Source organism: Vibrio sp. HI00D65, assembly GCF_001635455.1.
In the GTDB taxonomy this organism is placed as follows: domain Bacteria; phylum Pseudomonadota; class Gammaproteobacteria; order Enterobacterales; family Vibrionaceae; genus Vibrio.
The window spans coordinates 1-57,671 of record NZ_LWEH01000214.1 but is presented as its reverse complement, the minus strand read 5'-3'; the positions used below and the strand labels follow the sequence as shown (position 1 = coordinate 57,671).

At 43.3% G+C, this 57,671-nt stretch carries 49 protein-coding genes and 1 pseudogene; 29 read left to right on the top strand and 21 right to left on the bottom strand.

What is annotated here, in order from left to right:
- Positions 1–500: 500 nt before the first annotated feature.
- Complete coding sequence (rluC, locus tag A3712_RS15865; protein WP_063524224.1) at positions 501–1,445, top strand: 23S rRNA pseudouridine(955/2504/2580) synthase RluC; 945 nt, start codon at positions 501–503, stop codon at positions 1,443–1,445.
- 391 nt (positions 1,446–1,836) lie between these two features.
- Here rluC and A3712_RS15860 read toward each other — a convergent pair whose 3' ends face one another.
- Complete coding sequence (locus tag A3712_RS15860) at positions 1,837–2,418, bottom strand: Maf family protein (RefSeq protein ID WP_063524223.1); 582 nt, start codon at positions 2,416–2,418, stop codon at positions 1,837–1,839.
- Between the two features lie 149 nt (positions 2,419–2,567).
- On the opposite strand from A3712_RS15860, the gene yceD reads away from it, so the two are divergent.
- From yceD to A3712_RS15785, 15 genes are all read left to right on the top strand, one after another.
- A complete protein-coding gene (gene yceD / locus A3712_RS15855) occupies positions 2,568–3,095 on the top strand; it encodes a 23S rRNA accumulation protein YceD (protein WP_063524222.1) in 528 nt (175 codons plus the stop codon).
- A 35-nt stretch (positions 3,096–3,130) separates the two neighbouring features.
- Positions 3,131–3,301, top strand: a complete 171-nt coding sequence (gene rpmF, locus A3712_RS15850) for a 50S ribosomal protein L32 (RefSeq protein WP_004737376.1) — start codon at positions 3,131–3,133, stop codon at positions 3,299–3,301.
- Positions 3,302–3,310: 9 nt separating this feature from the next.
- Positions 3,311–4,336, top strand: coding sequence for a phosphate acyltransferase PlsX (plsX, locus tag A3712_RS15845; protein ID WP_004737377.1), 1,026 nt, complete (start codon positions 3,311–3,313; stop codon positions 4,334–4,336).
- A gap of 5 nt (positions 4,337–4,341) precedes the next feature.
- Positions 4,342–5,292: a beta-ketoacyl-ACP synthase III gene (locus A3712_RS15840; protein WP_063524221.1), complete on the top strand. Its 951-nt coding sequence runs from the start codon at positions 4,342–4,344 to the stop codon at positions 5,290–5,292.
- Between the two features lie 80 nt (positions 5,293–5,372).
- A complete protein-coding gene (fabD, locus tag A3712_RS15835) occupies positions 5,373–6,296 on the top strand; it encodes an ACP S-malonyltransferase (RefSeq protein WP_063524220.1) in 924 nt (307 codons plus the stop codon).
- A gap of 24 nt (positions 6,297–6,320) precedes the next feature.
- The gene (gene fabG / locus A3712_RS15830; protein WP_004737380.1) at positions 6,321–7,055 is read left to right on the top strand and encodes a 3-oxoacyl-ACP reductase FabG; all 735 of its coding nucleotides are present in this window, start codon (positions 6,321–6,323) and stop codon (positions 7,053–7,055) included.
- A gap of 166 nt (positions 7,056–7,221) precedes the next feature.
- Positions 7,222–7,455 (top strand): acyl carrier protein, encoded by a 234-nt coding sequence (acpP, locus tag A3712_RS15825; RefSeq protein ID WP_004737381.1) that lies wholly within the window; start codon positions 7,222–7,224, stop codon positions 7,453–7,455.
- A gap of 93 nt (positions 7,456–7,548) precedes the next feature.
- Positions 7,549–8,793, top strand: coding sequence for a beta-ketoacyl-ACP synthase II (fabF, locus tag A3712_RS15820; RefSeq protein ID WP_063524219.1), 1,245 nt, complete (start codon positions 7,549–7,551; stop codon positions 8,791–8,793).
- Between the two features lie 102 nt (positions 8,794–8,895).
- Positions 8,896–9,738 (top strand): aminodeoxychorismate lyase, encoded by an 843-nt coding sequence (gene pabC, locus A3712_RS15815; protein ID WP_063524218.1) that lies wholly within the window; start codon positions 8,896–8,898, stop codon positions 9,736–9,738.
- Positions 9,735–10,751, top strand: coding sequence for an endolytic transglycosylase MltG (gene mltG / locus A3712_RS15810; RefSeq protein ID WP_063524217.1), 1,017 nt, complete (start codon positions 9,735–9,737; stop codon positions 10,749–10,751). The genes pabC and mltG overlap by 4 nt, the downstream gene beginning before the upstream one ends.
- 10 nt (positions 10,752–10,761) lie before the next feature.
- The gene (tmk, locus tag A3712_RS15805; RefSeq protein WP_063524216.1) at positions 10,762–11,394 is read left to right on the top strand and encodes a dTMP kinase; all 633 of its coding nucleotides are present in this window, start codon (positions 10,762–10,764) and stop codon (positions 11,392–11,394) included.
- Positions 11,395–11,400: 6 nt separating this feature from the next.
- Complete coding sequence (locus A3712_RS15800) at positions 11,401–12,366, top strand: DNA polymerase III subunit delta' (protein WP_063524215.1); 966 nt, start codon at positions 11,401–11,403, stop codon at positions 12,364–12,366.
- Positions 12,357–13,124 carry a TatD family hydrolase gene (locus tag A3712_RS15795; RefSeq protein ID WP_063524214.1) on the top strand — a complete coding sequence of 256 codons (768 nt, stop codon included), beginning with the start codon at positions 12,357–12,359 and terminating at the stop codon, positions 13,122–13,124. Before A3712_RS15800 ends, A3712_RS15795 begins: the two co-directional genes overlap by 10 nt.
- 444 nt (positions 13,125–13,568) lie before the next feature.
- Positions 13,569–14,999, top strand: a complete 1,431-nt coding sequence (ptsG, locus tag A3712_RS15790) for a PTS glucose transporter subunit IIBC (protein WP_063524213.1) — start codon at positions 13,569–13,571, stop codon at positions 14,997–14,999.
- A gap of 219 nt (positions 15,000–15,218) precedes the next feature.
- On the top strand, positions 15,219–15,623 hold the full coding sequence (locus A3712_RS15785) for a hypothetical protein (RefSeq protein WP_063524212.1): 405 nt from the start codon (positions 15,219–15,221) through the stop codon (positions 15,621–15,623).
- Positions 15,624–15,697: 74 nt separating this feature from the next.
- Here A3712_RS15785 and A3712_RS15780 read toward each other — a convergent pair whose 3' ends face one another.
- The gene (locus A3712_RS15780) at positions 15,698–16,291 is read right to left on the bottom strand and encodes an outer membrane beta-barrel protein (RefSeq protein WP_063524211.1); all 594 of its coding nucleotides are present in this window, start codon (positions 16,289–16,291) and stop codon (positions 15,698–15,700) included.
- Positions 16,292–16,436: 145 nt separating this feature from the next.
- On the opposite strand from A3712_RS15780, the gene cydH reads away from it, so the two are divergent.
- Both cydH and A3712_RS15775 read left to right on the top strand, forming a co-directional pair.
- Positions 16,437–16,526, top strand: coding sequence for a cytochrome bd-I oxidase subunit CydH (gene cydH / locus A3712_RS27440; RefSeq protein WP_157618783.1), 90 nt, complete (start codon positions 16,437–16,439; stop codon positions 16,524–16,526).
- 41 nt (positions 16,527–16,567) lie between these two features.
- Positions 16,568–17,782: a patatin-like phospholipase family protein gene (locus A3712_RS15775; RefSeq protein ID WP_063524210.1), complete on the top strand. Its 1,215-nt coding sequence runs from the start codon at positions 16,568–16,570 to the stop codon at positions 17,780–17,782.
- A gap of 133 nt (positions 17,783–17,915) precedes the next feature.
- Here A3712_RS15775 and pyk read toward each other — a convergent pair whose 3' ends face one another.
- Positions 17,916–19,361, bottom strand: a complete 1,446-nt coding sequence (gene pyk / locus A3712_RS15770; RefSeq protein ID WP_063524209.1) for a pyruvate kinase — start codon at positions 19,359–19,361, stop codon at positions 17,916–17,918.
- A 319-nt stretch (positions 19,362–19,680) separates the two neighbouring features.
- On the opposite strand from pyk, the gene mlc reads away from it, so the two are divergent.
- Both mlc and A3712_RS15760 read left to right on the top strand, forming a co-directional pair.
- The gene (gene mlc / locus A3712_RS15765; protein ID WP_063524208.1) at positions 19,681–20,898 is read left to right on the top strand and encodes a sugar metabolism global transcriptional regulator Mlc; all 1,218 of its coding nucleotides are present in this window, start codon (positions 19,681–19,683) and stop codon (positions 20,896–20,898) included.
- A gap of 167 nt (positions 20,899–21,065) precedes the next feature.
- A complete protein-coding gene (locus tag A3712_RS15760; RefSeq protein ID WP_063524207.1) occupies positions 21,066–22,007 on the top strand; it encodes a chemotaxis protein CheV in 942 nt (313 codons plus the stop codon).
- Positions 22,008–22,320: 313 nt separating this feature from the next.
- On the opposite strand, the gene A3712_RS15755 is transcribed toward A3712_RS15760, so the two are convergent.
- The 4 genes from A3712_RS15755 to A3712_RS15740 all read right to left on the bottom strand — a co-directional run bounded on the left by A3712_RS15755 (position 22,321) and on the right by A3712_RS15740 (position 28,591).
- On the bottom strand, positions 22,321–25,413 hold the full coding sequence (locus A3712_RS15755) for an error-prone DNA polymerase (protein ID WP_063524206.1): 3,093 nt from the start codon (positions 25,411–25,413) through the stop codon (positions 22,321–22,323).
- Positions 25,414–25,511: 98 nt separating this feature from the next.
- Positions 25,512–26,984 (bottom strand): Y-family DNA polymerase, encoded by a 1,473-nt coding sequence (locus tag A3712_RS15750; RefSeq protein WP_063524205.1) that lies wholly within the window; start codon positions 26,982–26,984, stop codon positions 25,512–25,514.
- A 3-nt stretch (positions 26,985–26,987) separates the two neighbouring features.
- Positions 26,988–27,695 carry a translesion DNA synthesis-associated protein ImuA gene (imuA, locus tag A3712_RS15745; RefSeq protein ID WP_063524204.1) on the bottom strand — a complete coding sequence of 236 codons (708 nt, stop codon included), beginning with the start codon at positions 27,693–27,695 and terminating at the stop codon, positions 26,988–26,990.
- A 155-nt stretch (positions 27,696–27,850) separates the two neighbouring features.
- Positions 27,851–28,591: a YciK family oxidoreductase gene (locus tag A3712_RS15740; RefSeq protein ID WP_063524203.1), complete on the bottom strand. Its 741-nt coding sequence runs from the start codon at positions 28,589–28,591 to the stop codon at positions 27,851–27,853.
- A 143-nt stretch (positions 28,592–28,734) separates the two neighbouring features.
- On the opposite strand from A3712_RS15740, the gene sohB reads away from it, so the two are divergent.
- The gene (gene sohB, locus A3712_RS15735; protein ID WP_157618782.1) at positions 28,735–29,796 is read left to right on the top strand and encodes a protease SohB; all 1,062 of its coding nucleotides are present in this window, start codon (positions 28,735–28,737) and stop codon (positions 29,794–29,796) included.
- A 158-nt stretch (positions 29,797–29,954) separates the two neighbouring features.
- Here the strand turns inward: sohB and A3712_RS15730 are convergent, their stop codons facing one another.
- From A3712_RS15730 to A3712_RS15720, 3 genes are all read right to left on the bottom strand, one after another.
- The gene (locus A3712_RS15730) at positions 29,955–31,517 is read right to left on the bottom strand and encodes a SpoVR family protein (protein WP_063524201.1); all 1,563 of its coding nucleotides are present in this window, start codon (positions 31,515–31,517) and stop codon (positions 29,955–29,957) included.
- An 11-nt stretch (positions 31,518–31,528) separates the two neighbouring features.
- The gene (locus tag A3712_RS15725; protein WP_063524200.1) at positions 31,529–32,800 is read right to left on the bottom strand and encodes a YeaH/YhbH family protein; all 1,272 of its coding nucleotides are present in this window, start codon (positions 32,798–32,800) and stop codon (positions 31,529–31,531) included.
- Between the two features lie 101 nt (positions 32,801–32,901).
- Positions 32,902–34,836, bottom strand: a complete 1,935-nt coding sequence (locus A3712_RS15720; RefSeq protein ID WP_004737402.1) for a PrkA family serine protein kinase — start codon at positions 34,834–34,836, stop codon at positions 32,902–32,904.
- A 348-nt stretch (positions 34,837–35,184) separates the two neighbouring features.
- Here A3712_RS15720 and A3712_RS15715 point away from each other — a divergent pair, with 348 nt between their 5' ends.
- Complete coding sequence (locus A3712_RS15715; protein ID WP_063524199.1) at positions 35,185–35,940, top strand: MipA/OmpV family protein; 756 nt, start codon at positions 35,185–35,187, stop codon at positions 35,938–35,940.
- 143 nt (positions 35,941–36,083) lie between these two features.
- Here A3712_RS15715 and A3712_RS15710 read toward each other — a convergent pair whose 3' ends face one another.
- From A3712_RS15710 to pflA, 3 genes are all read right to left on the bottom strand, one after another.
- Entirely contained in the window at positions 36,084–36,653 is a 570-nt protein-coding gene (locus A3712_RS15710; protein ID WP_063524198.1) for an outer membrane beta-barrel protein, read from the bottom strand.
- A 395-nt stretch (positions 36,654–37,048) separates the two neighbouring features.
- The gene (locus A3712_RS15705; protein ID WP_063524197.1) at positions 37,049–37,549 is read right to left on the bottom strand and encodes a YfbU family protein; all 501 of its coding nucleotides are present in this window, start codon (positions 37,547–37,549) and stop codon (positions 37,049–37,051) included.
- A 220-nt stretch (positions 37,550–37,769) separates the two neighbouring features.
- Positions 37,770–38,510, bottom strand: coding sequence for a pyruvate formate lyase 1-activating protein (gene pflA, locus A3712_RS15700; RefSeq protein ID WP_063524196.1), 741 nt, complete (start codon positions 38,508–38,510; stop codon positions 37,770–37,772).
- 263 nt (positions 38,511–38,773) lie between these two features.
- Here pflA and A3712_RS15695 point away from each other — a divergent pair, with 263 nt between their 5' ends.
- On the top strand, positions 38,774–40,654 hold the full coding sequence (locus A3712_RS15695) for a methyl-accepting chemotaxis protein (protein ID WP_063524195.1): 1,881 nt from the start codon (positions 38,774–38,776) through the stop codon (positions 40,652–40,654).
- Between the two features lie 37 nt (positions 40,655–40,691).
- Here A3712_RS15695 and A3712_RS15690 read toward each other — a convergent pair whose 3' ends face one another.
- The 3 genes from A3712_RS15690 to A3712_RS15680 all read right to left on the bottom strand — a co-directional run bounded on the left by A3712_RS15690 (position 40,692) and on the right by A3712_RS15680 (position 46,018).
- Positions 40,692–41,693: a lipid A deacylase LpxR family protein gene (locus tag A3712_RS15690; RefSeq protein WP_063524194.1), complete on the bottom strand. Its 1,002-nt coding sequence runs from the start codon at positions 41,691–41,693 to the stop codon at positions 40,692–40,694.
- Between the two features lie 199 nt (positions 41,694–41,892).
- Positions 41,893–44,169 (bottom strand): formate C-acetyltransferase, encoded by a 2,277-nt coding sequence (pflB, locus tag A3712_RS15685; RefSeq protein ID WP_063524193.1) that lies wholly within the window; start codon positions 44,167–44,169, stop codon positions 41,893–41,895.
- 307 nt (positions 44,170–44,476) lie between these two features.
- Positions 44,477–46,018: a DUF3360 family protein gene (locus A3712_RS15680; RefSeq protein ID WP_063524192.1), complete on the bottom strand. Its 1,542-nt coding sequence runs from the start codon at positions 46,016–46,018 to the stop codon at positions 44,477–44,479.
- 790 nt (positions 46,019–46,808) lie between these two features.
- On the opposite strand from A3712_RS15680, the gene A3712_RS15675 reads away from it, so the two are divergent.
- The 4 genes from A3712_RS15675 to A3712_RS15660 all read left to right on the top strand — a co-directional run bounded on the left by A3712_RS15675 (position 46,809) and on the right by A3712_RS15660 (position 50,010).
- Positions 46,809–47,579: an ABC transporter ATP-binding protein gene (locus A3712_RS15675; protein WP_061034198.1), complete on the top strand. Its 771-nt coding sequence runs from the start codon at positions 46,809–46,811 to the stop codon at positions 47,577–47,579.
- Between the two features lie 160 nt (positions 47,580–47,739).
- Positions 47,740–48,510, top strand: coding sequence for an ABC transporter substrate-binding protein (locus A3712_RS15670; protein WP_004737411.1), 771 nt, complete (start codon positions 47,740–47,742; stop codon positions 48,508–48,510).
- Positions 48,511–48,589: 79 nt separating this feature from the next.
- Positions 48,590–49,330, top strand: a complete 741-nt coding sequence (locus A3712_RS15665) for an ABC transporter permease (protein WP_063524191.1) — start codon at positions 48,590–48,592, stop codon at positions 49,328–49,330.
- A gap of 2 nt (positions 49,331–49,332) precedes the next feature.
- Entirely contained in the window at positions 49,333–50,010 is a 678-nt protein-coding gene (locus tag A3712_RS15660; protein ID WP_004737413.1) for an ABC transporter permease, read from the top strand.
- A gap of 72 nt (positions 50,011–50,082) precedes the next feature.
- Here the strand turns inward: A3712_RS15660 and xthA are convergent, their stop codons facing one another.
- From xthA to A3712_RS27430, 3 genes and pseudogenes are all read right to left on the bottom strand, one after another.
- A complete protein-coding gene (gene xthA, locus A3712_RS15655) occupies positions 50,083–50,889 on the bottom strand; it encodes an exodeoxyribonuclease III (protein ID WP_063524190.1) in 807 nt (268 codons plus the stop codon).
- A 137-nt stretch (positions 50,890–51,026) separates the two neighbouring features.
- Positions 51,027–51,518: pseudogene (locus A3712_RS27435) on the bottom strand (tyrosine-type recombinase/integrase); the annotation flags it as partial.
- A gap of 72 nt (positions 51,519–51,590) precedes the next feature.
- Positions 51,591–51,881, bottom strand: coding sequence for a hypothetical protein (locus A3712_RS27430; protein ID WP_231891826.1), 291 nt, complete (start codon positions 51,879–51,881; stop codon positions 51,591–51,593).
- Positions 51,882–52,570: 689 nt separating this feature from the next.
- Here A3712_RS27430 and A3712_RS15640 point away from each other — a divergent pair.
- Both A3712_RS15640 and A3712_RS15635 read left to right on the top strand, forming a co-directional pair.
- On the top strand, positions 52,571–53,089 hold the full coding sequence (locus tag A3712_RS15640) for a GNAT family N-acetyltransferase (RefSeq protein ID WP_063524188.1): 519 nt from the start codon (positions 52,571–52,573) through the stop codon (positions 53,087–53,089).
- Positions 53,090–53,531: 442 nt separating this feature from the next.
- The gene (locus tag A3712_RS15635) at positions 53,532–53,876 is read left to right on the top strand and encodes a 5-carboxymethyl-2-hydroxymuconate Delta-isomerase (RefSeq protein ID WP_063524187.1); all 345 of its coding nucleotides are present in this window, start codon (positions 53,532–53,534) and stop codon (positions 53,874–53,876) included.
- A 412-nt stretch (positions 53,877–54,288) separates the two neighbouring features.
- Here A3712_RS15635 and A3712_RS15630 read toward each other — a convergent pair whose 3' ends face one another.
- Positions 54,289–54,816, bottom strand: a complete 528-nt coding sequence (locus A3712_RS15630) for a hypothetical protein (RefSeq protein WP_063524186.1) — start codon at positions 54,814–54,816, stop codon at positions 54,289–54,291.
- Positions 54,817–55,795: 979 nt separating this feature from the next.
- A partial coding sequence (locus tag A3712_RS15625; RefSeq protein ID WP_063524185.1) for a S9 family peptidase occupies positions 55,796–57,671 on the bottom strand: 1,876 nt, incomplete at its 5' end.

The following is a 57,671-nucleotide window of genomic DNA, read 5'->3' as shown; positions in this document are numbered from 1 at the left end:
CTGGGGCACGTCAGTCATCATAGGGAGTTAGCCTATGATCCGCGATGTGGCGGTGAATACTCAACATGAGCGTACGTGAGTAGAGCGATAAGGGGACTCAGTTGACTGTGTCTTACGCCAATTGCAGCACTGTCTAATCTGAGTTATCTACTCATTTACTTGCTTATGAACGATTGTCTGTTTAAATTTTAGTCAAACCGTTGATAGCAGCTGTGAACTATAGCAGTGGTCGGTAAACACAGCAATCTGCTTTGTCGGAATGCTGTAAAAAAAACAGTTTTTGTTTGTGTTTTGATAGCTCTAACTCACTGTCTATAAATAATTTATCAAATGATATTTTAATTTGCAGGAATCTTGGTGCTTTTTTGTTCGAAGAATCAAAGAAATATAGAACTTTAGCGACCATTTGTTGGTAGATGATCAAGAGTTAAGAGTAAATTAGTTCAGAATAGACCTAAGAAAATCTCAATTATCAAAAGTGACAGTGATACAATAGCGCAATGAGCGAAATTAGAACCCAAGTCCAATTTGTCGATATTGACGAAGATATGGCTGGTCAGCGTATTGATAACTTCTTACGCAACCAATTAAAAAACATCCCGAAAAGCATGATTTACCGAATCGTGCGTAAAGGCGAAGTCCGCGTAAACAAAAAACGCATTAAGGCTGAGTACAAACTAAAAGCCGGTGATTTAGTTCGTATCCCGCCAGTCACCATTGAAGAGAAAGTTGAAGAGAACGTGCCAAGCACGAAACTCAACAAGGTTTCAGAATTGGAACAGTGCATCATTTATGAAGATGATCACATTCTGATTCTAAACAAACCATCGGGCACTGCCGTTCATGGTGGTAGTGGACTTAAGTTTGGCGCAATTGAAGCATTGCGTGCACTTCGTCCTGAAGCTCGCTTTCTTGAGTTAGTGCACCGTATCGATAGAGATACGTCTGGCATCTTGCTTGTTGCTAAGAAGCGTTCGGCGCTAAGACACCTTCAAGCACAGTTCCGTGAAAAAACGGTTCAAAAATACTACTTCGCTTTAGTTATGGGCGAGTGGAAGAACAGTTGTAAGGTGGTGAATGCGCCTCTGCTGAAAAATGAAGTAAACAGCATTGTTCGTGTTAACCCGAATGGTAAAGCCTCTGAAACCCGTTTTAAGGTTTTAGAGAAATTCAAAGATGCGACACTGATTCAAGCAAGTCCTATTACTGGTCGCACGCACCAAATCCGTGTACACACTCAATATACTGGCCACCCAATTGCATGGGATGACCGCTATGGTGATCGTCGTTTTGATGCTTACACTGGAAAGGTCGGTTTGGATCGTTTGTTCCTACATGCAGCACACATCAAGTTTACGCACCCGGGTAGCGAAGAGAAGATGGATATCTCAGCTCCGATGGAAGCGAGACTAGAAAAAGCACTAACTGGTTTACGTGAGCTTTAAGAAGATACGAGATACGAAGTTATAGAGTGTCTCTAAATTTGTTCTTCAGTATCCATAATTGAGAAAGGTTGACGAATTTCGTCAACCTTTTTTGTTTGTGCTTGCTACAAGAGATCCCCCAACTCACTCGTCCCTCACTCTTGGGGATGACGATACTTTTTGCTATTCGGATAAAATAGTACCTTGTGTTTACGTATTATCGCGGTCGAACAACTTTTGGGTTACTGTCTTCCGCATTGTTAATGAGACAGCGGCAACCTTTTTAAAAGTTGAGTGGTACTACTATGGCCTTCATATCGTGTTCTCCTTAAAGTTCAAGAGACAGCTTCCGTCATTCCCTAGACTGACGAAGGAAGGAGTAGGGGATCTCTGTAAGAGTGGTAAGTGCGAGTTAAAGCACACTCATTTCTTGCGCATCTAGCATATCGACTAAGTCGATAAGCGGCAGACCGATAAGCGTGTTTGGATCTTTTCCTTCCATCTCTTTAAACAAAGCGATACCTAGTCCTTCACACTTGAAGCTGCCTGCACACCAATACGGTTCTTCTTTCTCAACATAAGAGATGATCTGTTGCTCGGTTAAGTCACGGAAGTGAACAATAAAGGTATCGAGACGCGTGTCAGCTTGTTGGGTTTCGCTATTCCATAAAGTGATACCTGTATAGAAGGTGATGCTCTTGCCACTTTGACGAGACAACTGCTCAATCGCTTTTTCACGAGTGTGAGGCTTACCTATGATCTCACCGTCGATCACGCAGACTTGATCCGAGCCAATCACCAAACTTGGCTGCTCAACAACGCAAGATTTAGCTTTGGTTTCAGAGAGGCGCATGACCAACTGTAGTGGAGTCTCCCCTGAAATCGGTGTTTCGTCACAGTCAGGCTTGGCTGTAATGAAGCTAATTTGTAGCTTTTTGAGGATCTCTTGCCTAAATGGTGAGGTAGAGGCTAAAACTAGTTGGTAATTTTTCATTTTAATTTACAATTCATAGAAGCATTTACAGTAGGATATAGGAAGTTATCCCGCTATTCATAATGCTCTGTATGGGAAAGGTAAAAAAGTGTACTTTTTTTGCCATTTCCTTTGACTAAACTCGATTTGGAAGATAAGATTCGCGCCCTATGCAAAAGGTAAAAATACCGCGTACAGTTGATCCGGCAAGAACGGCTCAGAAACGACTAGATTTAGATGGCATCATCCAAAGCAGTCTTTTTAAACGTTTAGCTGACGCAACTGAAGGCGTAAAACGTGACGCGCAAGTCTCATTGTCATTTGGGCTTGATGAACAACGATTAGTCGTTATCTCTGGTAAAGCTAACGTCGAAGTCGATTTAGAGTGTCAGCGTTGTAATGAGGTTTTCGCACATGAGTGCGATGTCCAATTCACTTATACTCCTTATTATAATGAGAAAAGTGAAGAGGAAGCACCGGAAGAGTACGATTTGGTAGATCTGAACGAGTACGGTGAGTTAGACCTGATTCAACTAGTTGAAGACGAGTTCATCCTTGGATTGCCACAGATAGCAATGCACGATAATGCGAAATGTAGCGTTAACTCAAATAACTTGGTGTTTGGTGAACTTCCTGAAGAAATTGAGGAAGACAAGAAGCCGAATCCATTTGATGTTTTAAAAAGCTTGAAGAAGTAACTGCTTCTTTAAGAATTTACATAGGAGTAGGGTCAATGGCCGTACAAAAGAGCAAGAAATCACGTTCAATGCGTGGCATGCGTCGTTCACACGATGCGCTAACTACAGCTGCACTTTCTGTAGACGCAACTTCAGGTGAAACTCACCTACGTCACAACGTGACTGCGGAAGGTTTCTACCGCGGCAAAAAGGTTATCAACAAGTAAGGTTGACCTTTGCAAAATCTAACCGTTGCGCTTGATGCAATGGGCGGGGACTTCGGTCCTCGTGTAACAGTGCCTGCCGCCGTGCAGGCACTGTCGTATTTCCCAGAGCTAAAAGTCATTCTCATAGGTGATCGAAACGCGATCACATCTCAATTATCTTCATTAGGTCGAGTGCCTGACTCTCGTTTGAGTATTCAGCATTGCGATCGAGTTATTTCCAATTCTGAAAAACCTTCACTAGCCTTGCGTAACAGTCAGGGTAGCTCCATGCGTGCTGCTATTGATTTGGTCGCTGACTCTCAAGCCGATGCTTGTGTGAGTGGTGGCAACACCGGCGCATTGATGGCTCTGTCCCGTTTTCGACTTAAGCTCCTCCCTGGCATTGATAGGCCAGCATTGGTTTCAGCTTTGCCTACCGCTTCAGGGAATCGTACATGGATGCTTGATTTAGGGGCAAATGTGTCTAGTGATGCAGATTCGCTTTTCCAATTTGCTGTGATGGGCAGTGCATTAGCGGAACAACATTTGGGTCGCGCTCCACGTGTCGCTATTTTAAATATCGGTGCCGAAGAAATTAAAGGTAATGACCTTGTAAAACGATGCGCTGAAATGTTGTCGAATACTCAGTCTGTGAACTTCATAGGCTATATTGAAGGTAACCAACTCCTTCAAGATGCTGCTGATGTCGTCGTATGTGATGGTTTTGTGGGCAATGTCTGCTTAAAAACGTGCGAAGGTACGGCTCAGCTCTTTATTGATAAGTTAAAAACGCGCATGATGGCTTCAACTATAAAGGGTTGGATAGCCAGAATGTTGTTTTCTGAGCTATTTACTGAATTAAAAACCTTGAACCCCGACCAGTATAACGGCGCAAGTTTGTTAGGATTGCGCGGCATTGTCATTAAAAGTCATGGAAGTGCTGATGTATCTGCAGTTGTCAACGCGATTGGCGAGGCAGTACACGAGGTCAAACGACAAGTCCCCAGCCGCATTAGCGATCGTTTGGAAGCGGTTTTACTCGAGAGGCATTATTAGTCTTCATGTATAGCAAAATTTTAGGTACTGGCAGCTACTTGCCATCTCAGGTGCGTACTAACGCAGACTTAGAGAAAATGGTAGAGACTAGCGACGAGTGGATCGTTGCTAGAACAGGTATTAAAGAGCGTCGTATTTCAGCGGAAAACGAAACCGTTGCAGATATGGCGTTTTACGCTGCTGAAAATGCCATTGAAATGGCGGGTATCGACAAAGAAGAGATTGATTTAATCATCGTTGCGACCACCAGTAGTAGCCACACATTCCCATCTTCGGCGTGTCAGGTACAAGGTAAGCTTGGTATTAAAGGCTGCCCCGCGTTTGATTTGGCTGCAGCGTGTTCTGGTTTTGTCTATGCTTTGTCTGTTGCAGATCAGCACATCAAATCAGGCATGTGTAAGAACGTTTTGGTGATTGGTGCCGATGCACTGTCAAAAACCTGTGATCCGACTGACCGCTCTACGATCATCTTATTTGGTGATGCAGCAGGCGCGGTGGTTGTAGGTGCAAGCGAAGAGCCAGGTATTTTGTCGACTCACATTTACTCTGACGGTAAATACGGTGAGCTTCTAAGCCTTGAAGTACCAGAGCGTGGCGGTGACGCTGACAAATGGCTGCACATGGCGGGCAATGAAGTATTCAAAGTGGCGGTAACTCAGCTATCTAAGCTGGTTAAAGACACATTAGCTGCAAATAACATGGATAAGTCTGAGCTTGACTGGTTAGTCCCACACCAAGCTAACTACCGTATTATTTCGGCAACGGCGAAAAAACTGACAATGTCACTTGATCAAGTGGTGATCACCCTTGATAAGCACGGCAACACGTCAGCAGCTACCGTACCAACAGCATTAGACGAAGCTGTTCGTGACGGACGAATTAAACGCGGTCAAACACTTCTATTGGAAGCATTTGGCGGCGGCTTCACTTGGGGTTCTGCGTTAGTTAAATTCTAACCCTAAGCGAAAACTTACAAACAAGGCACATAACTTATGTGCCTTATCCGATTTTTTGCTTTGCTTAAAGGAAAATTACAATGAGCAAGTTTGCTATCGTATTCCCAGGACAAGGCTCTCAAGCTATCGGTATGCTTGCAGACCTAGGCGAACAGTATGATGTTGTTAAACAAACATTTGCTGAAGCTTCAGAAGCACTTGGTTACGATCTATGGGCATTAGTTCAAGATGGCCCAGTAGAAAACCTAAATGAAACTTTCCGCACTCAACCGGCTCTATTAACAGCGTCTGTTGCAATTTGGCGTGTATGGCAAGATCTTGGCCTAGAGCAACCTGCAAACTTAGCGGGTCACAGCTTAGGTGAATACTCTGCACTAGTATGTGCTGGCGTTATCGACTTTAAAGAAGCGATCAAGCTAGTTGAACTACGTGGTCAACTAATGCAAGAAGCAGTTCCTGCAGGCGTTGGTGCTATGTACGCAATCATCGGTCTAGATGATGAGGCTATAGCTAAAGCGTGTGAAGAGGCTGCACAAGGCGAAGTTGTTTCTCCAGTGAACTTCAACTCTCCTGGTCAAGTTGTTATCGCGGGTAACAAAGCGGCAGTGGAGCGCGCTGGTGCACTATGTAAAGAAGCGGGCGCTAAGCGTGCACTTCCTCTACCAGTATCTGTACCGTCTCACTGTGCACTAATGAAACCTGCAGCAGACAAGCTAGCGGTGGCTCTAGAAGCTCTAGAGTTCAACACGCCAACGCTACCTGTTATCAATAACGTTGATGTTGTTGCTGAAACAGACCCAGCAAAAATTAAAGATGCACTTGTTCGTCAACTTTACAGCCCAGTTCGTTGGACTGAAGGTGTACAAGCAATGAATGAGCAAGGCGTTGAGAAGCTACTTGAATTAGGTCCTGGTAAAGTTCTTACTGGCCTAACAAAACGAATCGTAAAAACTATGACAGCTGCTGCAGTTAACGACACTGCATCATTAGAAGCTGCTAAGTAATAACCACTGAATAGAGAAGTTATGATGAATTTAGAAGGCAAAGTTGCACTAGTTACAGGCGCAAGCCGTGGTATCGGTCGTGCAATCGCTGAACTTTTAGTTGAGCGTGGTGCTAAAGTTATCGGTACTGCTACATCTGAAGGCGGCGCTGCTGCAATCAGTGAGTACCTTGGCGAGAACGGTAAAGGTCTTGCTCTTAACGTAACTGATGTTGACTCAATTGCTGCTACACTGAAAACCATCAACGATGAGTTCGGTGCGATTGACATTCTAGTTAACAACGCAGGCATCACTCGCGACAACCTACTAATGCGTATGAAAGACGACGAATGGAACGACATCATCGACACTAACCTAACACCTATCTTCCGCATGTCAAAAGCTGTATTGCGTGGCATGATGAAGAAGCGTGAAGGCCGTATCGTAAACGTTGGCTCTGTAGTTGGTACTATGGGTAACGCTGGTCAAGCAAACTATGCAGCGGCGAAAGCTGGCGTGATTGGCTTTACTAAATCAATGGCTCGTGAAGTTGCGTCTCGTGGCGTTACAGTGAACACTGTTGCTCCTGGTTTCATCGAAACTGACATGACTAAAGCGCTAAATGATGACCAACGTGCAGCAACTTTGGCGAATGTGCCAGCAGGTCGACTAGGTGACCCTCGCGAAATCGCTGAAGCTGTGGTATTTTTGGCGTCGCCTGCGGCAGCTTATATCACAGGTGAAACACTTCACGTCAATGGCGGTATGTACATGGTTTAAATTATGTGCAACATTTGTGCATTATTTAAGTCAAGATCATACGTAATTTCGGTTAAAATCGTGAAAATTGTGGTTTGACCAGAAAAGTTGACCTTGCAACTTTCAATAGATTGAATAAACTACGGAAAACATCGCATAAAGCGAACTCTGTAAAGGAAAAGAAAAAATGAGCAACCTCGAAGAACGCGTAAAGAAAATCATTGTTGAACAGCTAGGTGTAGACGAAGCTGAAGTTAAAAACGAAGCTTCTTTCGTTGATGACCTAGGTGCAGATTCTCTAGACACTGTTGAGCTAGTAATGGCTCTAGAAGAAGAATTCGACACTGAAATCCCAGATGAAGAAGCTGAGAAAATTACTACTGTTCAAGCAGCTATCGATTACGTAACTAGCGCTCAGTAATAATCTCTCCCAGGCGGTCACCTCGACCGCCTGTGTTTTCTCTAACTTATCTATCCTCATCTTAAATCACCTCAATCTCCGGAGTGTAAAATCGTGTCCAAGCGTCGTGTAGTTGTCACTGGCATGGGTATGTTGTCACCGGTAGGCAACACTGTAGAATCTTCTTGGAAAGCCCTGCTAGCTGGTCAAAGTGGTATCGTGAATATCGAGCATTTTGATGCAACCAATTTCTCAACTCGTTTTGCAGGTCTAGTTAAAGACTTTAACTGCGAAGAGTACATGTCTAAAAAAGATGCTCGTAAAATGGATCTATTCATCCAATACGGCGTCGCAGCAGGTGTTCAGGCACTTGATGATTCTGGTCTAACTGTTACTGATGAGAACGCACCACGTATTGGTGTGGCTATCGGTTCTGGTATTGGTGGTCTTGGTTTGATCGAAGCTGGTCACCAAGCGCTTACTGAAAAAGGCCCTCGTAAAATTAGCCCATTCTTTGTTCCGTCAACGATCGTGAACATGATTGCTGGTCACATGTCTATCATGCGTGGTCTACGCGGTCCTAACATCGCTATTTCTACTGCATGTACAACTGGCCTACATAACATTGGTCACGCGGCACGTATGATTGCATACGGCGATGCTGACGCAATGCTAGCGGGTGGTGCTGAAAAAGCATCTACACCACTAGGTATGGGTGGTTTTGGTGCAGCTAAAGCGCTATCTACTCGCAACGACGAGCCTCAAAAAGCTTCTCGTCCATGGGACAAAGGCCGTGACGGTTTCGTTCTTGGTGACGGTGCTGGCATGATGGTTCTAGAAGAGTATGAACATGCGAAAGCTCGTGGCGCTAAGATTTACTGTGAGCTAATTGGCTTCGGTATGTCGGGTGACGCTTACCACATGACATCTCCAAGTGAAGATGGCTCTGGTGGCGCACTAGCAATGGAAGCGGCTATGCGTGATGCTGGCATTACTGGTGAGCAAATCGGTTATGTTAACGCACACGGTACATCGACTCCAGCAGGTGATGTAGCAGAAGTTAAGGGTATCAAACGTGCTCTTGGCGAAGCTGGCAGCAAGCAAGTATTGGTTTCTTCTACGAAATCAATGACAGGCCACCTTCTAGGTGCTGCAGGTTCTGCTGAAGCTATCATCACGGCTATGTCTCTGGTTGATCAAATTGTTCCACCAACAATCAACCTAGATGATCCTGAAGAAGGCTTAGACATTGACCTGGTACCTCACACCGCACGTAAAGTTAGCAACATGGAATATGCTGCATGTAACTCTTTCGGTTTCGGTGGTACAAACGGCTGTTTGATTTTCAAAAAGATTTAATCATCTTATAAAAGACCTAAACGTCGTAGATAGTCATAATTAGACTTGTTTTTAAACGGCTTGATGCTTAGCATTGAGCCGTTTCTTTTTATGGGAAAAAACATGTTTTGGGTTGACGGAGAAAGCCAGCAAACTATCGACATCTTAGACCGTTCGTTTCAATACGGAGACGGCTGTTTTACGACTATGCTTGTCTCAAATGGTGAGATTGAGCATTTTCACGACCATCAGTACCGTGTCGATGAATGTCTAAAAACGTTACGTATTTCTGCATTAGATTGGAATGTGGTTAACGTGTGGCTAGCTCGTGCAATTCAACACATCCAAAACTGCCACCACGAAAGTGCAAACAAATCTAATAGCAGAAAAGCCGGAATAAAGCTCCATGTTAGCCGTGGTGCAGGTGGGAGAGGCTATAGTACCAAGAACATTGCTAAGCCAACCATTACCATTAGTACGTTTGATTACCCATGCCACTATGCAGAATGGCAAGACAACGGAGTTGAGCTTGGAGTTTGTCGCCAAGCACTCGGTTTGAGTCCATTACTTGCTGGTCACAAACATAACAATCGCTTAGAACAAGTATTGATGAAGGATGAAATGGATCAGGCTGGTGAAGTTGACGGTTTGGTTCTTGATATCTTGGGCAATGTGATTGAAACCACCATGGCCAATCTATTTTGGCGTCAAGGTGATGTCATTTATACTCCGCAGCTTACCCAAAGTGGTGTTGCAGGCGTTATGCGTAAGCAAGTGTTAACGACGCTGAATCAAACTGAACTTTCCGTTACTATTGCTGACTACTGCTTACCTCAAGTCATGCAAGCTGACGAGGTTTTCATTACCAACTCCATTTTAGGGGTTGCTCCTGTTACCCGTATTAGTGAAACCCAATTCGACATTGGAACCGTTACTCGTAGCCTTCAAGGACAACTAAACTCGTGATCAAAAAGTTATTTATTTTTATTATCTTGTGCCTAATCGCAGCGGGCGCTGCTGGGTTTTACGTTTACAACCAAGCGCAAGATAACCTCAAACAAGTTATTCAATTAGAAAAGCCGCAGGTGGTTACCATCGCCTCTGGTAGCAGCTTTAATCGTGTACTTGCGCAGCTGATTAATGAAGCCCTATTTGAGGCATCTCCTTATGAGAAACTAATTCGCAAGTTACACCCAGAGCTTGTTGATGTTAAAGCAGGTACATTCCTGTTAGAGCCGGGTTTGACGCTTGAGCAAGCGCTACAGGTTCTTGTTGAAGGGAAAGAGCATCAGTTTACTATCACCTTCGTTGAAGGCAGTCGTTTTGACGAGTGGCTTGTTCAGTTAAAGAACAATGAGTTTATTCAACAAACGCTTGATGGTGTGTCTGAAAAAGAGATCGCTGAAAAGCTGGGTATTGAAAACGAGAAGCTAGAAGGTTTGTTCTTAGCGGAAACTTACCACTACACCTACGGCACTACAGATTTAGATTTGCTAAAGCGTGCGCATCGCGATCTGATGAACGTTGTGAACGACGAGTGGGAAAAGAGAGCGGACAAACTGCCTCTTAAGTCACCTTATGAAGCGCTGATTCTGGCATCTATCATTGAGAAAGAGACGGCCGATGCTTCAGAGCGTGAACGTGTGTCGTCTGTGTTCGTCAACCGTTTGAACAAGCGTATGCGTCTACAAACGGACCCAACGGTGATTTATGGAATGGGTGATAGCTACGATGGCAATATCCGTAAGAAAGATCTAAGAACCCCAACGCCATACAACACATACACTATGAGTGGTTTGCCGCCAACGCCGATTGCTATGGCGGGCCGAGCGTCAATTAACGCGGCCCTGAATCCAGAAAAGAGCAACTACCTCTATTTTGTCGCGAGTGGCACAGGTGGGCATGTATTTTCAAAGAGTTTGGCTGAGCACAACCGTGCGGTACGAGCTTACTTAAAACAATTAAGAAAAAACAAATAAAGAACGAATTATGAATCAGTCGAAATTTATCGTGGTTGAAGGCCTTGAAGGTGCGGGTAAAAGCACAGCTATCAATGCCATCATTGAGACATTGAAAGCATCTGGTGTTGAAGAGCTCGTAAACACTCGCGAACCAGGCGGTACCGTGCTGGCAGAAAAGATGCGCTCACTGGTCAAAGAAGAGCACGAAGGCGAAAAGCTTCAAGACATGACTGAGTTACTGCTGATGTACGCTGCACGTGTTCAATTAGTCGAAAACGTGATTAAGCCGGCTTTGGGTAGCGGTAAGTGGGTATTAGGTGATCGCCATGATATGTCTTCTCAAGCGTATCAGGGTGGTGGTCGTCAGATCGCGCGCACGACAATGGAATCATTGAAAGCAACCACGCTAGGCGATTTTAAGCCGGATCTAACTCTGTACTTGGACCTAGACCCTAGAGTAGGGCTTGAGCGTGCACGTGGCCGTGGTGAGCTTGATAGAATCGAAAAGATGGATATCTCTTTCTTCGATCGCACGCGTGAACGTTACCTTGAGATAGCTGCACAAGATGACTCGGTTCTTGTGATCAATGCAGAGCAAGAAATAGAACAAGTAGCCGCGGATATTAAGCAAGCGCTTAGTTCGTGGTTAGACCAACAGTAGGTAGTCATGGCGGAAGTGTACTCTTGGCTCACGCCAGTTTGGAGTGAGTGGAAAAAAAGCCTCGATGCGGAGCGTTTTCCGAATTCTGTTATTGTTAATGCGCCGGAAGGGTTGGGCGTTGATGCTCTCATTAGCCAGCTTACTGATGCATTAATGTGCACAAACTATGAAAGCGAGGCGTGTGGTTTTTGCCATAGCTGTGAGTTGATGAAATCGGGTAGCCATCCGGATTTTCATGTCATCTCGCCAGAGAAAGAAGGCAAATCGATCGCGGTTGATCAAGTACGCGCAAGTAATCGCTGGGCTCAAGAATCATCTCAGTTGGGCGGTTTACGCGTTATCTTACTTGAACCTGCTGAGGCGATGAATGAGTCGGCTTCCAATGCTTTGCTGAAGACTCTCGAAGAGCCATCAAGCCAGTGTATTTTCATTCTGTCGACTCGTAACAGCAATCGCCTAATGCCAACCATCATCAGTCGTTGTCAGCAATTCAATGTGGTGAGCCCACAATTTGAAGCTGGCTCAGTATGGCTTGATGGGGAAGTAGGTAAGGCTGTGCCACCGTATATTTTGGCACTTAACGATAATGCGCCGTTGAAAGCGAAAGCGATGTTTGAAGAGGGCGGTGTAGAGGCTTCCGAGAAAGCATTCGACGGTTTCGTTAATATCGTTAAAGGCACTCAGCCTGACATGCTTAAGTTCTCGACTGAGCTTGCTAAAGATCCTTTGATACAGCTTGGTTGGTTGTGGCACTTACTTTCAGATGTACAGAAGTTGCATTTCGGTTTGGCAAATAATGCTATAACCCCAAGTGCTAACGCGTTGTGTGAGGTGATGTCTTACCAAAGCGCCTATACTGCAGCACATAAACTGTTGATACTGATTGAGCAGTTGAAGCAACACCCTGGGCTCAATACGGAGCTAATCATAATGAATTGGCTGATAGCCACTTGCGAGGAAACATGTTCGTAGATTCCCACTGTCATTTAGACAAGCTGGATTACCAAGATTTACATACCAGTGTAGAAGATGTCGTTAACAAAGCGAAAGCAGCGAATGTTGACCAACTACTTTCTGTGGGTGTGACACTAGATTCGTTTGAAAACATGCTCGAAATGATTGCGCCGTTTGATAACGTTAAAGCGTCTTGTGGCGTTCATCCTCTTGATGTTGAAAGTGATTTCAGCCTTGAAAGAATGCGTGAATACGCGAGCAACCCTAAAGTGGTTGCGATAGGTGAAACCGGCTTAGATTACCACTATCAACCTGAAACTTCGGAATTACAGCAACTGCGATTCAAACAGCATGTTGAGCTAGCGGTAGAATTGAACAAGCCTTTGATCATTCATACCCGTAACGCTCGTGAAGATACACTTGCGATTCTTCGTGACGGTGGCGCTGAGAAGTGCGGTGGTGTTATCCACTGTTTTACTGAAGATCAGGCGTTTGCTGAAGCGGCTATGGAATTAGGGTTCTATATTTCAATTTCAGGCATTGTGACCTTTAAGCAAGCAACAGAACTTAAAGAGGTGGTTAAAAATCTACCGTTAGCTAGGCTACTAATTGAAACGGACTCCCCATACTTGGCGCCAGTCCCATATCGTGGAAAACAGAATCAGCCTGCATATGTAGTCGAGGTGGCAGCCTATATTGCGCAGTTGAAGGGCATTTCGATGAAAGAGGTTGCTGAACAAACGACCAAAAATTACCAGAAACTTTTTTTGCGATAAAAAATGAACTAAACAAATAAAAGGGAGCGAAAGCTCCCTTTTTGTGTTTTTGATCACCAAAAATACGTTTTTTTTTAATGTTTACGGATTATGTTGAACTTGGGAGCGTGAATTATAACATTTGTAATTTTGTTACTAAAAATAACATTCACCCTTATTTTATTTACCCAGTAAAATAATAATGACTTTTATAATTATTGTTTATTATCAATGGTTTATTTTTTTGTAAAGCATTGCATTTCTAAATTTGACATGTGATCCAAGACGTGTTTTGAAACTAAATTTCGTAAGTCACTAGAAAGTTAGTTCTGCATCAATATATATTTAGCGGCAGAAAATATAATGCAATACATGGTTACATTTTCACTGGGTGCTAACATATAGGCTACGGGGGTGTGCCGTTAGGACCCATATAATTATTTTATCTTTATCAGGAGCATAAACATGTTTAAGAACCTTTTTGCTAGCCTGCAAAAAGTTGGTAAGTCTCTGATGCTTCCAGTATCAGTTTTACCAGTTGCGGGTATTTTGCTAGGTGTCGGTGCAGCAGATCTTCCTTTCATTCCAGAAATTGTTTCAAACCTAATGGAACAAGCTGGTGGTTCAGTATTTGGTCAAATGGCACTACTGTTCGCAGTAGGTGTTGCACTTGGCTTTACTAACAACGATGGTGTTGCTGGTCTAGCAGCAATTGTTGGTTACGGCATCATGACTGCTACACTAGGCGTAATGGCTGGTGTAATGGGCGTTGATAAAATCGATACTGGTGTACTAGGTGGTATCCTAGTCGGTGGTGTTGCTGCTTGGGCATTCAACCGCTTCTTCCGTATTCAACTTCCTGAGTACCTTGGCTTCTTCGCTGGTAAGCGTGCTGTACCAATCATCACAGGTTTCTCTGCGATCGGTCTAGCAATCCTACTATCTGTAGTATGGCCACCAGTTGGCGGCGCTATCTCTGCGTTCTCTGATTGGGCTGCTCACCAAAACCCACAAGTGGCGTTTGGTATTTACGGTATCGTTGAGCGTTCTTTAATTCCATTTGGTCTTCACCACGTATGGAACGTACCATTCTTCTTCGAAGCTGGTACTTGTGTAAACGCTGCTGGCGAAACTCAAAATGGTGTTCTTACTTGTTACCTAGTTGCTGATGACGCATCTCGTGCAGCGGGCAATGGCTTCGGTCAGCTAGCTGGTGGTTACATGTTCAAGATGTTCGGTCTACCTGCTGCTGCAATCGCAATTGCACACTCAGCTAAGCCTGAAAACCGCGCTAAAGTAATGGGCATCATGGCTTCTGCTGCGTTAACCTCATTCCTAACGGGTATCACTGAACCAATCGAATTCTCATTCCTATTCGTTGCTCCAGTACTGTACGCAATCCACGCTCTACTAGCTGGTTCTGCTTACGTTCTTGCGAACACTCTAGGTTTTGTACACGGTACATCTTTCTCACACGGTCTAATCGACTTCCTAGTTCTATCTGGCCACGCGTCTAAGATGGGTCTAATGGTTGTTTGTGGTATTGCTTATGCTGCAATATACTACATCGTATTCCGCACTGTGATTAAAGCTCTAGACCTTAAAACTCCTGGCCGTGAAGACGAGTCAGAAGACGAAGCCGTTGCGACTGGTTCTGAACTTGCTGGTGAGCTAGTTGCTGCATTCGGTGGTAAAGCTAACATCACTGGTCTTGACGCTTGTATCACTCGTCTACGTGTTGCAGTTGCTGATACAGAAGTTGTTGACCAAGACAAGCTGAAAAAACTAGGTGCTGCAGGTGTTGTAGTAGTAGCGGGTGGAGTACAAGCTATCTTCGGTACAAAGTCTGACAACCTGAAAACAGACATGGATGAGTGGATCCGTAACAACGGTTAATTCACTGATTCAATAAATTGAAAGGAGGCCTAAAGGCCTCCTTTTTTGTTTCTACTGTTTCATCAGGCTTATTTTTTTATCTCTCAGTTATTTACCATTTGTTTGAAACTGTTCACTTATGCTCACCACCTTTAATGGTCTGCTATCTTTAACTTTATGATGACAAATCGTGTTGGTTTTTAATTAACCTACCGCTTTTTGAAACAGTTTGAGAATACTATGAAACATCGTTACTTGATTGGCCTTGTGTGCGGCAGCCTCACCTCTCTTGCTCATGCTTCTGAAGCTCCTGCTTTAGAAGTTGGTTTAGCCGTTGACCAAGATCTGAGTGCCGTTGTTGAGTTTGAACAGAAATACCGTGTTACTGTTGGCAATGACGGTGCTGCATTTGATTATATTTGGAAGCGTGGTCAGTTTGAGGCAGAAGCGCCGTTAAGCTGGTATGTTGGCGCGGGTGCATGGGCTGAATGGAATGACGACTTTGGTTTGCGTTTACCTTTGGGTGTCAAAGTGAACTTCTACGAAGGTTGGAATGCTTACGCACAGCTTCACCCAGAACTCGACATGTACAAAGGCGTTGAACTCCAGCTAGGTGGTGCTCTGGGCGTAACCTACAAGTTCTAAAGTTGAGCTTCAAATTAGCTACAGCAAAAAGCCAGCATATCGCTGGCTTTTTCATTTTTTGAATTTATTACTATCTAGAAAGTAAAACTTAACCCGACATTAGCTTGGAATTGATTCATCCAGTCGGTATCAAAGCGAATAATGCAGTCTTGCCCATTGCTTGGGATGTTACATACACCTGTTGTGTCGTTATCAACCATCGTTCCTAACCAACGAACTTGGGTATTCAGCGCTAAGCGATCGCTCAATTTATATTCTAAGCCGCCAAAGATTGATGTAGAGAAGCCGTATTTATCTTTCGCCCAGTCTACATCGACATACGAGGCGCCTAAACCTAAGCCTAGGTATCCAGACAATACCGAGGAAACCGGGTAGTAAATGCTACTTTGAAAGTGCAGATATTGGATCGAGGAGCTCAGGTTTAGCGTTTCTAATTTAGAGCTTTGGTTTGAGTAAAAGAAACCAACACGCCCTTTCTCAAGTGGTGTCTCAATCGCAAAGGTGTAGTTTTCAGATCCTTTCATGTCATAGGTTTTGCCATCTTGATCTTCGACACTACCACCGCCAGTATAACCAACCATCGGAGTAATAATGATCTCCGGTGAGGCATAAACACTCGAAGCCGAGAGAAGCGTAACTAACATCGTCATATTTACTTTGTTATTCATGAGTATATCCTTATCCATACGCCTATTAATTGTGATGGTTACGTCAATATCGTGCGACTAATTTCGACGATTCTTGAAGATACTTCACACACCTGTTAATACTTAAATAAAGACTTGAGAAATTAATAATAAGCTAGAGGTGTCTATGGAACATAATCTGAAAAATGCCCTACAAATTACAGCGTTTATTTACTTCATCATTCTTTCATTTGGCTTTATTGCGATTGGTAGTTAATACCATTTATTGCGAGGCTGAGTTTCTATACTCAGGGAATAATGAATAGTGGGATTGTAACCAATATTGATACTGCAATAGACTTAGATTATTACGCTAAGTTTATTGCTGGTAAAACAGCACTGGTCGCTCAAGGCGGCGGACAGAGGAGTATTTTTACCTCAGGCGTTCTCGACGCTTTTCTCCTTTCTAATTTTGACCCTTTCGATGAATTTTTCGGTACCTCGGCAGGTGCGCTAAACTTATGTGCCTATTTGTGCCGTGATAAAGGCTTGGGGCGTTCTTTCGTCCTTGACCTGACCACGTCTCCAGAATTCTTTAATCTGTTCTCTTACATACGGCACAGGAAGAATTTAGGGCTTGAGTGGGCCTTAGAGCAAATCATGGCTTACCCTTATAAGCTCGATCTTGATTTAGGGCGGCAAACCTTAGGTGAGCGCCACTTCTATGCGGCGGTAACGGATTCTAAAGATTTACGAGATCACTACTTTCCTCTGTTGGGGGACGATTGGTACAAAGTGATGATAGCTACTTGTGCGATCCCTCGCTTGTACAATGATGAGATCTTGATTGGTGATAGCGCTTATGTGGATGGCGGTGTGTCTGCCTCTATTCCAGTTCAAGAAGCGTGGCGTAGGCAAGCTCGTTCTATTGTCGTAATTCGTACCGAACCAGTAACGGATGAAGAGGGGAGCCCACTAGTTCAAGCGCCGCAGCAACAACAGAAAATCCAAGCACCTAAACTGGTAACAGCTGAGGAGCTGGAGTGGTTCCGAGAATCGTTCGATAGTGTTCAAGGCCATTGGCAACAAAAAGTGGAGCAATGGAAAACCGACTGGACCTCTTTCTTTCAGCAGCAGATCCTACGCTCTAAAGAACAGAAGCGTGACCGTGGGCATTTAGACTTGCTAAATGGTGGTCGATGGTTGTTTGGCGCTGATGATATTTACCGTTTAAGCCATTTAATAGGTGATAAGTTTGATTCTGGGTTGGCCGACATGTTGATGGTGCACTACCAAACCTACTCGTTGACTCAAGACTTTTTGAATTCTCCTCCGGATGATGCCTTTGTGGTGCAGATCGCGCCAAGTAAACCGTTAAAATCGAGTTCTTTAATGAGTGACAAAGAAGATTTGCTCCATGATTACGAATTGGGTTTAGAGGCCGGCTATCGATTCGTTGAAACTTATACCACAACAGAAAACGCTCGCAGTTCCCACATGCCGCAACTGGCAAGTATTGTTATTGATAAATAGTGCGGCTGCAAAGCTATAGTTAGCCTTATGAGATAGCATCATTGAAATGAAAATAGGGTTATTGAACTTAGTTCGATAACCCTTTTATTTTTATCTCACCTTGTCGTCGTTTATTGGCTTTATCTGCTTTTAGCTAGGTGACAGGTAGGATTCTCATACAGTTGGTTGAGCCAGCCACGTCCATGATATCACCTTGAGTAATGATTACGAGATCACCAAACTTGAGGTGTCCTTTCTCTTTTAGGCAAGCAAGTGTTGATAGCGCAATGTCAAAGCTGTCTTTGGCTTCTGTCTCAAAATAGATAGGGGTTACGCCTCGATACAAGGTACAACGGTTTAGTGTTCCTTCGTTACGAGACAGAGCGTAGATAGGCATATCAGCACTTAAACGAGACATCATCAAAGCAGTGCGCCCAGACTCAGTCAGCGTGACTACGCCTTTAATGCCTTCCATGTGGTTAGCAGAGTAGATGGTTGCCATTGATACTGTTTCTTCCGCTGTCACGAAAGTGCGGTCAATTCGGTAGTTGGACTGATTGACGTTTGCCATTTTCTCGGCACCAACACACACTTCAGCCATCGATTTTACCGTCTCTACTGGGTATTGCCCGGCAGCGGTTTCACCAGACAGCATTACCGCATCAGTGCCATCAAGTACTGCGTTGGCAACATCCATTACTTCAGCACGGGTAGGCATTGGAGCGGAGATCATTGATTCCATCATCTGAGTTGCAGTGATGATAGTGCGATTAAGGGCCCTAGCGCGGCGTATAAGCTGTTTTTGTACACCGACTAACTCAGGGTCACCAATTTCTACTCCGAGGTCACCACGAGCCACCATGACCACATCTGAAGCCATTATGATGTCATCCATGTTCTCAACGGTGGATACCGTCTCTGCTCGTTCGACTTTAGCAACAAGGTGAGCTTCTAAGCCTGCTTCGCGCGCAAGTTGTCGAGCGTAGTGCATGTCTTCGCCATTGCGTGGGAAAGAGACGGCGAGGTAATCGACTTGGATTTGGGCGGCGGTGACGATGTCTCGCTTGTCTTTGTCGGTCAGCGCTTCTGCAGAAAGCCCACCGCCTTTTTTGTTAATGCCTTTGTTGTTGGATAACGGGCCACCAATGATGACTTCGGTATGAACGCGACAACCTTCGACCTTGGTGACTTTGAGTTGCACACGTCCATCATCAAGTAACAGGATGTCACCGGCTGATACATCGTTAGGTAGTTCTTTATAGTCGAGGCCAACGGCTTGTTGGTCGCCTTCGCCTAAACCTAAGCTGCTGTCGAGGGTGAATTGATCGCCAACAGCAAGTTGAATGTTGTTATCTTTGAATGTCGACACACGAATCTTGGGACCTTGAAGGTCGCCGAGAATAGCGATCTGTGTCCCCAGTTTTTTAGCGATTGCTCTGACTTTTTCTGCACGTTGTATATGGTCGTCGCTGCTGCCGTGGGAGAAGTTCATACGAACAATATTGGCACCGGCTTTGATGATCTCCTCAAGCACGTTGCCTTTATCTGTAGAGGGGCCTAGCGTTGTGACGATTTTCGTTTTTCTTAATTCAGCTGTCATGAATACTCCTAGAGTGATGCCAGTAATCTTTTTAAAAGACTGAATTAAGTATATGCATTAATTGATAATTTATTGGGACCTAGAAGGATATTTCTGTATTTACTGTTATTTATTGCATTTGGTACTCAGGCGTGATGTTTTTTTATGAAAATTAAGTCTCAACTTATCGATGTGGGTGTTAACTTTTCTTAAACTATTTGACTAGATACACAAAGATTCATGTATATACGTGATACTGGTCACGGCGATATACCAAGTGACTTCACAATTACTTCGCAAAGTAAAAAAATTATCCCGTTGATGATTTCTGGAGCGTAAAATGTACATGGCTCAACCGGGCCATATTGATCATATCAAACAGGTCAATGCTGGTCGTGTATATAAACTAATTGACCTTAAAGGTCCTATTTCTCGTATCGATCTGTCCAAACAAAGTGAGTTGGCTCCGGCGAGTATTACCAAAATTACCCGTGAACTCATGGAAGCTCACCTTATCCACGAAACGACGGTTCAAGAAGCCACAACTCGTGGACGTCCCGCTGTGGGCTTGCAAACCAACAATGAAGGTTGGCAGTTCTTGTCGATGCGTCTTGGACGTGGGTATCTTACTATCGCGCTTCATGAATTGGGTGGCGATGTACTTATCGATACTAAGATCGACATTCACGAACGCGACCAAGATGATGTGCTTGCGCGTCTTCTTCACGAAATCGACGAATTCTTCCAAACTTATGCTGAGCAGCTCGACAGGGTAACCAGTATTGCGATCACGCTCCCTGGCCTTGTGAATTCAGAGCAGGGTATTGTGTTGCAAATGCCACATTACAATGTCGAAAATTTAGCTCTGGGTCCTGAGATCTTCAAAGAAACGGGTTTGCCGGTTTTCATTGCCAATGATACTCGCGCTTGGGCATTAGCTGAGAAGCTGTTTGGTAACTCTCAAGACAATGATAATTCTGTCTTAATCTCCATTCACCACGGCTTAGGTGCCGGGATAATCCTTGATGGCCGCGTTTTGCAAGGTCGTCACGGTAACATCGGTGAACTGGGGCATATCCAAATCGATAAGGAAGGCAAACTGTGTCATTGTGGTAACCGAGGCTGCCTAGAGACGGTCGCGAGTTCACAGGCGATTCGTGAGCAAGTGAAAGAGCGTCTAGCCAATGGTGAGGAATCCACCTTGACAGCTTTTGAAGATGTCACGATTGAACAAATCTGTGCTGCTGCGGCTGATGGTGATCCGCTGGCGGTAGAAGTGATTGAACAGTTAGGTCGTTACCTAGGCTCAGCAATTGCTATTGTGATTAACTTGTTCAACCCAGAGAAAATCTTAGTCGGTGGTGTTATCAACCAAGCCAAGAGCGTCCTGTACCCTGCGATTCAGAAGTGTATCGAAGAGCAGAGCTTGTCGGTTTACCATCAAGACTTAGAGCTGGTGGAATCTCGATTCTACAAACAAGCAACGATGCCTGGTGCTGCGCTTATCAAGCAAGCCCTTTACGACGGTCAGTTGTTAATGAAAGTTATTGAAGGCTAACTCTTTTTCTCTTCTTTTAGCCCTCCCTCGAACCTTTCCATATACTTAAGCTTTGTATAACAGCATTTGTTGTACTTAGTTTAAGCATTCTGTGCATTAGCGCTTTGCTTTAACCCATTGAAGTAGGCTATTGTAGCCTCAGTAATTATTTGTCACTAAGGTGTTGTATGTCTGGCGTTTTAAATTCGGTTGATCAGAGAACGAAACTGGTTGGTGAAAACCGTCTGGAGCTCTTGTTATTCAGCTTAAATAGTCGTCAATTATTTGCGATTAACGTATTTAAAGTTAAAGAAGTGCTAAAAGTGCCGGTGCTTACTCGTTTACCTGGGTCTCATCATCACATTACGGGTGTAGCTTCTTTGCGAGGCGAATCTGTGCCTGTGATCGATCTGCGTAGTGCTATTGGCTTTCCGCCATCGCGTGCTGAATCGCAAGAGAGCAATTTGATCATTACGGAGTACAACCGAACTGTACAAGGCTTTTTGGTTGGGCAAGTTCGTAATATCGTCAATACAATGTGGACAGAGATTCAGCCGCCACCAAAGACAACAGGTCGTGCCAATTACTTAACCGCTATCACGCATATTCAAGAAGAAGGTCAGCACAAAATCGTTGAGATTATCGACGTTGAAAAGGTATTGGCCGAGATCATCGATTACGATGTATCGATCTCTGAAGGTGTCTTAGATGAGCAGTTAGCCCAAGAGATGATAGGGCGTAATGTACTTATCGTTGATGATTCTTCAACCGCGCGTAACCAAATCAAAGGCACCTTGTCGCAATTAGGTTTGAACATTATTGAATGTTGTGACGGCTTAGAAGCTCTGAATTTACTTAAGGGCTGGTGTGATGAAGGCAAAGACATCAATCAAGAAATACTATTGATGATTACTGATGCTGAAATGCCTGAGATGGATGGCTACAAACTGACTCATGAAGTGCGCTCTGACCCAAGAATGCACGACCTGTTTATTACACTAAATACCTCATTAAGCGGAAGTTTTAATGAAGCAATGGTGGAAAAAGTAGGGTGTAACCGCTTCATTTCTAAGTTCCAGCCAGACTTGTTGGTTGAGGTAACTCAAGAGCGTATACGTCAGATTTTGTGATTTATACCGATATCCATTCTTTTTTGGGTGAACTTATGGAAAATGTTTGCTTTTGTTGATGCAGTATATTTCTCGTAACAAAATATGCTCAACTACTCACGTAACTTTTCACGCACAATTTAGGTAGTTCCTCTTAATGATATGGCTAACGTCTAAAGTTGTTATGACTTTAAGCTTATTACTATACAGGGAACTTAAGAAAAGACGTACGGAAGCTGGCGTTGAGGTATAACTCAACAATTTGAAATAAAGGGAGGCAGATGCTTCCCTTTTTCGTTTTTTACTAACCGATATAAAACAGTGGGCTGGGTTATTAATGAAAGTCTCGCGACTTGGTCTTTAAGCCAACGATTTCATCGGTAATATCGATAAGCTTCCCAGCAATCACATGTATCACTTCACCTTCTTTTTCTAGGATGCCTTGCACCTTTAACGCCTTAGCTGTGAGGTACGCTTGCTGTTGAGCACGTGCTGTGGTTCCCCATACCACCACGTTAATATTGCCCGTATTATCTTCCAGTGTGACAAAGGTGACGCCAGCTGCGGTTCCGGGTGATTGCTTGCCTGTCACAAGGCCAACAACGGTGACCATGGACTTGTGTCGTTGTTGTTTTAAGTCTTTCATATGAGTGAATCGACCTAATCGGTTGGCTTCTTCCAGTAACGTGATGGGGTGCTTATTCAAGGAGATCCCAACACTGGTGAAATCCTCAAGTAAATCCTGCATCTCGCTGGGTTGCTGCAATCCTTGTTCGTCATGACCCTTTCCAAAGCTGTCATCGATTTGACTAAACAAGGGTAGATCAGAGGCCGAGTCCATTATCGCCCAGCGAGTTTGAAAGCGGTCACCTGAAACGTTGTGCAGCGCATTCGCTGAGGCAATTAGCTCAATGTCTTTCTTATTGATTGATAACTGCTTTACCTGGCTAGGGTGGCGATAACCCGAATGGGGTCGGTTAGCGAGTACACTCTGGATTCCATGTTCACTCAAGCCTTTGATTTGTCTCATTCCTAAACGTATTGCTAAACCATTTTGCTGAGAGACAACCGTGTGATTGTCTTGAGAGGAATTTACGCATACTGGGAGTATCGCCACATTATGTCGCTGAGCATCTTGTACCAATTGTGATGGGCTATAGAACCCCATAGGTTGACTGTTCAGCAAGGAGGCGTAGAAGCACTCTGGGTAATAGCATTTTAGCCAAGCTGAACAATACGCGAGTACTGCAAACGAAGCGGAATGACTTTCCGGGAAACCGTATTCACCAAAGCCGCATATCTGTTTAAAGATTTGCTCAGCAAACTCAATGTCATAGCCTCGCTTCTGCATGCCTTCAATGAGCTTGGTTTTAAATTTAAATACGTTGCCGTTTTTCTTCCAAGCGGCCATCGCACGTCTGAGCTTATCCGCCTCACCACCTGTAAACCCTGCGGCGGCCATAGCGAGTTTTATCACTTGCTCTTGGAATATAGGTACTCCCATAGTGCGTGATAGGACGGATTCAACCTCTTTCGAGGGGTAGCTGATTGGCTCAATACCATCACGACGCTTGAGATAAGGGTGCACCATGTCACCTTGAATCGGACCTGGACGCACGATAGCGATTTGAATCACTAAGTCGTAGTACGTCCTTGGTTTTAGCCTTGGCAGCATGCTCATTTGTGCTCGTGACTCAATTTGGAATATGCCAACGGTGTCTGCCCTCTGAATCATGCCGTAAACCTGAGGATCATCTTTAAGGCGAGTGATCTCTGCGATCGTTAACGAGCGTCCATGAATACGCTTGATCAGATCAAAACACTTTCGAATTGCTGACAGCATACCGAGTGCGAGCACATCAACCTTAAGCAGCCCCAGAGTCTCAAGATCATCCTTATCCCATTGAATAATAGTGCGATCGTGCATTGCCGCGTTCTCGACAGGCACCAATTCATACAAGGGGCCTGAGGAGATCACGAAGCCACCCACATGTTGAGATAGGTGGCGTGGGAAACCGATGATTTCATTAACCAAATGGATAAACTGCTGGCCTTTTAAAGAGTCAGGCTGTAGCCCTAATAGCGTGAGTTGAGCCTGCCAGCCTAGGCTTTTATCTCTGCGGTTGGTGTTCTTAATGAAGTAATCAAGCTGGGCTTCTTGCAGGCCCAAGGCTTTTCCTACATCCCGTACTGCACTTTTGAAGCGATAAGAAATGACCGTAGCAGCAAGCGCAGCGCGTTCTCGGCCATACTTTTTATAGATGTACTGGATGATTTCTTCGCGGCGTTCATGCTCAAAGTCGACATCAATATCGGGCGGCTCATCACGCTCTTTACTGATGAAGCGTTCGAACAGCACTGAGATCTGCCTTGGGTCGACCGAGGTGATCTCTAGGCAGTAACAAACCACAGAGTTGGCCGCTGAACCTCGACCTTGATAAAGAATGCCCTGGTTTTTGGCAAACATGACGATGTCGTGGATCGTAAGAAAGAAGAAAGGGTAGTCGAGCTCGTCAATGAGCTCTAGCTCTTTATCGATGATCTGTTGAATGTCACTAGGCACACCTTGTGGGAAGCGAGCCTGTTTGCCTTTCTCGACCAACATGCGCAGATAACTCATGGGAGTTTCACCTTGAGGGAGCAGCTCACTTGGGTATTCGTATCGCAAGCTATCCAAATCAAAGTCACACAGCTCAGCGATGCGATTGCTTTCTTCTAGCCACTCTGTTTTAAAGATATGAGAGAGCTTATTGATGCTTCGTAAACAGCGCTCGGCATTCGCTAACAGATGGCTACCCACCTCGGTAATGGGCTTTTGGTATTTAATTGCAGTGAGTGAGTGCTGTAAGGGCAGACGGTTAGCATTGTGCATTAACACACCGCCACAAGCCGTCATTGGTAGGTGATGATGATGTGACAACTCTACACAGTAATCGATGTACTGTTGGTCGGTCTGTTTTAAGTGTCGTTGTAAGCCAATCCACAATCGACCTGAGTGATGTTGTGAAAGCCATTGCCCCCAATGGGCATCTTCAGTTTTTTGGTGAGGAAGCCATAGAATGAAGCAGTGTTTAGCCGACATGAGATCCCACTCAAAGAGCTGATAATGTCCTTTGCTGTTACGGCGTCTCGCGTTAGTAATAATACGGCACAGTTCAGCATAGGCCTTCCTATTTGGGCACAGCAAAACCACTTGACACTCTTCATTTAGCCAAAACATGCTCCCGACAATCTGCTTGAGCGACAGTTTGTGTTGCTTGATTGCAGAGTGAACTTTAACGATACCCGCGACCGAGCACTCATCAGTGACCGCGAGTGCTTTGTAACGTAAAAAATCGGCCTGTAAAACCAGCTCTTCCGCGTGTGAAGCTCCTTCAAGAAAGGAGTAATTACTTTGGCAGAAAAGCTCTGAGTATTGCTGAGACATAACGTAATCTCACTTAATCATTGCGAGTAAACATGATTGAAAAAGGGGCGTTTTAGTGAAACAAGTGGTAAGAGCGATTTACAAAGCTGTTTTACTGACTAACTGAACAAGCCGTGTAAGAACCACTGTTTATCGGGTGTTCTGAATACCCATAGCCATCGACCGTTTTCACTGTGAGCAATAAAGTAGTCACGAATGATTTTCTCTCCATCCCACCATCCAGAAACAATACGCTCAGGACCCTGAGATAAGGTGACGTTTTCGGTTAATGCTTCAGGTTCTGGCAGTAAAATACTGGGCCTGAGTCGTTGTTGGTTAATGTTGTTAGTTGTTGTGGCTTGTTGATTGAGCTCTTGTGGATCTAGCCCCTTTTTCGCCGTATGACTTAGTGTTGGAGGCAAATATTGATTGGCTTTCTCTGGCCTAGGATCCTGCTGTATTTTCGGTGTTAGAATGCATGCCTGTCCGAGCTTTGCCTGTAACAGTGACAGTAGATCTAACGCAGCAAGTGTTCCAGTATTGCCATCAAAAAGATCATGGTAGGCCATTTGAGGCTCACCATGACGAGCTAACGAGAGAGTAAGCCCTTGAACAGGGGAAGGGAGCTTGAGTGACTCTAAGGTCAGATGGGTAAGGTTAGCCCATTTTTCAGCAAGGTAATCGCCCTGTGCTGAATAGAAAGAGACATGGTGGTCGTCTTTATCCCTGAGGTGCAAAGTCAGTATTAGCTCAAACGCGACTCTGTCACGTAACTTCAAAAAACATTCCAGCTGATTCAATAACTTCAGCAGTGGCTTTTCGATAAATAGGATATTTTCTATATCAAACAACAGCTCCAGATATTGCTGGAAGCTTTCTGGTGGGTGATAGAAATCAATAGGGTGTTTGAACTGCCCATTAAGGCGACCAACATAATTGACCAAGTCGATATCAAAGCGACGTGCGACTTCTTGCAAAGGCAGTTTCAATAGCTCTTCAATGATATTAATACCGACACGATTTAATCGCTCAACTTGCTTAGGCGGCAGTTCACTAGAACTCAATGCTTGTTGGTTAACCCAAGACTTCATCTTTTGAACATTGTCTGTAACTTGATTGATCGCTTGTTTGCCCAAAAGGATCGCAGAAAGCGGTGAGTAGCCTGTGGCAAAACTGAACTTAATGTTGAGAGCATCAATATGGCTTTTGAGTTCATGCCAGTAGTTATCCAGCCCATCGTAAAGCGATAGCATGTTAGAAGCTTTAATCAATAAGCCATTGGGTGGCAACAGGGTCATGTCGGAAGTCACCAGATACGCCCATTGAGCTATCTCTTTCAGTTTATTTTTCTCAAGCTCAATGCTGTATGGGTGAACGTGTAAATGATGGCAAAGCGCCGCCGCTGACCCTAGCCCCATACCCTGTGTGATGCCTGATTCCAGTGCAGCTTGATTAGCTTGTAGCACACGATGATCTTTTTCATCCACGATGATAATGGGTTGCGCATGTAATTCTTTGTTTGAGTCCGATTCACTTGAGTTAAACAAGGTATCCAATTGCAGAGATGGAAAGTGCAGATACAGCCACAGCATGCGCTAGCCTTGCTTCGCAATAGGAAAAGCCAGCACAGTATTATCAGACAAGGCACGGTGTGAGCTGTCGATGCTGATGATTTTTTCTGTTAGCAACGGCCAATTGTGGGTCATGTCGAGAATAAAGCTACCATACGACCAGCTGCCTCTTCTTTTTGTTACCTCAACCCTTATTCCCTGAGTATGAGAAGAGAGCTTCATGCTTAAAGAAACGGGTAGGGATAACTGGTTATGGCTGGTGGATTTAAAGTGAAACTGCAGGCATTTACCGGTTTCACTTGCAGCTTGCAGGCGCTTAGTTTGGTGGATTTCGAGATCGGCTCCCCATAACAATACAGAATGACAAGCGCCACTCTTGAGGCATTGCTCTGCAGCCCATAATGCATCGAGATCGCGTTGAGGCTCGATCACCAAGATGTTATCAAGTTCGACTCCTTGGCTGCTAAAAAACTCGGCACAGATCTTCCCTGGCGGGTTAATGATTATGGCCAGTTTTTGTGAGTTTTGCTGAGCTAAATAGGGTGTAAGCAGGCGTAGTTCGCCGATCCCTTGTTGTGATTCAACTTCAATAACGCCGTGTGTCGGAAAGCCACCATCAAGCTGTTTATCCAATTGCGGATAGCCTGTTGAAGTGGTACTTCCTAGTGTTGTTGATTGTAGCCCTTTCCAGATCAGCTGGCGGTCTTGTAAGTTTTTTATGAGTTCATGCATAATTAAAATACCTGTATATCTATACAGTATATTTAACAATGAAAAAGATGCAAAGCAAAATGATGAAAATTAACGAAAGTCAGTGCTAGTTGGTTGATCTAGATTCAAAAAAAGCCGCTATTAAAGCGACTTTTTACGATTGATTATAATATCAACTACTTAGGTTGAGCGTCGATACATTGACCATTAATGTCTGTCACACTTGGGTTCATTAAGTGTAAGTAGAGTGGGATGATATCCAGTGGCGTTTTCAGCTTGTTCGCATCTTCACCTGGGTACGCTTTTGCACGCATGCGTGTTTGAGTGCCGCCCGGGTTGATCGCATTAACACGGATGTTAGTGTCTTCAAGCTCATCCGCTAGGATTTGCATCATACCTTCGGTAGCAAACTTAGAGATCGCGTAAGTGCCCCAGAATGCACGGCCAGAGTGGCCAACGGTAGAAGACGTAAATACGATACGACCTGCTTCCGCTTTCTTAAGAGCAGGCAGAAGTGCTTGAGTCATCAAGAACTCAGACTTCACATTGATCTGCATAACATCATCAAAAGTCTCTTCATCAATCTGCTCAAATGGGCTCAGAGTACCGAGAACGCCAGCATTATGTAGTAGACCATCTAAACGACCGAACTGTGACTCAATGGTTTCAGCCATATCAATGTAGTTCTGCTTTGTCGCGCCTTTTAGATCTAATGGGATGATCGCAGGCTGTGGGCAACCAGCACTTTCGATTTCATCGTAAATAAATTCAAGGTTTTTAACATTGCGGCCTAGCAGAATAACTGTCGCGCCATGTTGAGCGAAGCTTAGTGCTGCTTGGCGTCCAATACCGGCACCAGCACCAGTAACCAAAATTACTTTATCTTTGAGGGCATCTGTAGAGATTGGGTAATCCACTGTGCTTATCCTTCTTTCTTTTATTATGTTCGCCATTCCATTGATGTTTAATCACACAGATAACCGCAGGAATGATGAGAAACTCTTGGTAATCGTGACAAGATGGTTACAATACACTAATTCATACATTAGGGGATATGACATTGGAATTTTTGTTAGACTATGGCTTGTTTTTAGCCAAGATTGCGACCGTTGTAATCGCCATCATCGCAATTTTATTCATTGCTAAATCTGTGGGTGGAAAATCAAGCGCGATTAAAGGTGAGCTGGAAATCACGAACCTATCTGAATACCATAAACAGACAATCGAACAATTAGAGCACCATCTACACGATGATGCTTTCATCAAAGCCCGTGATAAAGCTGAAAAGAAAGCGGAAAAAGAGAAAGTAAAATCACGCGGTAAAGAAGTGAAAAAAGCAGCGAAAGAGGGTGAGCTTGATAGCAAGCGTGAACCACATCTATTCGTTCTTGATTTTAACGGCAGCATTGATGCGAAAGAAGTGGCTTCATTACGTGAAGAGGTAACGGCGGTTCTGGCTGTTGCTCGTGAAGGTGATGAAGTATTACTTAAGCTTGAATCTGGCGGTGGCATGGTTCACGGCTACGGTTTGGCGTCTTCTCAACTTGACCGTATCAAAGCCGCTGGCCTACCTCTGACTATCTCGGTAGACAAAGTAGCGGCAAGCGGTGGCTACATGATGGCATGTATTGCAGACAAAATTGTGTCAGCGCCTTTCGCTATCGTTGGCTCTATTGGTGTGATTGCTCAACTGCCAAACTTTAACAAACTGCTTAAGAAACACGATATTGAGTTCGAACAGCTAACAGCAGGTGAGTACAAACGCACACTGACTATGTTTGGTGAGAACAGCGATAAAGCACGTGAGAAGTTTAAAGAAGAGCTAGAAGAGACACATGGTCTATTCAAAGACTTCATTCGCGACCATCGCCCAGTACTTGATCTCGATAAAGTGGCGACGGGTGAACACTGGTTTGGTACGCAAGCTCATGAACTTGGGCTGGTGGATGAAATCCGCACTTCTGATGACCTAGTTGTTGAAGCATGTAAAGATAAGACAGTACTAGCGATTCACTATGTACAGAAGAAAAAGCTATCGGACAAGCTCGCAGGCGTGGCAGGTAAATCTGCAGATAGCGTGCTGATGAAGCTGATTGAACGCGGTCAAAAGCCGATTGTTTGATAGTGTTCGTTTAAGACGCTAGCGCTCAAGAAGCTTAAAAGGAAAGCGCATAAGTCAACGACTTATGCGCTTTTTTGTTGCTCCACTTCCGAGCGGGTGACCACTATGTGTAGGGGGAGCGGAGTCTTATACTCATCACCGATTAACAGCGATGGGTATTAGATTTTTGCTCCGTAATCATTGCGTTTCGGGCAAGTAGTCAGAATTTCTCGATGACCTGTGTCTTTAACCTCTTCTAAAATCACATCAAAGCCCCATAGCCGATATAAGTGCTTCATCACTTCATCGTAGCCTTTATCCAGAGGTATACGGTCATGAGGGACATATTGGAGTGTCATTGAACGATCGCCGCGGACATCTACATTGAACACCTGAATGTTGGGTTCAAGGTTGCTGAGGTTATATTGTGCGGCTAGCTTTTCACGGATCAGGCGATAGCCCGGGTCATCATGAATTGCACTCACTTCAATGGTATTTTTTCGGTCATCATCGAGCACAGCAAACAGCTTAAAGTCTCGAATGATTTTCGGAGAAAGATATTGGCTGATGAAGCTTTCATCTTTGAAGTTGTGCATCGCAAAGTGCACCGCTTCTAGCCAATCTGATCCTGCTAGTTCCGGAAACCACTCTTTATCTTCATCGGTTGGTTCTTCACAGATACGGCGTATGTCTCTAAACATCGCGAAGCCAAGCGCGTATGGGTTTATACCACTGAAATATGGGCTGTTGTAGGCTGGTTGCGCGACTACGCTAGTGTGGCTGTGTAGGAATTCTAAGATGAACTTATCGCTCACTAAACCTTCATCGTACAGATGGTTGAGAATGGTGTAATGCCAGAAGGTTGCCCAGCCCTCATTCATCACTTGAGTCTGTTTCTGAGGGTAGAAGTATTGGCTGACTTTACGAACAATACGTACACATTCACGCTGCCAAGGTTCCAGTAGAGGCGCATTCTTCTCTATGAAGTAAAGAATGTTCTCTTGTGGCTCGCTTGGGAAACGTACTTTTTGCTCTTCCTCTTTATCGCGATTTTGTGGCACTGTGCGCCACAGTTCGTTAACTTGAGATTGCAGGTAAGCCTCACGTTCTTCTTGGCGAGCAGTTTCCTCCGCGATGGAGATCTTCTCTGGACGCTTATATCTGTCGACGCCGTAATTCATTAGAGCATGGCAAGAATCGAGCAGTTGTTCGACTTCTGAAACGCCGTATTTCTCCTCACAATCATTGATATACTTCTTAGCAAACAACAAGTAGTCGATGATTGAACTCGCATCTGTCCATGTTTGGAACAGGTAATTCCCCTTAAAGAAAGAGTTATGACCATAACAAGCGTGCGCCATTACCAGCGCTTGCATCGTCACGGTATTCTCTTCCATTAGGTAGGCGATACAAGGGTCCGAGTTTATCACGATTTCATACGCGAGCCCCATTTGACCATGCTTATAGTTTTGTTCTGTTTGAATAAACTTCTTACCAAATGACCAGTGGTTATAATTAATAGGCATACCGATACTCGAGTACGCATCCATCATCTGTTCAGAAGTGATCACTTCGATTTGGTTAGGGTAAGTGTCTAGTCGGTAATGCTGCGCCACACGCTTAATTTCCACGTGGTATCGCTCTAAGAGGTTGAACGTCCAATCTGGACCGTCAGGCAGCATCTTGTCGTTGTTCTTTGGTGCAGCTTTGTCTTTCTCTGCAACGTTTGATTTCGCTGTCATGGCAAGCCCCCTTACGCTGTCTCTTTCTGGAACAGTTCTCTAAAAACAGGGAAGATATCATCCACTGTTTTGATGTTTTTCATGGCGAAGTTGTCGAAGCTCGCTTCTAACTTCTCATACTCATGCCAGAGCGTTTGGTGTGAGCGACGCGTGATTTCGATGTACGAGTAGTATTGGCAAGTCGGCAGAAGCGTGTTAACCAGTAACTCTTTACAGCGAGGCGAATCATCTGCCCAGTTATCACCATCAGAAGCTTGCGCTGCATAGATGTTCCACTCATTAGCTGGGTAACGGTCAGCAACAATTTCTTTCATCAGTTTCAAAGCGCTCGATACAATGGTGCCACCGGTCTCTTGCGAGTAGAAAAACTCATGCTCGTCGACTTCTTTGGCTTGAGTATGGTGACGAATAAACACCACATCGACATTTTCGTAGGTGCGATTAAGGAATAGATACAGCAGCACATAGAAACGTTTTGCGATGTCTTTAGTGGCTTGGTCCATCGAGCCGGACACATCCATCAAACAGAACATCACTGCTTGGCTAGATGGAATAGGGCGTTTCTCGTAGTTTTTGTAACGTAAATCGAAGGTATCGATGAACGGCACGCTATCGATTTTTTTACGTAGCTCGGAGATCTCTTCCTTGATTCGAGCTTCTTCAAACGGTTGAGCTGGCTCGGTCATTTGAACTTGATCGAGCTGGTCCATTAGCGTTTTTAAGTCGCGTTTTCGACCTGCTGTCATTGCGGTTCGACGAGCAAGTGACTGTTGCAGTGAACGAACAATCGCGATGTTGGATGGAATACCTGCGCTTTGGTAACCAGAGCGGTGGGTTTTCCATTCAGTGATCTTGTTGACCTGATTTTTTTCTAGATTAGGTAGAGCGAGATCTTCAAAAAGAATATCAAGGTATTCGTCTTTTGATATTTGGAAAGTAAACTCATCTTGACCTTCGCCATCTGGGCTTGCATCCCCTTGACCTGAGCCACCACCTTGACCGCCACCTTTCGGGCGCTCGATTTTGTCACCAGTGATGAATTGATCATTACCAGGGTGCACGCGTTCTCTTACGCCACCTTGACCTTGGTGAAAGCTTGGTTCTTTGATGTCTTTATGAGGAATAGTGACGTCCTCACCAGTTTCAGTGTTGGTGATTGAGCGTCGGTTGACTGCATCGGCCACAGATTCTTTGATTTGCTCTTTATGGCGTCGTAAGAAGCGCTGTCTGTTTACAGCACTCTTATTCTTGCCATTGAGCCTCCGATCGATAAATTGTGCCATAAGAACTCCCTCTCAGCTGATGTCGCGATCCTACTTTAACACGGGTATAAGAGTTATTGGTTGGTACGAGCTGCCCATATGAGCAGCTCTATACCGTTTGGTTATGAGGATTTACGAACTCTTAGGTACCACTCAGATAGCAGTCGCACTTGTTTCTCGGTGTAGCCTTTTTCCATCATACGAGCAACGAAGTCGTCGTGCTTTTTCTGATCATCCGTTGAGGTCTTAGCGTTGAACGAAATAACAGGAAGCAGCTCTTCTGTGTTGGAGAACATTTTCTTCTCAATCACAGTGCGCAGTTTCTCGTAGCTGGTCCAAACTGGGTTTTGACCGTTATTATTCGCCTTGGCACGAAGCACAAAGTTCACAATCTCATTTCGGAAGTCTTTAGGGTTACTGATGCCGGCTGTTTTCTCGATTTTCTCTAGCTCACCATTTAGAGAAGCACGGTCAAATAGCTGGCCTGTTTCTGGGTCGCGGTACTCTTGATCTTGGATCCAGAAGTCTGCGTAGGTTACGTAGCGGTCGAAGATGTTCTGACCGTACTCAGAGTAAGACTCTAGGTAAGCGGTTTGAATTTCTTTGCCGATAAACTCTACGTAGCGTGGCACTAGGTATCCTTTCAAGAACTCAAGGTATTTCTCGGCGGTTTCTTGAGGGAATTGCTCACGTTCAATTTGTTGTTCAATGACGTAGAACAGGTGAACCGGGTTTGCGGCCACTTCGGCTTGGTCGAAATTGAACACGCGAGATAAGATCTTAAAGGCGAAACGAGTCGATAGACCAGACATACCTTCGTCTACACCTGCGTAGTCGCGGTACTCTTGATAACTTTTCGCTTTTGGATCGGTGTCTTTAAGGGTTTCACCATCGTAAACGCGCATTTTCGAGAACAGAGACGAGTTCTCAGGCTCTTTCAGTCTCGATAGGATACTGAATTGGGATAGCAGATCGAGTGTGCTTGGCGAACATGGTGCGTTCGACAGTTCACTGTGCTCAAGCAGTTTTTTGTAGATCTTAACTTCTTCAGAAACGCGCAGACAGTAAGGTACTTTTACAATGTACACACGGTCTAGGAAGGCTTCATTGTTCTTATTGTTGCGGAATGTCTGCCACTCGGATTCGTTTGAGTGAGCTAGAATCATGCCGTCGAATGGCAGCGCAGAAAGCCCTTCTGTACCGTTGAAGTTACCTTCTTGAGTTGCTGTTAGTAGGGGGTGTAGTACCTTAATCGGTGCTTTGAACATCTCTACGAATTCCATCAGGCCTTGGTTAGCTTTGCATAGCGCACCAGAGTAGCTGTAGGCATCTGGGTCATCTTGAGAGAAGTGCTCTAGTTTACGGATATCTACTTTACCAACTAGAGAAGAGATATCTTGGTTGTTTTCATCACCAGGCTCTGTCTTCGCGATCGCAACTTGGTCGAGGATAGAAGGGCGTAGCTTGATGACTTTGAATTTAGATATGTCGCCGCCGAAATCATGCAGGCGTTTTGCAGCCCATGGAGACATAATCGAACGAAGATAGCGTTTTTCGATGCCATACTCGTTTTTCAGTAAGTCACCATCTTCATTGACGTCAAATAGACAGAATGGATGGTCATTTACTGGGCTTCGTTCACCGTCAGCAGAAAGTACGTAAATAGGTAGCTTTTGCATCAGAGCTTTTAGTTTTTCAGCAAGCGATGATTTACCGCCGCCCACAGGACCCAGCAAGTAGAGGATCTGTTTGCGTTCTTCTAGGCCTTGCGCAGCATGTTTTAGGTAAGAAACAATCTGTTCAATCGCGTCCTCCATACCGTAAAAATCTTCGAATTCACGGTAACGAGATATAACTCGGTTTGAGAAAATACGACTTAGTTGAGGGTCTTGCGCGGTGTCAATAACCTCAGGTTCGCCAATAGCCAGAAGTAAGCGCTCCGCGGCGTTGGCGTAAGCACTTTTGTCGTCTTTACACAGCGCCAAGAACTCTTGTAGTGTCAGCTCTTCTTCCTTGGCTGCTTCATAACGTGATTGATAGTGGTCAAATATACTCATAGTCACATTCCCCTTGTTAACCAGTCAAAACTGACGAGCGATTGAAAAATAGGCTCTCCCTACATTTTAAGGTTAGACCCGCTTCCACAATTTTGCTTAACAATTATGTATTTATTTACAATTTTTCACGAAAAAAAATTTGAGATAGCAATGCATAACTGGAGATAAATCGGATTGAAGTTTCTTGTATTAGAGGTTTGCTAGTTATTTTTGGTGATTTGGGTGGAAATTAGATTCTTGTGGTGAATTATTGCTCATTAAACCGATTGTTCATTGTTATTATTTTTGTTAATAGCGGTGTTGTACAATGTACCATCTTGTTAAACTTGCTCATTATTAGGAAAAAATGTGAAAAGTCATTGGCTAAAAGTCATTGCTATCGTTACTACAACATTGGGGACGACAGCTGCTCATGCGCAAATATCACAGTGGTCCTTAGGGGTTGCAGCCTCTTACTCTCCTGCTGTCTATAAAGATACGCCGTCAAACCGTGCAGTTATTCCAATGATAGGTTATGAAGGTGAGTACTTTTTTATGCGTGGCTTTAGTGCTGGTTATCGTTTATTACCAGCAGGCTCACCACAAAATGTTGTCTTACGAGCTGTTTATGACCCGAGAACCTTGAAGCCCAGTGATTCTGGCAACGTTGATATCCAGAACCTAGATGAGCGCAAAGCTTCAGTACTAGGCGGGATAAGCTATCAGTTGATTACTCTCGTTGGAATGTTTGAAGCGACAGCTGGTTCAGACATTGGCTTTCAACACAATGGGCTTTATGCTGAGGCAGCATGGCGTCTACCTATTCGCCGTAGTGGTTGGGCGATTACGCCTTCAATTGGTTATGCTTATAATGGTGAACGTTTAAATAATCATTTATACGGTGTGAGCTCAGCAGAAGCTGCAAGAACGAATTTAAAGGAATTTGATGCTGGTTGGGATGGCCAGTACTTTATTAGTCTGGGTGGTTATCTACATGTAACGCCAAGTATCCGACTTACGGGTGGTGTTCGTTACACTAACCTAGAGGGCGATATCGAGAACAGTCCAATCTTAGAAAGCGGCATTAATATGGCGGCAAACGTTGGTGTTGCTTACGTTTTCTAGTTAAAAAGAAGAAAACATAAAAGGGTTACTCATGATGAGTTACCCTTTTATTTATGTCAGGTACAGCGCGGTTAAGGTTAAGATACCAAAAATCGTAATTACGATAACTTGTTCAACGACTGTAAAACTTTTTACTTAATACCTTAGAAAGTGAATCCAGCTTGTAGGCCAAGAGTCCCCTCATTGAATAGGCTTAGGCCACCTGAGTTGTAGTCGTAGTAATCGAAACCAACACGAGCCATAAACTTCGAGTTACCGAACATTGGTTGTATAGATTTAAATTCAGCACCGATGCCGTAAGTCGGCCCCCATTCGCTATTTGAGTACTTGCTATTAACTGAACCATCTTTATCGGTTCTCGTTGATTTAGAATTGAAGTTAGAGTACGCAAGACCAACCTTACCGTAGATAGCAAAAGACTCATCGAAGCTATATTTATATACTGGGGCTAAAGACATTTTGAAGTGTTTGAAATTGTCTTTGTACTTAGTGAGGTCACCGTGTATATCCTGCGTAACCATTTTACTGTCGGAATCTATGTAATTCATTGTTGATTCAAGATGAAAATTGGTATCAAGAATCTGTGAGCCAGCAGTGAATTGTAGACCTCCGTCATCTTTATTAATGCCAACGCCCCCAAGTACGTACATGTCGTTAGCTGCGAAAGATGAAGCCGATAGAATAGCTAGTGATATAAGGATGAATTTTCTCATTTTTATCGCTCTGGTTAATAATTTCTGTGAGCATTCTAGCGACTTCTTTAGAATAAAATACACTGTTCAAAATAAGTGTGGTGATTTTTAATTTGTATTAAAAGCCTCGATATATAATTAATAAAGATGAATGACCTTATTGCTTACAAGTCATTGGCTTATACTCATTATTTAATGGGCGATATCAGAGAAATTAATGGGAAACGGCTCGATGTTTAATATCTTATCTGCATGTTTCATTACCATTTTCTGTGGGCAGAATTCACTTCATATCCACGTTGCTAAATAGTTCCTGTTTTCTCTCTTTATATTCAGACAGTAAAAAAGGGTTACTCTTGATGAGCAACCCTTTCCTGAAACTTTTTAAGCCAAGCTGAGGCTTATCTTTTTATTAATTAAGCACTAAAGATTTGAGATAGCTCTGTCGCACATAGGTGGTACTGACGAGGGCAGTTGCGCCATGTTGTTAGCATGCGACGGTATTTGTCTAGCATTGGCATTTGACTATTGAAGTGGTGATCCGCTTTATCGAATTGAGGGTAAAGGCCCTCAGAGTCAACAAGGAAACGTACGTAGTGTACGATTTGTGCTTCAGATGCAATGTCGAAACCTAAAAACTGTAGGCGACGCTGATCAACCTCTTTACGCTCATCTTCTTCAAGCATTTTGTTCGACTCTTGCATTGCATGGTACATCTCCATGATGTCGATAATTTCGCGACATTCTACTTCAGTCAAACAACCAAACTCTTTGTTAAGCTCATGCATTTGAAGTTCGTAACCGCGCTCTACAATCGTTTGTAGACGTTGGTATTTAGCAGAGTTCTCAGGCTCCATTTGAGACATTAGGTAGTATTGATTTGATAGAATTAGACGCTGAGCATTGGTCATTTCCATGGGAGAAGCCTCACTAAAAAACTAAATGTTGTATTCTTTTGTTGAAGTAAGAGTAACAGCATTCCTACGAGTGGAAACATGATCTCAACACGGATTTAATATGATTTTTTGAATTGATAAACAAAAGCTGTGAAGAAAAGTGAAAGGAATGTCTAGCCTACAAAAGAAAACGCCCCAATCGAAATTGAGGCGTTTGAAACACATGTGAGTACTGTTGGAATTAGTACTTTACGTTAGAATGATACTGGCTCAGAACCGCAACAATTTCATCCATTGTCTCTTTACTTGGCGGGTTTACGCCTTCAAGAGGGTAGTCTAAACCAAGTGCTTCCCATTTATGCGCACCCAGTTTGTGATAAGGAAGCAGCTCTACTTTTTCGATGTTATCCATGTCTTTAATGAACTCACCAAGTAGGTGTGCATCTTTTGGTGTGTCTGTATATCCAGGAACAATCACGTAACGGATCCAAGTCGTTTTACCAATCTTGTGGAGGTAACGGGCAAAATCGAGTGTACGTTTGTTAGATACACCAATGAAATCATGGTGAATTTCATCACGCATGTGTTTCAGATCGAGCATCACAAGGTCAGCGGCGTCTAATACTTCATCAACCACTTCTGTGTGTTTACGAATATAGCCATTGGTATCGAGGCAAGTATGGATACCTTCCGCTTTAGCAGCTAGAAAGAAGTCACGGACGAACTCGGGCTGTAGCATAGCTTCACCACCAGAACAGGTGATGCCACCGCCAGAAGCTTTCATGAAATGACGGTAAGATTTCGCCTCGTTGATGATTTCTTCTACAGTGACTTCTTTGCCATCATGTAGGTCCCATGTATCGCGGTTGTGGCAGTACATACAACGCATTAAGCAGCCTTGTAGAAATACAATAAAGCGGATACCAGGGCCATCGACCGTACCACAAGATTCGTATGAGTGAATGCGACCAGTTGTAGACATGAGCTATTCTCTAATTGTGTGGGATACGGTTATTTTATTACAAAAAGTAGGGTTAAAATAGAGGAGTTATAAGATAAGTTCTTAACGAAGTGTAACTTTGGACTTATGTTTCTTTTTTGTTTAACAGGGCTGTTTTTTTATTACGCGAATGATCTGTTATGTGAGCTAGGCGGGCGTTGACTAGATGTCAAAATTGACAATTGTGATACTAGTGATATTAATATCACCAGTATGAATGTTTTGATAAAGTCGAGGACACCTTCATGCTTCTACCTGCCATCACTCAAAAAAGTAAGATCATTCTACTATTAGTTTTATCTACTCTGGGCTTTGTCTTGCTGGGTGCTTATACAGCCAGCCGACTTTCTTCACTCATGAAACAATACGACTTCAGTAATAGTGTTTCTGCTGGGTCGTCTAAAGTTGTGGGAATAGAAGTTAGATTATTAACTCTTGCTGGGATGTTGGATGATTTAGAGCGCAGCCAAGTTAATCTGGTGAAGGAAGATATCTCAGTTCTCTCACATAGCATTGAGGAAAATAAAGTTCTTCTTGTTGAAGTTGGATTGAAGAATCAGGCTGAGCAACTTACCGCTGTAGTTCAGGAGTTTCAGTTATCAGTTCAGTCCTGGTTGAAAGTAATTTCTGAACTTGGCTTTAATGTTGATGATGGCGAGCTTGGTAGGCTGAAGGTGCTAGCTGCAACTATTGAATTTAAGATTGAAGAAACCGGAATGGTAACTGTCAATTCAGACTTTCAAGCCATGATAAAGGCTCAGCAAAATTATTTACTCTCGCCTTCAGAGCAAAGCCTTAGTTTGTTTAACGATGCTATGACTGGCTTTGAGAATGTTTCTAATACATACGCAATGCTAGATTTGTACCAGACAGAAGTCGAAGATTTTAAAACAACGTTTAAGCGAGTAAACCGACTTTCCCAAGAGCTAGGTAGACTTGAGCACAAATTAGCGCAAAATGAAGCGTCAGCGATTTTGCTCGTACAAGACATCGATAGTCGCTTAAAAGCGATTAGCAAGCAGTATCATTTGACTGCACAAATAGCCGCCGATAAGACTAAGTGGTCAGTGCTTGGTGCTTGTAGTGTACTGGCGCTCATTATCATTGCTAGCTTTGTTATTTTGAGTGTTTCAGTTTCTAAAACAATAGCGGCAATTACCGATGTCTTTAATAGTATCGCGGGTGGTGATTTATCGAAACGTATGATAATTACTAGCAATCCCAAAGATGAATTTAATCAACTGGCGATTCTAATTAATCAAAGCTGTATCAATTTAGGTCATTTGGTGGAAGGTGTGCAAGTAAGCAGTAAAGCACTATCGGATGATGCAGCCAAACTTGATACAAATTTAGATTCACTCATAGTCAACCAGTCTGAAGTATTAGAACAAACACAGTTGCTCGCATCAGCTACAGAAGAAGTAAGTGTTACAACGAAAGAAGTTTCAAATTCACTAGAGTTTGTGGCCGATATTAGTCGCTCATCAAACCAAGCTGCTGAAGAGGGAGGAGCTATTATTACACAAGCAATAGGAACGCTTGAAGAGGTTTCGACTATTCTAAATTCTGCAGCAGGTCATATTCAACAGTTAGAACAGGCTTCAACCAAGGTTGATTCAGTCATGGATATAATTAATGGTATAGCAGAACAAACAAATTTATTAGCGTTGAATGCAGCGATTGAAGCAGCCCGAGCAGGAGATCAAGGGAGAGGCTTTGCGGTCGTTGCCGATGAAGTAAGGAGTCTAGCTGTAAGGACAGTAGATGCGGTTGGTGAAATCTCAGGTACTATTGAAACCATGAAGAAAGAGAGTTCGAAAGTAATACAGTACATTGTGCATTCAAGTGATTCCATACAAGCTGGGCAGAAAAAAGGCATGGAAGCGATGCAGGCTTTGGAGCGTATTACTGAGAAATCGGATGAAGTCAGCCATCAAACAGAGATAATATTTGCGTCGATAAAGGAATTGGCAACAACCAGTCAATCAATGGCAGACAGTATGGTGCAGATTTCTACCTCAATGAAAGAATTAGAAGAGAGCACCAGTATTATTAGAGATACGAGTCAAGCCGTTGACCAGAGTTCGACAAAGTTAAATAGTGACTGTCAGCTTTTTGATGTGTAGTGATAAAAAACAATAGGAATTCGTTTGAGCTTTCTATTTAGAAAAAAGCAAACAGGGATATGCCCCCTGTACTATAAATATCGCTGGTCGCTTCTTTGTAATCCGGAGTTTTTGCGGTTAGCGCGAATGAGGCACCAACGTATTGGTTGTACCAAGCCACACCCATGACAGCTGTCGCTTGAACGTTCTCTAGAGTCACATCGTATATAGCTGGATATTCATTATTTTTATTTGCGTATTCATCAACACCATAGCGATCCCCTTCAATGGTTAAGTCATTGAAACGGTAGCGGCCTTCTAGGCCTGCATAAGTAAACCAACCGCTGTTCGATGCGCCTATCATACCTGGTCTAAATGGATTTTCGCTCGTGATATTAGCCGCACCAAAGTTACCACCTAGGTCAGTACCCCAACGGAACATAAAGCCTGTTGAAATATCACTTCTAAAGTTACCCACGTTAATTTCTGAAACGTTAGAAATCTCGAAATCAGTATTCGCCAACGCTTGATTACGCATGAGATTGAAATGGCTTAGGTAACCAACGCTGCCTGTCCACTCATCATCAACTTGGTACTCCCAACCCAGAGGCTCATCTGATTTAGTGATTGAGTGAACCAGTTTTTGAGCATCTTCAGAAAGCGCTCGTTCGCCGGTGGTACCAAAAGTGATGTTAAAACGCTGAGCTTGTTGTGGGCTCAAACTGATGTAGTTGAATTCTGAATGCAAGTAACCTGCGTATGGGCGGTCATTCGCTGATGGCGTTTCTAATTCGATATCAGAAGGGGTGTACATTTTGTGGCCAAGGGTGATTTCCCATTTATCTAAAGAGCTTGCGCCCCAGTATGAAAGACTTAAGGGTTTTACCCAACCGTATGGCGTAATGCTTGATGATGTGTAACCCAGAAACAGTCCGTTGGTATAGTCTTGGTCAACGCCAAAAACTCCATCATTGTCTAGTGCGAAAGTGACCGTAGAGCGTTCAGACGCCAAAGATGAAAAAGAGAGAAGGACTAGGGGTAAACAACGAAGGTATTTCATGGAGCAGTTACTCTTAAATTATGAACCGCGATATTACCGTACTTTGCTTGAGTTTGTGGAAAAAAGTGAATAGAAAGCGCCTTTTTGCTCAATCTAACATTAAGGGAGATGGAGGATGTTGTTGGGATTGGGAACGAATATAAAAAAGCCCCGCACATTGGCGAGGCTAATTATTATTTACTGTCTATCGTGCATGAGCTTATAGAGATTCAGTAAATGTACGTGCGATTACGTCAGCTTGTTGCTCTGCAGTTAGAGAGTTAAAGCGAACAGCGTAACCAGATACACGGATTGTAAGCTGAGGGTATTTCTCAGGGTGCTTAACTGCGTCTTCTAGAGTGTCGCGGTTAAGAACGTTCACGTTAAGGTGCTGACCACCTTCAATGCCGGCTTCGTGGTGGAAGTAACCATCCATTAGGCCTGCAAGGTTCGCTTTTTGACCTTCAGCATCTTTACCAAGAGCGTTAGGTACGATAGAGAACGTGTACGAGATACCATCTTGTGCATCAGCAAACGGTAGTTTACCTACAGACGTTAGTGACGCTACAGCACCTTTCTCATCACGACCGTGCATTGGGTTAGCACCAGGAGCGAAAGGAGCACCAGCACGACGACCGTCTGGAGTGTTACCTGTTTTCTTACCGTATACAACGTTAGATGTAATAGTAAGAACTGACTGTGTAGGGATAGAGTTACGGTAAGTCTTAAGCTTACGGATCTTGTTCATGAACGTAGAAACTAGTTCACAAGCGATATCATCTACACGAGCGTCGTTGTTACCGTATTTAGGGTAATCGCCTTCGATTTCGAAGTCAGTTGCGATGCCATCTTCGTCACGGATTGGTTTAACAGTCGCGAACTTAATTGCAGATAGTGAGTCAGCTGCAACAGATAGACCAGCGATACCACAAGCCATAGTACGACGAACGTCACGGTCATGAAGAGCCATTAGAGACGCTTCGTAGCTGTACTTGTCGTGCATGTAGTGAATGCTGTTTAGTGCAGTCACGTATTGCTTAGCTAGCCAGTCCATGAATGTGTTTAGACGAGCCATTACGTCATCGTAGTTAAGAACTTCGTCAGTGATCTTGTCAGAAACGGGACCTACTTGAAGTTTTAGTTTCTCATCTACACCGCCGTTAATTGCGTAAAGCATTGTTTTCGCAAGGTTAGCACGAGCACCGAAGAACTGCATTTGCTTACCAACGATCATTGGAGATACACAACAAGCGATAGCGTAATCATCAGACTCTAGGTCAGGACGCATTAGGTCATCATTTTCGTACTGGATAGAAGAAGTATCGATAGATACCTTCGCACAGAAACGCTTGAAGCCGTCAGGTAGTTGCTCAGACCAAAGAACAGTGATGTTTGGCTCTGGAGAAGGACCCATAGTGTATAGAGAGTTTAGGAAACGGAAGTTAGAACGCGTTACTAGCGTACGACCGTCGATACCCATACCACCCATAGACTCTGTTGCCCAGATTGGGTCGCCAGAGAATAGCTCATCGTACTCAGGGGTGCGTAGGAAACGAACCATACGTAGCTTCATTACGAAGTGGTCGATCATTTCTTGAGCTTCAACTTCAGTGATCTTGCCAGCAGCGATATCACGCTCGATGTAGATGTCTAAGAAAGTCGAAGTACGACCTAGAGACATTGCAGCACCGTTTTGAGACTTAACAGCCGCTAGGTAAGCGAAGTAAGTCCATTGGATAGCTTCTTGAGCAGTTTGAGCTGGCTCAGAGATATCGAAGCCGTACTTAGCAGCCATCTCTTTGATTTGACCTAGAGCACGGTGTTGCTCAGAGATCTCTTCGCGAAGTTGCATTGTTTCTGCTAGATTTTCGCCGTTTTCGAATTGCTCTTGAAGGGAAGCAAACTGAGCTTGCTTGTCTTTCATTAGGAAGTCGATACCGTATAGAGCTACACGACGGTAGTCACCAATGATACGACCACGGCCGTAAGCATCTGGAAGACCAGTTAGAACTCCAGACTTACGACATTTTAGGATGTCAGGCGTGTAGATATCGAAAACACCCGCGTTGTGTGTTTTACGGTATTCAGAGTAGATTTTAGAAACAGCTGGATCCAGAGTTTCACCGTATGCTTTACAAGAACCCTCAACCATACGAATACCACCGTTAGGGATGATCGCACGCTTAAGTGGTTTCTCTGTTTGAAGACCAACGATAGTTTCTAGATCTTTTTCGATGTAACCCGCATCATGAGAAGTGATGGTAGAGATAACAGAAGTATCGAAATCTACAGGTGCTTTAGTTGCGTTTTCCTGTTTGATACCTTCCATTACCGAAGCCCAAAGCTTGTTAGTAGCCTCAGTACCTTCAGAAACTAGGAAAGACTCGTCGCCTTCATACGGCGTGTAGTTCTTTTGAATGAAATCACGAACGTTTACTTCGCTTTGCCACTCACCTGCAGCAAAATCTTCCCAAGCTTTAGCAAATTGCTCTGCCATGACATACCTACCTTTTTAGTAGAAAAAACACGTACATTAACACTGTTGATCCAGCGCCCCTCGTAAGGGTAGTACACTCTTATTAACAACAATATATATGAGCATATGTGCTTCATATGGTTATATATATTGTCACTACTTTTTATATGTTGTCTTTACTCTATGTGATCAAGACTAAGCTAAAAAATTTCTGCAAACCTTAAACTAAATCAATAAATACTAAAAAAAGTTGAAAAAATTTGAGTGACAGGGGTTGCCACCCAAACTTTTTTTTAATCCGGTTACTTCTTTTGTGTAGTAAAGGAGATTATAGCCAAGCTTTTAGACCATATTTGTTTTCTAGCATACCAACTGCAAGCATTGCTACTAGACAGATAACCAAAACACCAACTGGGATAACAATCTTGTCTACAAATGATAGACGCTTAGCGCGCTCTTTATCACCAATTAGGCCGTTGTTATCTAGAAGCATCGTCAGTGCCCATGCTAGTACAGGATTAACGACCGCTGAACCGAAGATACAGATACCAGCTGCTTGAGAATCTTTTGAATCTTTAACCATCTGCATACCCGCTTCAAGTAGAGGTAGAGATACACCTACAAGTAGCGCAACACGCATAACTGGTGGCCATACTGCTACGTCCATTGGGAAGCCAAGAATCGCAACAATAACACATAGAGAGCCAAGCAAGATTGCACCGCCAGGGATTGGACGTTTCGCGATAGCCGCTGGGATCATGTAAGTACCCCAAGATGAAGTGATGTTACCACCACCAACTGCTGTACCTACTATTTGACGAACTGAACACATAGTCATTGTGTCATCAACATCCATCAGAACTTTTTCAGACTTTTTAGGGTAGTTCAGTTCTTGGAAGATACGGTGACCTAGGAAGTCTGGTGACCACATTGCTACCGCTAGGATTGCAAATGGTAGAGAAGCGATGAAGTGCTCAACGTTTGGTAAACCAAGCATCCAACCTTCTTCAGTAGAACCCCACCAGTAGATTGGGTTTAGGTTTGGAATACCTGTTTCAGTTACGAATTTGATATCGAAACCAGCACCAAGTACTAAAGCAATAGCTAGACCAGTGAAAGCACAAACAGGGATTGCTAACCAACGCTTGTTCACTTTAGCAAGGAATGCGTATAAGCCGATGGTAACGGCAAGAACAATCAAACCAATGTAACCCATGCTACCAGCGGCAACAGTGTCAGACTGAAGACCAACCGCCCAAGCTTGAATTGAGTTGATTTGGCTCATTGTACCGGTTAGACCCAAGAAGATGAGCAAACCACCCGCAGTACCTTCAGAAGTCAGGTTGACGAGCTTAGACCCACCTTTAAGGAAGCTTAGGATAAGGCCGAAGACACCGATAAGGATTGCCAATGCAAGAGGGTGAGCACCAGCGAGAGCGATGGTACCGATAAGAGGAATCATTGGGCCGTGGTTACCGGCGAGGTTTGCTTTAGGGTTGAAGAAACCAGAAGCAAGAATACAGAATAGCAGTGCAGGGATAAGCATTTCTACACGAGCAACTTCGATAGCAAACTCTTTACCAAGGTTTACGTGATCCCAAGCTTGAGTTAGACCTTCGGCCCAAGACATCATTACTGCAGAGTACATCGCGATGATACCAATGGTACCAGCCAGTGCAGGAACAAGGTCTTCGAGTTCAAAGCGGAAATCACGGCCTGGAAGGTTTAGGCCAAAGCGACGAGGCTTCATGATTTGAAGTTCGTGATCTAGATAATCTGAGCGGTTCTCAAATTCAGAAGCAGAGCGGTGTAGCTCTTTATAGCTTTTCTCTTCTACTTCAGAGTTCGCATTATTGACAACGTCTGACATAGATTCCTCATATTTTTATGTAAGTAATTCAAAATTGAATTCTATAATTTCGCGTAATTATGTTATTTATTAGTTAAAACTCATTAACATTTTGTTGCACGGTGTTGATGTGCTTTATGCATCTAAGTTAAAAGAAATGTATGGCATTTTTGATGCCTTATTGTGTGTTGAGGAGTCTAACAAGCTTACCCTTTAGGGTGATTGATCTTGATCACTTTATGAGTGAATGTGAAAGAAAGCTACAAAATGCAGCGTTCTATTAACGTAATGTTGATAAATAGTGTAATTTTTTTTCATAAATTGGCGTTTCCTCCTTTTACAAAGCATAGCTAACGGCGGAGTGCTCTGATTGACTGATTATTATTGAGTCATTTCATTTTTACCTACCTTCAACCATACCTGGGTCAACTGTTTACAATACGGGAGCGTTAAAATAATTGTGGCTCATAGAGTGTGCCGCTTGCCGAATCCGCATTTATGGTTTCGCTTTCAACGACACCTCTTTGTTCACCAAACTTGTTTTTCTTGTGAGACATTGGGCTACGAGAATCTCATTTTGGTTAACTTTATTTAAACAATGTAAGCGTCGGATTTATAGCTTATTGATAGAATTCATTCATAAAGCTGAGGTTAAAACGCTGCTTTTTGCATAATAAGTCAGATTTAAGTGCTATTTATTCCATGTTATTAGGTTAATAATTTGTTGCATGTTAATCGGTGTGGTGCTAGTTTGTATCGCATGAAAAGGTCGGAGTACCTTGCATTTTCACAAACTTGGGAGAGAAAGCGCATGAAAGATGTACCGGCGCTGGACATAAAGGATTTACACAAAACGTTTGGTCAAAATGAAGTTTTAAAGGGAATTTCACTTTCTGCGCATAAAGGCGATGTGGTATCGATTATCGGATCTTCAGGTTCGGGTAAAAGTACTTTCCTTAGATGTATCAACCTTCTAGAGACACCTACTGCAGGCGAGATTTGGGTTAATGGTGAATTAATTCAGATGAAAAATAACCGCCAGGGTGTATCTGTCCCTGCTAATGAAAAACAAGTTCAACGAATCCGTTCTCGTTTGGCGATGGTTTTTCAGGGGTTCAACCTTTGGTCTCATCTGACCGTTCTCGAAAATGTCATTGAAGCACCTGTTCATGTTTTAGGTGTACCTAAAGCACAAGCTATTGAAAATGCAGAGCTACTACTTAAGAAAGTAGGCCTGTATGAGCGTAAAGATTACTATCCGGGTCACTTATCTGGTGGACAACAACAACGTGCTGCGATTGCAAGAGCGTTAGCGGTTGATCCTGAAGTAATGCTGTTTGATGAACCAACATCTGCACTTGACCCTGAATTAGTTGGGGAAGTGCTTGGGGTAATGCGTGATCTAGCAGAAGAAGGAAGAACCATGCTTGTGGTAACACATGAAATGGCTTTTGCTCGTGACGTATCAAACCATGTGATGTTCTTACATCAAGGCCTAGTGGAAGAACAGGGCGATCCAGCTAAACTGTTCACGAACCCAGAGTCTGAGCGATTACAACAATTTATCTCCTCGATCTATTAATTGGTCTTGGCAAGTGAATGGCGTAATAGAACAGAATTGAAACATTACTACTAATGTCAATGGCAGTAATATAAACAATGAAACACAGCAACACATTTAAATAAGCAAAACAATATTAAAACTAGCAAAACATAAAAACCTAAATCACAGGAGTAGGGATATGAAAAAGTGGTTATTAGTCGCGGCACTTGCTGCAACTGCGGCAACAGGCGTAGCTCAAGCGAAAGAATGGAAAACAGTACGCTTTGGTATTGAAGGTGCTTACCCTCCATTTAGCTGGACAGAAGCAGATGGTTCACTAAAAGGCTTCGACGTGGACATGGCTAACGCGCTTTGTACTGAAATGCAGGTGCAATGTAAGATCGTTGCACAAGACTGGGATGGTATCATTCCTTCTCTACTTGCTCGTAAATATGATGCGATCATCGCGGCAATGTCTATCACTGAAGAGCGTAAGAAGAAAATCGACTTCACTGGTAAATATGCACTTATCCCAAACAAGTTCATCGCTAAGAAAGGCGCAGGCCTTAACTTCGATGATCTAAGCGGTCAAAAAATTGCCGTTCAACGTGCAACAACTCACGATAAATACCTAACAGACAACTACGGTGACACGGTTGAAATCGTTCGTTACGGTTCTTTCGACGAAGCTTACCTTGATCTAGCAAACGGCCGTGTTGCCGCTGTACTAGGTGATGCTTCTGCTCTAGAAGAAGGTGTACTGAATAAAGCGGGCGGTGAAGCGTACGAGTTTGTTGGTCCGTCACTAACAGATCCTAAGTGGTTCGGTGAAGGTTTTGGTATTGCTCTACGTAAACAAGACAAAGACCTAACTAAGAAGCTAGATGCGGCAATCCTTTCTCTACGTGAAAAAGGCATCTACCAAGATATCGCGGCTAAATACTTCAACTACGACGTATACGGTCAGTAATCTCTGGCGTCAATTCTTAAGGGAGAGACTATCCTCTCCCTGTCTTACCAACTTTTTCGCAGTTCTGTTGGAATTCATTATGTTTGATTTACAAGGATATGAAGTATCGATCCTGAAAGGGGCGTTGCTTACAATCGAAGTTGCTTTGCTGTCGCTCATTTTAGCTATGGTGCTCGGTATGTTAGGAGCCTTGGCAAAGCTTGCGCCATATCGCTGGGCTCGTGCTATTGCAACTCTATACACAACCGTCATTCGAGGCATTCCCGATCTCGTGTTGATGATGCTGATTTTCTTTGGTGGGCAGATCCTTTTAAACAACAGTTTGTATTCCATCAATGAGTGGCTCAATGAGTGGTTCACGTCCAGTGATCCTAACCATGAGTGGACCTCTTACTTACCTGATTATATTGATGTCAGCCCTTTTGTTGCTGGTGTCTTAACCATAGGCTTCATCTTTGGCGCCTACATGGCAGAAACGTTCCGTGGTGCGATCATGGCTGTCGATAGCGGTGAAATGGAAGCAGCAAAGGCTTATGGTATGAGCCCTGTGTTAGCTTTTCGTCGTATTCTACTACCACAAATGATTCGTCACGCTTTACCTGGTTTTGGTAACAACTGGTTAGTTTTACTTAAAACCACGGCTTTGGTTTCCATTATCGGCCTAGAAGATATGGTACGTGTTAGCGCATTAGCTGCCGGTTCAACTAAGATGCCATTTACTTTCTACATGGCAGTGGCACTTATCTTCTTGTTCTTCACTAGTGTATCGACTGGTTTACTTAAACTTGTTGAACGCAAATTCAGCATCCACGCGAGGTAGTTATGGACTTTTCATTGATAATTGAAAGCCTACCGATTTACCTTGGTGGTCTATGGACAACGGCTTGGATGGTTTGCGTCGCTTTGATTATTGGCTTGTTTGTTGCCATACCATTAGCTATCGCTCGCAACAGCCACAATATGTTGATTAACGCACCTGCGTGGTCGTTTATCTATTTCTTTCGTGGCACACCTTTACTGGTACAGCTCTACTTAATTTATTACGGCATGGATCAGTTCTTCCCTGTGAAAGATACCTTATGGGAAAACGCTTGGTTCTGTGCGTTGGTGGCATTCATTCTGAATACTTCTGCTTACACGGCTGAAATTATCCGTGGTGCAATTAACGGCTTACCTAAAGGTGAGGTGGAAGCGGCAAAAGCATACGGCATGAGTACACCGAAGACTTACCGTCGTATCATTCTACCGAGTGCTTTACGTCGTGCACTGCCAGCTTACAGTAACGAAGTTATCTTCATGCTTCACGGCTCTGCGGTAGCAGGTATCGTAACCATCATGGATTTAACAGGTGCAGCGCGTTTGGTTAACTCTCGTTACTACGCTCCATTTGAATCTTTCCTAACAGCAGGTCTGTTCTACATGGCGTTAACGTTTATCATCATTGCGATCTTCAAATACGCAGAGAAACGTTTCCTAGCCTACCTAAGACCACTTAGTTAATAGCATTCTGCATAGTTAATAAAAACGGCGCTCATTGAGCGCCGTTTTTATTAGGAGAGACTGTTTAACTTGTTACTTAAACGTTGACCAAATCGGTGCGTGATCTGATGGTTTTTCGATGCCACGTAGTTCGTAGTCGATGCCTGCTTCAGTACACTTATCAGCAAGTTTTTGAGTTGCTAGTACCACGTCAATACGAAGGCCGCGGTTGTCTACAAAACCTTTTGAACGGTAATCAAACCACGAGAATTGATCGTTAACTTCAGGGTGCAGTAGACGGAAGCTGTCCACAAAACCCCAATCCATCAATGTTTTTAGCCATTCACGCTCTTCTGGTTGGAACGAACACTTACCTGTTTTCAACCAACGTTTAGCGTTTGGTTCACCGATACCGATATCTGCGTCGATAGGGCTAATATTGATGTCGCCCATCACGATGATTTGCTCATCTTTATTATGATAGTCGTTTAGGTAGGTCATCAAGTCTTTGTAGAATTCACGCTTGTATGGGTATTTGGTTTCATGCTTGATGTTGTCCCCTTGAGGGAAGTAGCCATTTAGTACAGTAACTTTTTCGCCATTTACATCTTCAAACGTCGCCATGATCATACGTTTTTGATGGTCTTCATTGTCTGTTGGGAAACCCTTCTGCACAGAGATAGGCTCCTGCTTACACAGCATTGCGACACCGTAATGTGCTTTTTGGCCGTGGAAGTAGACCTTGTAGCCCATTGCTTCAACATCAGCAACTGGGAAGGCCTCGTCGTGTACTTTGATCTCTTGTAAACCAATCACGTCAGGTTGGTGTTTGTCGATAACCGCTTGAAGTTGGTGAAGGCGAGCTCTTAGGCCATTGATGTTGAAGCTAATTACTTTCATTTATTTTTATACCTCTTGCAAACCATTATGATTACTTATTTATCAAGGGTTTGTTGATTTAGTGAATGCCATGGTTAACCGTGTTTAACCATGCCTAATTAATTTCATCGCCACTTCATAGCCACTTTTTGAGGGTGCTATAGGCTGTATTGAGTGACGGGGTTAAAGGTGATTGCATCACTTAAATAGTTCGGGGAAAAGTGAGCATAAATCATGGTTTGCTCAATTTTTTGATGCCCTAGAATATTCTGCAATACTAAAATATTACCACCATTCATCATAAAATGGCTGGCGAAAGTGTGGCGCAAAACATGAGTTGCTTGACCCTTTGGTAAATCGGGTAGGGATTTTGTTAGCCACTTATGCGCGACACCATAACCGCAGCTAAAAAGCTTATCATTTGTTGGCTTGTGAAGCTCTTTGTCAAGCTTATTTGATATTGGAACGGTTCGGTTTCTTTTACCTATAGTATTAGTGAAAGTCAGCTTGTGCTTAAGCAACTGGCTGCCTTTTATTTCTACTACCTCATTGATACGTGCCCCAGTAGCTAAACAAGTCTTGAAAATGGCGGTGAGATCTTCAGCGACTTTGCTTTCTTTAATTACCTCAAACAAGTGCATGATCTGCTCTTCACTTAAAAAAGTAACTTCAGATTCTGCTTTTTTAGTAGGCTCTACACCATCAACAGGGTTAGGTAACTTCTACTCATTGAGCTTGATTAACTTATTGAATATAGATTTTAACCAAGCAATATCACCGTCCTGTGTTTCGATGGTTGTTCCGTTGAACTCGACCAATAGTTTACCCGGCAGGATCTGAACTTCGTTGATTGAATGACGGTCATCAATGCTGATTAGATAGCTTCCGCTTACGGCATCGTTCTTATCAAACAGCATTATTGCTTCATTCGTTTCTAGTTCGATGAGATCTGCGTTCTGTAGGCTAAAACTATTAATTCTTCTTAGTGGATACGGAATCTCGCAGGTATCCAATAATTTGCCGCCGCTTAAACAAAAACTTTTTACAATCAGAGTTTGGTGTTGTGGAGTTTTTTCTACATTTGGCTGCTAATTATTTGTTTCATGTCTGCTGATGGCATCTGAACTTCCGTTTTGTACCAGCGCGAGTATTTGCCCGTCTATGAGAAAACCGCATGTGTATATAAACAACCGTTTTGGCAGGTAAGTAACAATGGCAATGGGCAAAAGCTCATTAAAAAAGATAGAAACAGAACTAAAAGCTAAAGGCTTCGCGCTCCGATGATGAATTCGCGATGGCTGGTATGATGGCAGAAGCGGTCGCGAATGCTGTGATCGATGAGATTAAGCAGCGTGCTTAAGTGGAGTTCACAGGCGGCAGCCTTTAGGGGAGTTATCAAGTAAAATAGTTTGAGTAAAATCACATGTGATCACGAACATGAGGTCATAGGCTCTAAACTCTTTTTTGCCCCCAAAGTGTGTTTAGACTACCTATAAATATCATTTAAATAATTCGTAAAAAAACGGTTTACATATGAATAGCTCATTTGACTTGGTGATTACATTTTTACTCACTACTTTTCAGCGAAATATTGAAGTTGCGACCCTTTGTAGGATAAACATAATCAATATCTTAACTTATGTTATTGAACATTATCTCTAATCCGATATAACTTGTATAAAATTTTTAGAGGAGACGTAAAGTGATAAGAGAGATAAAAGATGACGACTTTGAAATATTCTGGCCATGTTTCAAACAGATAATCGAAGAGCAAGAAACGTATGCATTCGACCCTACAATGAACTACGAGGAAGCCTTCGAACTGTGGTGTAAGTCCCCATTAAAGACATTTGTTTATGTAGAAGGTGACCAAGTTCTAGGGAGTTACTACATAAAACGAAATGCAGAGGGGCCTAGTAGTCATATCTGCAACTGTGGTTTCATGGTGCAAAGCCAGTCTCGTGGCAAAGGAATTGCAAAAAAGTTGTGTGAGCACTCGCTGGAAACTGCCATTGATTTGGATTTTAGGGCTATGCAATTTAATTCTGTAGTGTCCTCTAATGAAGTGGCGGTTAATTTGTGGAAGAAACTAGGTTTTACCATAATAGGCACGATCCCTTTAGCCTATCTTCACCGAAAGCTTGGTTATGTTGATAGTTTTATAATGCACAAAACACTAGTCAGTGAAGTCGAAGATTCTATCGGGAACGGATACTCGTAAAAGCGTTACAATCCTCAGTGTGATTAGATGGTAAGCCTTGTCAGTAAGAGATATCCAGAACCTTAATAGATGGCACTTCGAAACTCAGAAGTGCTCCAAAGTCACTTAGATAAAATGCTCAACACCCTATAGTGGGCGTGCGTTTTCCGTATAAAACCTAATATCAAGTTGTGGCTGATTTCCTTGCCATCTTCGCTTTTTTCTGTATATCTACGCAGTTTATTAAGTTCGAATATGGAAAGTGGCATTTTTTATTAAGTGTTTGGTCTGGCTTCGTCGATGGTTGGTTTTGTAACTTTTATGTGATGAAAGAGACAAACCTTGATGTGTTTTATTTAGGCTTTAGTGAGTTATGATAATTAATCGAAAGTGGCTCTAGTAGGAAAACGAGACTGCTTGTTATTAATATTGTTAGTATTGAAAGTTGTAGCTAGGAGAATTAATGCCACATTTTGTAATGGACTGCTCTGAAAATGTCCTTAACTCCCATGATGAAGAATTTATTATTGGACAAATTCATCTTGTAGCAAACGAAACAGGTTTATTTGATGAAAGCGATATAAAAGTTAGGTTAAACCCGTTTCAAAAATTCTCTGTAGGCAATAAACAAGAAGACTTCATCCATGTCTTTGCCCACATAATGCAAGGTAGAACAACGGAACAAAAAGCAAATCTATCACAGAAAATCGTCAGTAAACTCGCTACTTTGTTTCCTGATATACCTAATATTGCTATGAACATTTGTGACTTTGAAAAGGCTACATACTGTAATCGTTCTATGTTGTAGCGTAACGGTCTATTAAAAAGCAACTCAACGCGGATTCGGCTTACGATTACGCGCTTTGCAAAAAACATGCAAAACTACGTGCCAGCAACCCTCACCGTTTTGTTTGTTGTTACTTTTTCATACTTCAATTAATCCGTTACATTCTATTTTAGTCATGTAGCTGGCAAGCTTTTGTCCAAAAGCTTCACAGGCTGAACTCTTACCCCGTGGTACTTTCTAGAGCGAAAGTGCCTAAAATCTGTTTTGTCGGCAGTTTCTTTGGATCCCCACAGAACTGGGGCAAACTCCGAGCGAGTTTCGAAGTTTGCCACAAGTGTCATTTAAGTATGTAAACTTTGCTACAGCCTTGTAAAAAACACAAAGCTCAATTATTGAGAAAAAGCCCTACAAAATGACACGGGTTTCTCAACCTTTAACACCTGGAAACGAATTCCCAACCTGAGTATGGTGTATCTGGTGTCTTGTCTCCGTCAGTCCAACGTGTAGAAACATAAATTAGATTTTTATAGACTACCGTATCGCCCGGTTCGTACTGCGCTCCCTCAATGAAGTCTTGGTAATGCTCACAGATGCTTGGCTTCTCCTCGGGTTTATCAAGATTTAGTAAGTACTCCATTGTGTAATTCGGGCTTTTAGCACTTCCAGCTGTTATTTGCGCATAGTTACCTTCCTTGTGGTTAACGACACTATAGGTAAAGGTACCAGAGCACCAACTAGAATCAGCCTTATCTGGAGTACAAATTTCTTGTGCCGGGCCCAGTTTATTGCCATCAATATCATATGCTTGGATTTTGTAAGCTGTGTTTTGAAAACCTCCCCAGACTGTAATGTTATAATTGGTGCTAAGTTCTGATGTAGTTTCAAAACCAGGCGTTGCAAAAGCAAGGTTAGAAAATGACATAGACGCAACGATGGATGAAATGATCAATAACTGTTTCATAAAAACCCTTTAAAATTAAAATTATGACTTAAGGTTGCCATATGCAACAGGGTTAAGTTAGCGATTGTGAGTTTATAATAATAGGTCTTAGAGCCGTAATTAATATTAATTCGGACCCTAAGACCTAGGTATCGGAATTAATTGGTCGCATATCGAACAATTCACCATAGGTAGGGCTTGATCCAAGCAGCAAAAGTCAATTAGAGCTTGTTGCAAAAACAGAAACTGTTTCTGGGATGCCTATTTGAGCATCTCATTTCCAGCATAAATTCCAAAGATACTGGTAAGCTCGGAAAGGCGAAACTCTCGCCAACTTCAGTTTTGGCTCATCAAAACGTAACCAAAAATCAAATTGGCCCCTATTAATATACGTAAGACTTGAGAACCTTGAATGGTTTATCCTGTGGGTGATGTTTCCGAATAAGCCCATCAAGCTACTTTCTTTGCCAACTGCTCTCATAACAAATATATTGACTGAACGTGTAAATTGCTTCTGTCCAATAGTTTGCTAGGGATTGAAGGTATCTAAAGAATCTAATATGGATGTGATAAAGGTTACTCGCGATTTAGAAGGGACATCGAGCGAATAGAAAAAACGCCTCCCGATTGGGGATTGGGAGCCGTTCTTTTTATTCTTTGTCCATATCACAAGCGACAATTGCACTAGGAATTTAAGTTGTACCTGTACAATCAGTTAGATCCATACCGATGATTGCTAATTTAGAAAAATCGCCGACAAGCTTTTTTCAAAAATGAGTTTCAAATTTTTCTAACTGGCAAGCGAAAAATGAATCTTTTTGTCAGGCTTCACCTTAACTATCCCAATTGATGTGAGATCGCATCAACTATCAGATATAGATCTTTTATTTGGCGGGTTTGATAGTTAATGGTATTTAACCATGCTTAATAATGTATGTCGCCATTTGGAGAGACAAAATGGCGACATAAAATGAAGTGACGACTTACGTTTACGTTGAATCTATTGAGTCTTGAGTAAATCTAAAAAGAACGCGTATTCCAGTGCGTTTTCTTTTAGTCGTTTAAATCGCCCTGATGCACCACCGTGACCTGCTTCCATGTCGGTTTTGAACACAAGCACGTTGTTGTCTGTTTTCATCTCACGCAGTTTGGCTACCCACTTCATAGGTTCAAAGTACTGTACTTGCGAATCATGCAGACCTGTTGTCACCAATATGTTCGGGTAGTTTTGAGCTTTCACGTTGTCGTATGGCGAGTAACTCAACATGTAATCGTAGTAGGTTTTATTGTTAGGGTTACCCCATTCGTCATACTCGTTGGTTGTGAGAGGAATCGATTCATCAAGCATGGTTGTTACTACGTCAACAAATGGAACATGAGCCCCAATACCTCGATACAACTCAGGCGCTTGGTTGATGATTGCCCCCATCAACAGACCGCCAGCCGAGCCGCCTACTGCGAACACTTTATCTTTCGCGCCATAACCTTCTTCAACTAAGCCTTTGGTGACATCGATGAAGTCATTGAACGTGTTTTGTTTAGTCAGTTTTTTACCATCTTCATACCAAGGGCGTCCCAACATCTCTGAACCACGAATATGTGCAATAGCATAAACGAATCCACGATCAAGTAGGCTAAGACGAGCTGAGCTAAAAGTTGGTTCGATAGTGTGCCCGTAAGATCCGTAGGCATATTGGTAGATAGGGTTAGTGCCGTCTTTCTTGAATAGATCTTTGCGATAAACCAAAGAGACTGGTACTTGCTTACCATCGCGAGCCGTGATCATGATTCGCTCTGATTGGTAATTGTCAGCACCGAAATCACCTAATACGGGTGTTTGCTTCATGATCTCGGGTTCACCTGTATTAAGGTCGAAATCATAGTAAGTGCCAGGAGTCGTTAGGCTGCTGTAATAGATTCGAACTTTAGAGTTATCTAGCTCATAGTTACTTGTTAAGTAGGCAGCAAAAGCGGTGTCGTTGAACTCAAGTGGAAATTCTTTGCCTGTAGAGAGTTGACGAACCTTCACTGTAGCCAGTCCGTTTGAACGCTGCTCGTAAACCAGATGATCATTAAACAGCTCAAAATCGACAAGCTGAGTGTTATCGTCAGCTGGAATGACATCGACCCATTTTGAACGGTCATGAATGTCTTCGGATGTGGCTTTCATCAAACGGAAGTTGACCGCTTCGTAGTTGGTGTAGATGTAATACCAATCTTTTAGCTTAGCGATGCTGTACTCAATACCCATTTCTCTTGGGTAGAAGGCTTCTGCTTTTGCGCTTGGATTGTTGGCATCAATAATTGAAACACCACTGGTTTCTGTGCTCGAGTGCCAAATGTATACCTGCTGACCATCTTTACTCTTACTGATGCTGGTGTAGTAAGCGCTGTCAGCTTCTTCGTAGATCAGCTCATCGCTTGCTTGGGGAGTGCCCAATACGTGGCGGTAAACTTGATAGCCAAGTAGAGTTTGTGGATCTTTTTTGATGTAGTAAAGGGCTTGGTTGTCGTTTTGCCATGCGATGGCGCTCGAAGCACCTTCAATTTCATCGTCTAGGTATTCACCGGTTGTCAGGTCTTTAATTTTAATGGTGTAAATACGACGGCTCAGCGTGTCCTCGCCATAGGCCAGCATGTTTTCATTTGGGCTAATTGATAGGTCACCAATACTGAAAAATTCATGTTCTTTGGCGAGTTCGTTAACATCTAGAATAACTTGTTTGTCTATTCCTAAAAAGTGTTTTTCGCGTAAATGAATTGGGTATTCGTTGTCACCTGTGACTTTATTTGAGTAGTAATAGCTACCTTTACGAACGGGGACCGAATTGTCGTCTTTCGCGATTCGGCCTTTGATCTCTTCAAATAATTGTTCT

Coding starts and splice junctions, on each gene's coding strand:
- rluC (WP_063524224.1), top strand. CDS start 501: ATGAGCGAAATTAGAACCCAAGTCCAATTTGTCGATATTGACGAAGAT.
- A3712_RS15860 (WP_063524223.1), bottom strand. CDS start 2,418: ATGAAAAATTACCAACTAGTTTTAGCCTCTACCTCACCATTTAGGCAA.
- pabC (WP_063524218.1), top strand. CDS start 8,896: ATGTTTTGGGTTGACGGAGAAAGCCAGCAAACTATCGACATCTTAGAC.
- A3712_RS15670 (WP_004737411.1), top strand. CDS start 47,740: ATGAAAAAGTGGTTATTAGTCGCGGCACTTGCTGCAACTGCGGCAACA.
- ptsG (WP_063524213.1), top strand. CDS start 13,569: ATGTTTAAGAACCTTTTTGCTAGCCTGCAAAAAGTTGGTAAGTCTCTG.
- A3712_RS15785 (WP_063524212.1), top strand. CDS start 15,219: ATGAAACATCGTTACTTGATTGGCCTTGTGTGCGGCAGCCTCACCTCT.
- acpP (WP_004737381.1), top strand. CDS start 7,222: ATGAGCAACCTCGAAGAACGCGTAAAGAAAATCATTGTTGAACAGCTA.
- A3712_RS15675 (WP_061034198.1), top strand. CDS start 46,809: ATGAAAGATGTACCGGCGCTGGACATAAAGGATTTACACAAAACGTTT.
- A3712_RS15695 (WP_063524195.1), top strand. CDS start 38,774: ATGCTTCTACCTGCCATCACTCAAAAAAGTAAGATCATTCTACTATTA.
- A3712_RS15800 (WP_063524215.1), top strand. CDS start 11,401: ATGGCGGAAGTGTACTCTTGGCTCACGCCAGTTTGGAGTGAGTGGAAA.
- imuA (WP_063524204.1), bottom strand. CDS start 27,695: ATGCATGAACTCATAAAAAACTTACAAGACCGCCAGCTGATCTGGAAA.
- A3712_RS15705 (WP_063524197.1), bottom strand. CDS start 37,549: ATGGAAATGACCAATGCTCAGCGTCTAATTCTATCAAATCAATACTAC.
- A3712_RS15840 (WP_063524221.1), top strand. CDS start 4,342: ATGTATAGCAAAATTTTAGGTACTGGCAGCTACTTGCCATCTCAGGTG.
- fabD (WP_063524220.1), top strand. CDS start 5,373: ATGAGCAAGTTTGCTATCGTATTCCCAGGACAAGGCTCTCAAGCTATC.
- A3712_RS15720 (WP_004737402.1), bottom strand. CDS start 34,836: ATGAGTATATTTGACCACTATCAATCACGTTATGAAGCAGCCAAGGAA.
- rpmF (WP_004737376.1), top strand. CDS start 3,131: ATGGCCGTACAAAAGAGCAAGAAATCACGTTCAATGCGTGGCATGCGT.
- A3712_RS15660 (WP_004737413.1), top strand. CDS start 49,333: ATGGACTTTTCATTGATAATTGAAAGCCTACCGATTTACCTTGGTGGT.
- fabG (WP_004737380.1), top strand. CDS start 6,321: ATGAATTTAGAAGGCAAAGTTGCACTAGTTACAGGCGCAAGCCGTGGT.
- A3712_RS15725 (WP_063524200.1), bottom strand. CDS start 32,800: ATGGCACAATTTATCGATCGGAGGCTCAATGGCAAGAATAAGAGTGCT.
- pflB (WP_063524193.1), bottom strand. CDS start 44,169: ATGGCAGAGCAATTTGCTAAAGCTTGGGAAGATTTTGCTGCAGGTGAG.
- mlc (WP_063524208.1), top strand. CDS start 19,681: ATGTACATGGCTCAACCGGGCCATATTGATCATATCAAACAGGTCAAT.
- A3712_RS15730 (WP_063524201.1), bottom strand. CDS start 31,517: ATGACAGCGAAATCAAACGTTGCAGAGAAAGACAAAGCTGCACCAAAG.
- pflA (WP_063524196.1), bottom strand. CDS start 38,510: ATGTCTACAACTGGTCGCATTCACTCATACGAATCTTGTGGTACGGTC.
- A3712_RS15630 (WP_063524186.1), bottom strand. CDS start 54,816: ATGAAACAGTTATTGATCATTTCATCCATCGTTGCGTCTATGTCATTT.
- A3712_RS15750 (WP_063524205.1), bottom strand. CDS start 26,984: ATGCTGTGGCTGTATCTGCACTTTCCATCTCTGCAATTGGATACCTTG.
- A3712_RS15690 (WP_063524194.1), bottom strand. CDS start 41,693: ATGAAATACCTTCGTTGTTTACCCCTAGTCCTTCTCTCTTTTTCATCT.
- A3712_RS15635 (WP_063524187.1), top strand. CDS start 53,532: ATGCCACATTTTGTAATGGACTGCTCTGAAAATGTCCTTAACTCCCAT.
- A3712_RS15710 (WP_063524198.1), bottom strand. CDS start 36,653: ATGAGAAAATTCATCCTTATATCACTAGCTATTCTATCGGCTTCATCT.
- A3712_RS15755 (WP_063524206.1), bottom strand. CDS start 25,413: ATGTCTCAGCAATACTCAGAGCTTTTCTGCCAAAGTAATTACTCCTTT.
- yceD (WP_063524222.1), top strand. CDS start 2,568: ATGCAAAAGGTAAAAATACCGCGTACAGTTGATCCGGCAAGAACGGCT.
- tmk (WP_063524216.1), top strand. CDS start 10,762: ATGAATCAGTCGAAATTTATCGTGGTTGAAGGCCTTGAAGGTGCGGGT.
- cydH (WP_157618783.1), top strand. CDS start 16,437: ATGGAACATAATCTGAAAAATGCCCTACAAATTACAGCGTTTATTTAC.
- A3712_RS15680 (WP_063524192.1), bottom strand. CDS start 46,018: ATGTCAGACGTTGTCAATAATGCGAACTCTGAAGTAGAAGAGAAAAGC.
- A3712_RS15775 (WP_063524210.1), top strand. CDS start 16,568: ATGAATAGTGGGATTGTAACCAATATTGATACTGCAATAGACTTAGAT.
- A3712_RS15665 (WP_063524191.1), top strand. CDS start 48,590: ATGTTTGATTTACAAGGATATGAAGTATCGATCCTGAAAGGGGCGTTG.
- A3712_RS15795 (WP_063524214.1), top strand. CDS start 12,357: ATGTTCGTAGATTCCCACTGTCATTTAGACAAGCTGGATTACCAAGAT.
- A3712_RS15780 (WP_063524211.1), bottom strand. CDS start 16,291: ATGAATAACAAAGTAAATATGACGATGTTAGTTACGCTTCTCTCGGCT.
- A3712_RS15760 (WP_063524207.1), top strand. CDS start 21,066: ATGTCTGGCGTTTTAAATTCGGTTGATCAGAGAACGAAACTGGTTGGT.
- xthA (WP_063524190.1), bottom strand. CDS start 50,889: ATGAAAGTAATTAGCTTCAACATCAATGGCCTAAGAGCTCGCCTTCAC.
- pyk (WP_063524209.1), bottom strand. CDS start 19,361: ATGACAGCTGAATTAAGAAAAACGAAAATCGTCACAACGCTAGGCCCC.